We start from the raw sequence: 57,671 nt of genomic DNA, 5'->3' as shown, positions 1-57,671 counted from the left end.
GGTTACCATAGAGGGCAACATACATGGTGTGGTATCCAAACAATCTAAAATAACGCCTAACCAGATTACCATTCTATTAAAGTGATGATAAAAAGCCTTCAACAACTTTTAGTAGGCATACCTGTAACAAAGGTATTGGGCCCAACTGATCTACCTATACACACCCTTTGTTTTGATAGCCGTAAAGCAGTAGCCGGTGCTTGTTTTGTTGCCATAAATGGTAGCCAAGTAGATGGACATCACTATATAGAAATGGCTATTGCAGCAGGTAGCCATGCGATTGTATGTGAGCGCCTACCTCAATCCATCCAGGCAGCTGTCACCTATATAGTGGTTGCCTCTACGCCTCATGCATTGGGGATGATGGCTTCCAACTTTTATGACCATCCTAGCAAAAAGCTAAAAGTAGTAGCGGTAACCGGTACAAATGGCAAAACGACCGTTGTGCATCTATTGTATAATATGGTAACCAAGATGGGCTACAAGGCGGGTATGCTTTCTACTATTTACAATAAAGTACTAGATCAAACCTATCCAGCTAGTCATACCACGCCAGATGCATTGCAGTTACAGTCGTTTTTGCATCTTATGGCAGCAGCAGGTTGCAGCTATTGCTTTATCGAAGCAAGTTCACATGCCATTGTTCAAGAAAGACTAGCAGGTATAGATTTTACAGGTGCTATATTTACCAATATTACCCATGACCATTTGGACTACCATCTTGACTTGTTGCATTATATTCACGCTAAAAAAAAGCTATTTGATCGCCTACCTGCTACCGCTTTTGCCCTGATGAACCAGCAAGATAGGAATAGTGCCATTCTGGTTCAGAATTGTAAGGCTAAAAAGTTTACTTTTTCTCTGCAAGATGCTGCGGATTTTAGAGCAAAAATAGTTACGAATACACTAGATGGGTTCGAATTAGAGATAGACCATCAATCGGTTTGGTTCCAGTTGATGGGTACATTCAATGCCAGTAACCTGTTGGCTGCTTATGGTGCATCTCAACTATTGGGCTTGAATAGCTGGGAAAGCTTGGTAGCGCTTTCCGCTATTCCCCCTATTCTAGGTAGAATGAATAGGGTTGGTAAATCAAAACAGGTTATTATAGATTATGCCCATACGCCAGATGCCATTCAAAAAGTAACGGTCACCTTACGTTCTATGCTTGCTACTGACAGTAGACTGATTACCATTATGGGTTGTGGAGGCAATCGTGACCAACAAAAGCGGGCTATGATTGGCAAGATTCTAGCACAAAATAGTGACATCGCTATATTCACCAGTGATAATCCAAGAGATGAAGACCCACAGGAAATTATTCGTCACATGCAACAAGGTGCCCCTGAGGCAGCCAAGATACTGCATATAGTAGATAGAGCGATGGCTATTAAAACAGCCTGTTGCATCGCACATCCAAACGATCTCATTTTAATAGCAGGGAAAGGTCATCAATATTATGAAGAAATCCAAGGCGTCCAACACTTCTTTTGTGAAGCACAAATTGTCCGGGAAATCTTAGGTGAATAGCTAATGGTGTCAACTTAAGCAATATATTTTACTGATTGTCAAATAAAAGACATTATCTGTTCATCAATGTGGTAAGACCGCCTGTATCTATTCAGCGGTATGGTTTTTTGCGTCAAAAAAAAAACGCCCCTGTAAAAAGTCGCGGTATAGAAAGTGGCAGCTTACAGATGATTAGGAAAAACAGTTTCTTTTGAAGCCCCCAAACGGGGCGCTTTCTATTTTTCCATCTGTAAGATGGTACTTTCAGCGCCTTTTTACCGAGGGCTTGATTTTTTGTCCACTTTTTTATCAAGAAAAAAGTGGGATACAACCCATTATTAACCAGTATCGTGAACAGATACAAGAGAAATCCATTTCCATTGCTAAGGCTATGGTTGTAAAAGGTTACCCTATCGAGGATATCATGCTCCTTACTGGTTTATCTCGTGCGCATATTCAAAGCTTTTTATAGAACGCTTAAGCAAATTTTACCCAATGGTGTTAACTTAAGGGCTATTGTTAAGGCATTTATCTACTTTTTAAACTTTCATAGTAGGTGTCCATCAGCAGATGCTGGTGGCTACTGGCTACAGCAAGCTGATCACAACGTTCATTCTCATAGTGGCCAGCATGGCCTTTAACCCAACAAAAATGAACAAGATGTTTTTGATAAACTGCCCAAAAACGCTTCCATAGATCCGGATTTTTTTTATTTTTAAAATCTATTTTTAGCCAATTTTGTAGCCATCCTTTTTCTATGGCGTTGATGACATATTTGGAATCAGAATATATTGTAACCGATTGTTTGGGTTGTTTTAGGGCTTCTAAACCTATGATCACAGCTAATAGCTCCATTCGGTTGTTCGTGGTTTTCCTATAGCCTTGGGAGCGTTCTTCTGTATAGCCATTGTGCTTTACAATAACGCCATAGCCACCTGGACCTGGGTTACCTCTAGCCGAGCCATCTGTATAGATATGAATCATCTAAGCAAAAATAAATGTAAGCACCTAAACCGTTTAAAACTTAAAGTCGATACCCGTTATATCCCGGTTTTCTATCACATTGATTTCTTTTTCGTAAAAGATTACTGGGTTGGGTTCAATGTTTTTAAGGATATCCCCAGGGGACCACTCCTCTTCTCCTGCGTTGAGCACCAATAGGCGTATGCTATAAGAACCAGGTGGAATCATTGTAAATTGATAGCTTTTTTTATCCCGAATGGAAGCGACGCATTCATCCTTTTGATTGAGTAATTCAATAATAAAATGGTATGTAGTGGTCTCTACATTCCCTGAAACCGTTCCAGTTTCTTCTTTTTTTCTAAGTGGATAGGATTGGCTAATCTTTTTATGGGTAGTTTGATCAAATGCAGTGCAAGCACCCGGCTCTATGTGTAGGGTAACCATCTGTTGCATGGCTTTACTTTTATCGTCTTTTGCTTCTTCCGTTTGTGTGACAAACTGCATGATCTCTTCTGGTGTAAAATGTTTCTTTATGGTAAGTTTGGTTCGATTTTCGTTCCATACCCATTCGTCTTGCTTGAGTGGAATTTTCTCTTGATACTTGCATTCAAAATAGATTAAATCCTCTTTGAACCCTTTAATCGGTTTGCTAAATAAGATGGATGTTGTGAACGCAGGCAGTATAGAAGGCAGTGGCTGTGGCGATAGGCTATAGCTTAGATGGGTAGGGTCTATTTTTCCTTCCTTGAAGCGAATAGCTATAGTTTCTTCTAATGCCCTATGTAGCGCATCCTCGGCCCTCAACTTAACCTTGAAGGTATCGCCTTCCAAGAGGCCAAAAGTATTGTATATAATGATTATTTTAGGGGATTGTTCTGAAAAAAAGCTATAGATCTGTGGTTTGCCCTTTGTGCCTACAGTTTGTAGGGGTATGAGTTGATAGTGTGTGATGGGTTTGTTCAGGATAATCTCAAACCATCCTTTTTGGGGTGTGCCACGTAATAATTTTAAATCACGCACGTCAGCTGCTATAAGGGGCAGCACAATATCCTCTCGCGATTCGTTCAAATCAATAGGATCCTTAAAGAATCCATATTTATCCTTTTCATAATCAATTTTATAGGTATGGCCTTTACCAGTAGTAGCCCGTAGGTAGTATTTCCCTAAGCGTATGCAACTTATGGTAAAGTTACCATCTTTATCAGCTGTAGTGTAATAATCGGGTGTCCCTGCTTGCTGCCATTCTTGAGGGTCTCGTTCAGCACTATACAGGTAGACGCTTACATTGCCTACGGCCCTGTTGGTTAGTAATTCTTTTATACTTCCCTTCATGGTAATGGGATCTATAAAAGAACCTGTACTAAAAGTTAAGACCTTTTCCATTGCCTTAGTCCCTTCATGTGTATCTTTAACTGCTTTACTAAAATGAATGGAATAAGTAGTATCCTCTTTGAGGGGGGCATTGAGTTTAAGCTGGAGCGTTTTTCCATTTACGCTATAGCTGTAGGGCTGCTTATTTTTTGATTCCGCTAACTTAGGCATGAACAGCAAGTTATGGTAAGGGTTTTCCACATCAATATCCTTATTGAAGGTAAATCGGATGGTTTTACCCTTAAAATTTAAGACACCATCTTCTGGAAAAGAACGTACGAGCACGGGTGGGGTCTCATCAGGAGGGCCCCCTTCTGGCTCCTGTACCGCAACACAGGAAATAATAGGTAGAAGCAATAGATAGCTGAAATGAACCAGCTGTAAAACCAGAAATCTAAGCATCATGAAGGTGTAGGCTTTAGCTAGTAAACTTCTTTCAAAACGCTATGCGTCAAGCCCGTTCCAAAAGAAGTCTAGTGGAGAATGGGGGATTCGAACCCCCGACCTTCTCGATGCCATCGAGACACTCTAGCCAACTGAGCTAATCCCCCTAAGCATAAAAATCATACAACGATACCAATATTTCTTAAATAAATCAAATTTAATCTACTTTTTTAACTGTAGTAGACCTCTTTTGAAGCCTATTTTAGCAATAGTTTTCACAAGCGGACTAGTAGTGATTTTATACTGGTGTTGGTATGTAAATAGTCTGCTACTGCTGCAATAGATATGCGGTGTTGTGCCATAGAATCCCGTTCCCGTACGGTAACGGTTTCATCTTCTAATGTCTGGTAGTCAATGGTAATACAATAGGGTGTCCCGATAAGATCTTGCCTGGTATAGCGTTTGCCAATCGATGGTGTCTCTTCGTAAATAAGCGGGTAATCATATTTAAGTTGCTGAAACAATGCAAGCGCTTTTTCAGCTAAGCCATCCTTTTTGACCAATGGAAAAATGGCTGCTTTAATAGGTGCCAATGGCGGTGGAAGCTTTAAATAGGTTCTGGTTGCATCTGTTGAGTGGTGCGTTTGGACTAAAGCATTGCTCAACAACATTAAAACCAATCGGTCAAGCCCTACCGAAGTCTCTATCACATAGGGTATGTAACTCCTTTGCAAATCAGGGTCAAAGTATTGTAGTTTCTTTTTGCTATAATGTGCATGGCTCGTTAGGTCAAAGTCTGTTCTGGAATGAATCCCCTCTACTTCTTTAAAGCCAAATGGAAAGGCATATTCGATATCGACTGCAGCCGTTGCATAATGTGCCAGTTGTTTATGGGGATGCAGGTTAAGCTGTTCCGGATTGATGCCTAAGCTGCTGTACCAAGCAGTACGCGCCGTTTTCCAATAGTCGAACCACTTTGTTTCTGTGTCGGGTTGGATAAAAAATTGCATTTCCATTTGTTCAAACTCACGCATACGGAAGGTAAATTGACGGGCTACAATTTCATTCCGAAAGGCTTTCCCTATTTGGGCAATCCCAAAAGGGATCTTCATACGTGCTGTTTTTTGTACATTCAAAAAATTGACAAAAATACCTTGTGCCGTTTCTGGTCGCAAATAAATGGTAGTTGCGTCATCTTGTGCCCCCACTTGCGTGGAAAACATAAGATTAAACTGGCGTACAGGGGTCCAATTTGTCGTCTTAGATAAGGGACATCGAATAGCAAATGTTTGCAGCAGTTGATCTAACCCGGGTAAGTTGCCCGTCTCTAAACAAGCCTGCATCTCGCTCATTAAAGCCTTGGCTTGTGCAGTTTGCCCTTGGGCCACCCATTGCATGGCATATTCCTCTACAAGTGTATCGACCCGATACCGCTTTTGGGAATCCTTGTTGTCTACCATTGGGTCCGTAAATCCATCTATATGACCAGAAGCCTGCCAGGTAGTAGGATGCATCATAATGGCTGCATCTATCCCCACAATATTTAGATGGAGTTGGGTCATGCTTTGCCACCAAAAATTTTGAAGATTCCGTTTGAGCACTACGCCATAAGGACCATAATCATAAATAGACTGTAACCCATCATATATTTCGCTAGATGGGTAGATAAAACCATAGGCTTGCGCATGTGCAATCAGTGTTTTAAACCTATGATTGGGGTGATTGAAAGCAGCATCCGTAGTAGACATCTATCTGTGTGGTTAGGGTTTAAAGTTTTAGACCGCTCGGTCTATTGTAGCAGCTTACCTTGTAAAATAGGCATTTTTGATGGCCTGGGCTGTTGCAGCCCAAATCTAATCATTTTTTTAAATAAATTTAAACACAAAATGTATGCTATAAAATAGCATGGTGCGTGTTTGGTTGATACCAAACAACTAGATACTTTATTCAGTTACAGCTTTGATACAAATCACGACACTAGAAAAGCAAATCTTTTTTATATCAGATTTACATCTACCCCTTCGGCCCAGTGGTGTAGCGCGTGCTTCCCATCTAGAGGATAAAGTCCTAGATTGGCTTGACTACATAAAGCCACGTACCCAAGCGCTATTTTTATTAGGAGATATCTTTGACTTTTGGTTTGAGTATACCTATCTTGTGCCTAAAGGTGCCATTCGATTCCAAGCCAAGCTTTGGGAGTTTAGTCAAGCAGGGATACCCGTTTATTTCTTTTTAGGAAACCATGATGGTTGGTCCATAGATTATTTAACGCAAGAATGCGGTGTGCAGCTGTTTAGAGAACCAGCATCCATTACCATTGCCAATAAGCGGTTTTTCGTTGGGCATGGCGATACCATCCACCCTACTATCTGTTATGCCCTATTGCGTAAACTATATCATAGTGCGTGGCTTCAAGCTTTTGTGCGGGCTTTGCCGCCTGATTGGGTATATGGCAGGGTAGACCGGTATCTTACCAAAAAAAAATATGGTAATGTTTCATTTTGTCCCCACAAAGACCGTATATTTCACTATTGTAAGGATAAAATAGAACCTTTTAATCACCACGAATTTTATATATTTGGTCATACACATTGTCCATATATAAAAGCGTTCAACCATTCAAGCACTTATTGTAATATTGGCGCTTGGATCACACATTATAGATATGCTTGTTTTGATGGAATAACCCTTTCGTTGCTTAAGTTTTAAGACTATAACACTATGGTTATAGGGTTTGGTAATCTTGTATTAAAAAAAAAATTAATAGACTTTTTTCGAAATGCGCTTAGGCTGGAGTCTAACGCATTAATCTATCAGATATAATTACATGGGAATTCGGAGTTATTTTTACATAGATATTGCGGTTGATCTAGGAACGGCCAATACCTTAATCATACACAACGATAAAATCGTTGTAGATGAACCATCTATTATCGCCATAGATCGGAACACAAATAAGATGATAGCAGTAGGGAAAGCTGCCATGCAAATGCATGAAAAAACCCATGATACGATCAAAACCATTAAACCGCTGAGAGATGGTGTTATTGCAGATTACCATGCAGCAGAGCTTATGATTCAAGGGATGATCAAGATGCTATCTAAAAAAAAGCTGTCTTTTTTTACACCATTCTTTAATAGAATCATCATCTGCATTCCATCTGGTACTACTGATGTGGAGAAGCGGGCAGTGCGGGATTCTGCTGCCCATACCGGTGCCAAAGAAGTCTATATGATTTATGAGCCTATTGCGGCTGCTATAGGCATAGGCGTTAAGATTGGAGAGCCTAATGGCTGTATGATTGTAGACATTGGGGGAGGCACCACAGAAATAGCCGTGATATCCTTATCTGGGATTGCATGTGATCAATCTATTAAAGTAGCAGGCAATGCTTTCAACAAAGATATATTGGACTACATGCGCAAGCAGCATAACTTAGTGATTGGAGAACGTACGGCAGAACAAATTAAAATAGCCATAGGAGCGGTTTGGATGGATTTAGCCGAGCCACCAGAGGATTATGCGGTACATGGCAAAGACCTTATGACCGGTATTCCTAAGATTATATCGGTCAGCTACAGGGAAATAGCCCTTGCTTTAGAGGAATCAGCTGTAAAAATTGATGATGCAGTTCTCAAAGCACTAGAAATGGCACCACCTGAATTGGCTTCTGATATATATAAAAATGGCATTCATTTAACAGGGGGGGGGGCCTTGTTGCGCGGTTTGGATAAACGGTTGCATAACATCACGAAGCTTCCAGTCCATGTTGCAGCGGAACCTTTACAAGCAGTAGTACGCGGTACGGGTACGGCATTAAAGGATATAGAGACCTATCGCAGTGTGCTGATGAATTAATCGTAAGGGCCTATTTTTTACCAGTTTAATGCTTTAATCTATGATCTCCTTGTATCTTCCTTTTGTAATCGTGGGGGCTTTTTTGTTGTTAACCCTGGTGGTGGGGATTTCTTTTAGTAGAAAGGATACTTCCTTTCGGGAATATGCAGTAGGGCATAAACAATTTGCAACTGCTACTTTAGTGGCTACGGTGTTAGCTACTGCTTATAGTGGAGGTGGGTTAATCCGCAATGTGCAGTATAGTTATAAATGTGGTCTTTGCTGGATTATAATTGCTCTCTTTGTAAATAGTTTTAGTATATGGCTTTTTAGTCGGTTGATGGTACGCATGCCGCTATTTATGCATAACCTCTCTATTGCAGAGACGATAGGTAATGTATATGGTAAATACCCGAGGATGATTACAGCTTTAGTGGCTGTTGGTAGTTCTATTATGTCCATTACTATCCAGATTATCGCCATGGTGCACGCGGTTAGCATTTGTGTAGCGTTAGATGGTCTTAATGCACGCATTATTACCATTTTTGCTTCCTTTATCCTTATTTTCTATTCTATTTTTGGAGGCGTTCGTGCGGTTACTATTACAGATATCCTACAGTTTATAACCTTTACGGTTATTATTCCATTTTTGGCTTGGCTGATGTTTAGGCAAACAGGTAAATCTATGGTGGACATCGTTGCTTTTTTAGGAACACAAGAAAGATTTCAACTGAGTAGTCTATTCCATTTTGATACAAAATGCTTGAGTATGGTTGGAATGGCACTATGTGTGCTCGTGCCAGATATAGGGGCGCCTGAAATTATGCAAAGGGTCTATATGGCTGCTGACCCTAATCAAGCAAAAAACACCTTTTTATATGTCAGTTTTTTTAGTTTTTTGATTACTGGGTTTATACTGCTTATTGGTTTATTTATTTTTGTAGGTGGGGGAAGCGCATTACGAAGCACAGATGTTTGGTATTATATAACCACACATGTGCCTCCTATTTTTAAGGGGGCGTTTTGTATCAGTTTACTCGCTATGGCGATGTCTACAGCCGATTCTTGCTTAAACACTTCCGCCGTTATCGTTAGCCATGACATTTGGGCACCTCTACAAAAGGCAAAAAAAATGGATGATCTGCGTAAGCTTAAAATAGCTAGATGGGCGACCCTCATTATAGGGCTATCCAGTATGTTTTTGGCTTTTTATTACCAGGATCTGTTCTCACTATTCATGCTAGTTTTTTCTTTTTCGCTTCCAGTCATAACTGCTCCCGCTTTGTTAGCTATTTTGGGCTTTAGGGGTACATCTCGAACAGCTTTAATAGGTATGGCTACGGGCGCAATGACTATGTTGGTTTGGAATAAATGGATACAGGCTAAAACGGGTATAGATGGTGCTTTTGTCTGTATGTTGGCCAATGGCCTAGCCATGATGGCTGCTCATTATTTATTCAAGCAGCCGGAAGGTGCAGGTTGGAGTCGATAATGGATCTATACAAATAGCGTATGGGCTATAACTCTACACTTTCCATTTGGATGCTGTTTTGATGGATGCATAAAGTGGTTTGGGCTTCCCCTTGTTTGATTTTTACTGAGAAATCCTTACCATACAATACGTCCTATTTCTTATTTAAACATCTTTGTAAAGATTTTGTTTTATGTCCTGCTTGAATACACCTCTGTTTATAGTAGTTGCTTTTTTGGTACTAACCTTGGTGATAGGTATCTACTTTAGTAGAAAAGAAACTTCTCTTCGAGAATATGCAGTAGGCAATAAACAATTTGCTACCGCTACTTTGGTGGCTACGGTATTGGCTACTTTGTATGGGGGGGGAGGGCTGGTACGTACTGTGGAGTGTGTTTATACTCTTGGTCTTTATTGGATTATTATTGGTGTATTTGTTAATAGTTTCAGTATATGGCTCTTTAGTCGGTTGATGTTACGTATGGGGCCATTTATGCAAAACCTTTCTATTGCAGAGACGATCAGTAATGTCTACGGTAAGTACCCCAGGATTATTACAGCTTTGGTTGGTATCTGTACATCTATTGTTTCAATTACTATGCAAATTATAGTAATGGTACAGTCTGTTAGCATGTGTGTAGATCTCGATTTGTTTAATGCACGCATGGTTACCATTTTTGCTGCCTCAATCCTTATTTTCTATTCTATTTTTGGTGGTGTCCGTGCGGTTACTTTTACGGATGTTTTGCAGTTTATCACTTTTACGATCATTATTCCATTTTTGGCTTGGTTTATGTTTAAAAAGACAGGCAAGTCTATTGTAGAAGTAGTTGCTTTGCTACAAAGTCAAGAAAAATTTCAATTCAGTAGTCTATGCCATTTTGATACTAAACTATTGAGTATGATAGCAATGTGTCTATGTATTATGGTGCCTGATGTCGGAACACCTCAAATTATGCAAAGAGTCTATATGTCTTCTGGACCTATTCAGGCGAAAAAGGTCTTTTCGTATGTTAGTGTTTTAGGTTTTTTTATCACAAGTTTGATATTTTTAATTGGGCTATTTGTTTTTGTAGGAGCGTCAGAATTACCAACAGGAGGTATTTGGCATTATATACTGACTAATGTTTCACCTATTTTTAAGGGTATGGTTTGCGTTAGTTTGCTGGCCATGGCGATGTCTACAGCTGACTCTTGTTTAAACGCCTGCTCTGTTATAGTTAGCCATGATATTTTGCAAAGCCTACAAAAAGAAAATAAAGTTTCTGATGTGCATCAGCTGAAAATAGCTAGATGGACTAGTTTAGTGGTGGGCCTATCTAGTATGTTTTTGACTTTTTATTGCAAGGATCTATTGGAATTGCTTATGTTATGTTTTGCTTTTTCCCTTCCAGTAATTACTGCGCCATCTTTGTTGGCTATGTTTGGTTTTCGTGGGACTTCCCGTACCGCTTTAATAGGTATGGGTACAGGTGCATTAACTATTTTAGCTTGGAATAAATGGGTAAAATCTAAAACGGGTATAGATGGTACTTTTGTCTGTATGTTGGCCAATGGCCTAGCCATGATGGCTGCTCATTATTTATTCAAGCAGCCGGAAGGTGCAGGTTGGGTTGGGCCAGATCATCTGTTTAAACAAATGCAACAGGTGCATGCGCGTAAGCAGGCAGCCCGCAAAGAAGCAATTAAAAATAGTTTGCTACATATCAAGGATACTTTAGTGCAACTTCGGCCCAGCCATGCTACGCTTACCGCTTTTGGTTTCTATGTAGTGATCAGTAATTTACTGATTTATTTTGTAGCCTCTATTGTGGATCATGATGGTTGGCTTATGTTTCAACTCTTGATAGGTGCTTGTTTTTTAGGGTATAGCACCTTTATCTCAGAAAAGATCCAATCTATTCCAGGTTGGTTTATGGGGCTCTTTTGGTTTATGGGGTTAGCCTTTTGCTTGCCTATGAATGTGCTTTGGCACTGGTGGTATGGCACCAATCTTTTCTTAACCTTAGGTGTATCTTTGGCGCATCTGGTAGTCACTTTGTTGCTACTGCCTGTATATCTCGGCGTGAGCTTCTTAATAGCTACCCTCCTAATTGCCATCTGTTTGAGCTCTGTCTATTGTACGAAGGCACTGGTACTATCGCCATCCAGTGTTGCGCTTCTATTGCTGCTCTTTTTGGGCATGGGCTTGCTTATTTTTGGCATTTTTCTTTATCTAAAACTCAAAAATAATAGCTATTTCGATCAGGTACGCTACCTGAAGGATAGGGAACAGCTTAGGGCATCTCGGAAACTCAAGGCGTCGCTTTATGATTCGGCTATGGTATCCTTTCCTGGCTTTAGTACCCCTAAAGGACGTCACTCTATCTTGGCGCAAGTAGTAGGTAAAATAGAGGAATCTATCTCCTTTTTGGATAGCAATATGCCCCTTTATAAGCAGGATTTTCAAAGTATTATCAATAAGCTCTATGATTGGGTGGCCTATTTTAATAAAAAAGAAAAGGCTAAGGAACATGCACTGCTGCAACCTACTAAGCTTAGCGTAGATCAGTTGATCCGTAAGGTGGAGTTGGCTTTGTCTCAAGAGGTTACCCTATCTCCCCAGCTTTTTGTAGAGCAAATAAAAGAACCTAATGGGGCCCCATGTGCCCATATTGTATGCGATATCAACCAAGTCGTTTACTTATTGGTTCAGGCTATTTTACGGGTTAGCGGTAAGTTAGAGGGTTCCTATCTACCCATCATTGTTAGGATACAGCTGCACAACACTGGTTTACAATTTAAGCAAGCAGATCCTATTGACAACAGTTATCCATCCTTTATGGATTTTCCAGCTACTGCCCTGGTCGTCAGTCAGGCTTCGGTTGCTGCCGAAGCCCTACCTGAGGTAAAGGTCTGTTATGATGAGCTTATAGATGTGATGGCTACTCAACGCACACATTTAGGTCTACCCGCTATAGATTTGCAGCAGGCCACTATGGCTAGTATTGTAGATGCACACTATGGCTATTTGTCATATCCTACCGACGGGCAGCCATCCGCTATACTATTGGTGTTGCCTAGAGACGTCACAGCCATTCGTGATAAGATGACTGCTAAACTGCCTATAGATTGTTTAACGTCAGAGAGCCCTGTTACACCTAAGGAACAAGCAGATTCAATGATGGCATTAATGCACTTCCATGACTATGTCTGCAAAGCTTCTTATCAAGAAGACGCTATTGATATAAAAACGATTTCAGGTTTGCTTTTATTATTGCGCCAACATTTTGGCTTTAAACGGCATACTTCAGGCCAATTGTTTTATGTACGTTCGGTGGGAATCGCTGAATACGTGGTAGAATGGGCCTTTCATTCCCCTAAGGTGATTTATGCCGCTTTGCTCTATGAATTGGTGCGCCATACCTGTTTACCGCTTTCTTATATCAAGCAACACTATAATTTAGGGGTTTATGCTTTTGTATTAAATGTAGTTGGTATAGATCAACGGCAAGCCTTAGATGATCCTTCCTTGCTCTATGTACAGAATCGTTTGAAGGAGGCGATTAAAGAAGATCATGTGCAGCTCTCTGTGCTTTTTATCAAATTGGCCGAACGGCTCTATGATTTACGCCATGCTTCAGGCTATGTGCATCTAGCAGAGGTGGAGCATATGGCCCAAGAGACCTTAGCCATAGATGTGCAAATAGCCAATAGCTACTTGGGTCCAGAGATCGGATTGGCATTAGCGCAAGCTGCTAAACAGGCATTAGAAATGTATACACGTAAAAACAAAACGCAACATAAACAAAAGGATCAAGATAGATAGCCTATTTTGTTGTATCTGTTCACGATACTGGTTAATAATGAATTTTATCCCACTTTTTTCTTGATAAAAAAGTGGACAAAAAATCAAGCCCTCGGTAAAAAGGCGCTGAAAATGTCATCTTACAGATGGAAAAACAGAAAGCGCCCCCTTTGGGGGCTTCACAGGAAACTGTTTTTCCAAATCATCTGTAAGCTGCCACTTTCTATACCGCTACTTTTTACAGGGGCCGTTTTTTTTGACGCAAAAAACCATCGCGCTGAGCACATACCCCCATTGAAGTATCTGGTCCACTGTGCTGCTTCTATTTAAGTGAAGACAAAATTTGATGACAGAGTGCTTCCATTTCCGGTATCCAGTTCACCATATTGTTTTGTTTAGCCCAAGGGATATAAAATGTTACAGTTTCCTGAGCAACTTTTAGTTGAGCTTTGTATTTACGTACAGATAAAGTCCTTAGGTTGTGTAACCTATCCGCTAATTTAATGTGCATCACACGGATATCATTACATTTATATAATGATAGATACCTTTCTGAGCGGTCTAGCTTCCGTCGGTAACCCTGTGTAGTGTAATGCGTTACCATACCCACGATATAAGCTATTTCTGATCCATATAATAGTTCTATTTGATCTAAGGTAACAGCTGTATCCTCTACGGTGTCATGTAATAAGGCCGCTAAAAGCGTTGTGGGGTCTTTAGTAACCTCTAAGGTAAGCTTCGTGACGGCCATCGGATGCGTATAATAAGGATCACCTGATTCACGGGTAGCTATTCCATGGGCTTGCTTGATAAAAGCAAGCGTTTGTTCTATTTTCTCTTGTGTTAATGTGGTTTCCTTCACTAACAAATGGATCAGTTCCTTTTCTTGCGCTAGGCTTTCCACTGTTTCTGCTACTTCTTGGAATAAGTCTTCCATATGGTGCCTTTTTAAACGCATGACTTTTTTACCACATAAAGGTAGTACATAAAGGAAAGTTAAGCTTTCTGCCGTCTCTGTTATTGCTGTATATCCGCCATGGGCTTGTACTATTTGCCTGCTTTCTACTTGATACAAACTATGCGTCTCTTTAGGTAAATAAGCCGCAATCACTTCATCGGTTATTACATAAGTCGGTAATAGATTGGGCGTAGCTGTATCGGTAGAAATACAAAAAGCTAGCGCAGGGAGTAGGGGATGGCTGAGTGGTTTGATGTTGTCTATAGCTAACTGGTTATGTTTATGGGCATGGTAGGCTAATAAGGTATCTGCTATCGTTAGGGTAATGATATGATCTGTAGCCTGTTTGCTTTGGCAAATTTCCCAAAAGTTTATAGTGAAACATCGCTCAATAAGCGCAGATGCAGCTAATATATGGGTGGCTTTAGTTTGTTTTTTTACGAGTAATTGAAGCGGTTTAGATAGGTCACGGACGGTTTCATAAGCTTTAAAGATCACCGCGTCGATATCCACTTGCTGTAAAGATTCGGGATCCAAAGTCAACGTACGCTCTTCTTTAGCCCTCTGTAATAAGATGCGGCTCAAAGCGTAGAGTTTTTTCTTTTGTGCATCTACACATTCAATATCAGGCTCTAGTGTATCAGCTATTTCTTGTAGTATTTTTCCATTATAAGTAGGATCTAAACGATTCCAGTTGGCTTGGTTATGCATGGATGTTAGAATAATATCTCTTTCGTAGTTTCTCGTTAGTTCAATAATTTGACATTTTAGTTGGATTTTGCGCCTTGCATAGCGATAGGTTAGACAACTTATTAAGGCAACGCATGCGATGGTTACGGCACTTACCCATTCTAGCGTAGTAACTGTTCTATTTAACCAGATGACCTGAAGCGGTAAACCAGCTATCATCCCCCTATTGGTAGCCAGTACTATAGCCAACATCATAATCACTATAGGTAAGGGCAGTAATAGGGTACTTAAAGCAATATTGGCGATGATGAGTGCACAGGATATAGGGGCAAAATGACTGAGTGTAGCAAATGTAAAAGCTGAGACAAATAAAACCATATAGAGTAAAATAGGCCATAATCCATCTAAAAAAGCATGGCCTCCTTTATAATAGCTATGCCAAGCAGGATAGAAAGTAATCAATGTGCCTATAGCCATTAGGGCTATATACCAATAGATATACAGGTAGAGATAGGTTTTTTGTATATATAGAAGAGATATAGAGCTATAAATAATTAGGTAAATACCAAATCCAATAAAGGTAGAAATATTCTTAGGGAAGATGCTAGACCAATAATATTTTGTAAAAATAGATTGGATGTATTTTATTTTTCTTAACCACCACCGCTTGATTTTTTGATTTTGTAATTGTACGGGACTATCATCTGCAATGCCTACCCAACCTGTGTGTGCCCTTTTAGGTAGGAGATAGTGTAAGGTGAACAATATAAAAGTATTCATTATCACAGATTTAAATATATCATACTGCTCTATGACTTCTCCCTTTATAAAGATAGTATAGGCGGTTAGTGTGGTACTAATCCCCATAGTGCATAAGACCGTAGCCGAACGAGGTCTAAACCCAAAGCAAGCTATAATAAATGGAACGGTAATAGTAGAAGTATAAAATAAGGCTGCTTTGTTGAGGAGTTGTATAATGCTTGTCGTATACAGCGCAGTGAGCAGACTCAATAGGCCTATGGTTGCAGCAGTAATACGTGCTGTTTTAAGAGACGCTTTACGAAGTCCGCTAAATTTTTTAAATAGGAAAGGAAATAGGTCATTGGTACATAAAACAGATGCAATATGCAAGTCAGAGTCAGCCGTGGACATCAACAAAGCAATGATGGCTGATACTAGAAATCCTTTAATACCCAGAAAGTAGTCGAGGCCTATAATATAGTCTAGTACCTGTTGGCCTGGAGGCAGGATGTGCCCACCTATGTGTAGCATGATGGCAACCATACAGGCTAGTATAGAAAATAGGATACGTATGGCTGCAGTATTGCAAAAGACTTTAGTGGCATGTTGCACGGAGGTAGACATATACATGCGCTGGATAAGTGATGGATTAATGGGAAATAATATTAAAGTTGCATAACTGCTCAGGGTATGGCCAATATTATGCCATGTAAAAACCTTTATGGGATTAAACTTTGGTATTTGTATCAATGCTTGCCAAGCATCCCATGGATGGGAGGTGTGGTATAGAAGGATAAGAATAATAATTGGAAGACAAACAAAAAACAAAAAAAACTGGTATACATCTGTAAATGTTACAGACTTAGCGCCTCCAAAAGAAGCATAAACAATCACAATACAAGATAAAATAATTGCCCATAGCATAGACCCATTTTTTATGGTAGGGAAGACAATAGGTGCTATGCTTAGGCCTACTTTAAACTGGATGGCAACGATCGAAATGGCCATAAGCACACCAAAAATTGCTGTAATGATGCGAATGGTTTGGCCGTACAACATCCCCATCGACTCAGCTATAGAAAGGTGGCCTATAAAGGATTTCATTCTGACAATCATCAGGCGAGCAGTTATATAAAAACCTATAGGAAAAACTAAATCTCTCATTAATGTGTACAAGCCATTATGATAGTGCGCATTTAGCCTAGTAGTTAAAAACCCACCCCCATAAACAGTAGCTATTAAAGAAGCCGTGAGCACAAACGTAGACATATGTCTATTCCCTACCGCGTAGTCTTTAAAGGTCGCAACCCCTTTGCTACCATATAGCCCAACAGCCAGTATGGTCGTCAAGCATACCGTTATAATGATCCAATCAATGTACATAGCTTCTACCTAATATTATGTTCGCACAATAAATTTTATCAGACTAATTGCCTTTTGGTTTTGAAAAAATAAACATTATAACTTTTTTTTCTGTAAAATAAAAGTATAGTATGGCTATACACTTCGTAGCGTTTTATTGTAACAACCTCTACGAATCATACACATTATAGAATAGGAGTATCTGTTCACGATACTGGTTAATAATGAGTTGTATCCCACTTTTTCCTTGATAAAAAAGTGGACAAAAAATCAAGCCCTCGGTAAAAAGTAACTGAAAGTGACATCTTACAGATGGAAAAACAGAAAGCGCCCCCAAAGGGGGCTTCAAAGGAAACTGTTTTTCCTAATCATCTGTAAAATGCCACTTTCTAAACCGCGACTTTTTTCAGTGGCGTTGTTCTTTTAACGCAAAAAACCACTGCGCTGAACACATACGAATAGGATTGCATCACAATTTCTGATCTACAAGCCGGACTTTTACGCTAGTTTGGCTGGTACGCTAATAGATTCGACTCGAAGATTTCTTTTCCACCTGGCAATAGGTTTAACTGTTTAGCTTCTTCTAGATCAACCCATAGATAATCTGTATGTTCCTTATTGAGTACAACTTTATAATCATATGGTTGAGAACTAGGTAAAACTGTTTTAAATAAGTGGAGTAGATAGTCTTGTTTTGGTGTAAAAATTCGTACATAAATGGTGTGCATAAGATTGATCTCCTTTGGAAGAAGTTGGATACCGGTTTCTTCTTGTGCTTCTCTTATAACTGCTTGGAGAGCTGTTTCATTTTGTTCTAACTTGCCACCCGGCATACACCATGTGTTGCTTGCATGCGCTGTGACGCCATTTCTTTTTAATAATAATATTTTTCGATTGCATACTATAGCGCATGTGGCTACCGATTGTACAGGATTAAAATCCTCTATTAGCAATGGGTCAAGTGCAAAGACCCCACCTTTAAATAATACTTTTTTCATTGAAGATTGAACTAAACTATCTTTCCCATTCCCATTTGAATTATTGTGCATTAGACGTCTATTATGCGTCATACAAGCATGCATTAAAAGTGGTCGCCTCCTCAGGTCACGCTTTGTACTATACATACTATACATTTGACACGTAGATTTTTGTATTCCAGTATTATTTATGGAAGCACTATTCCATATTCCATTTGTATAACTTCAACCCAGGTCCATTCAAAGTTTTTATTGTTGCTAAATTAGATAGATGTAAGCTTTCAGTGCCATCATTCTTCATACTACCCAACTTGGATAACGTTCCTTGACATTTTACAGTGCTACCGGGTATAGCTATTCTTATTAGTTGGCTAGTGATTTTGCTTAGGTTCACAGCCATGCTTTGCCTCATATTTATGCAAGAAGAAAAGATATTAAAGGTTAAGAACCAGATGCATAGAATTATACTACAGTCTATTTCTTTCATAGCAACGTTTACTATAGATCTAGCAATAATAGTGGGGGATTTTTTATTATAACTATAGTATATACTAGTCGCTAAGGTAAGTAGTAAAAAGATTATTACCATAATATAAGGAAGATTAGCCATAAGGGAGATAAGCTTTGAATATACATTTTCTATATTTGGATCCGATATGGAGCAGTCATGCCGATCCATCGAGATGGCAATGTATACCCCTCATAATTAATATAGTAAATAATCATAAAAAAAGTAAGCAAAAAACCAATGGCTGGAACAGATGTGGCACTAACAGACTGTAAATTGACGTAAAAAAGCAAGGTGATTTTCAGAAAACAGCCGTAGGTCATCAATTTGATAGAGCAACATGGCTATGCGTTCTATACCCATGCCAAAAGCAAAACCACTGTATGTATCAGGGGCAATGTGGCAATTGGTTAAGACATGAGGGTCAATCATGCCTGCACCCAATATCTCTACCCAACCTGAGTGCTTGCAAACCGTACATCCTTTGCCTTTACATAGCCTACAGTTTATATCTACCTCTGCACTGGGCTCTGTAAAAGGGAAATAAGAAGCCCTAAAACGCAGTTTGGTTGCTGGACCAAATAGGGTCTCCACAAAATGATAGATGGTACCTTTTAAATCACTGAAGGTCACATCTGTGTGAATATACATCCCATCCACTTGGTGAAAAAAGCAATGCGACCGTGCAGAGATCGCCTCGTTTCTAAACACACGCCCCACAGCAATAGATCGAATAGGAGGTTTTTGGGTCGTACAGGTTGAAATCTGTACAGAAGTAGTATGTGTGCGCAACAACTGATCTGGATTACGTTGCACAAAGAATGTATCCTGCATATCACGTGCAGGATGATTGTCAGGAAAGTTCAATGCGCTAAAGTTATGCCAGTCACCTACAATTTCTGGCCCTTCTGCAAGGTTAAAACCGATACGCTGAAATATAGTAATAATCTTGTTTTGAACAATAGTCAAGGGATGGAGGCTACCTATACCCGGTCCAAAAGAAGGCAGGGTTACATCGCCTATGGGTTGCGCTGTGGAGGGCTTTGATTCTAATAGACTTGCTGCACTTTTAAACTTCTTTTCTGCTTCATTTTTTAAATTGTTTAGCGCTGGACCTATTGCTTTTTTTTCTGCAATAGAAAGCTGTTTGAACGCCTCAAATAGACGCGCAATGGCTCCCTTTCTACTGATAAAATCGCAGCGAAAGCTTTCTAATGAGGCTTTATCCTGAATGATCCAATTTTCAATTTTTTCCCGTAGCTGGGCAATACAATCCATCATAATATATAAATTACCATTTATATTCTAGGCCACCTGTAATGTTGATTTTTTTATCAGGATAACCCGTATAAGTAATATGCGTTCGGTTGAGTAAGTTACTAACCATTATAAATGCGGTCAACCTATTGAAGATAGCATAATCAACGCCTAAAGAAAGGTTGATAGTCTTGCTGAGTGCAGTAGCAGTGCCCTCTATATTTTTTAAAGTGGTTGGGCCATGTAGGTGCAGCTTACCATTTAGTAACACTTTTGCATGCGGTTTATAGAAGAGCGCTTGCTTGAATTTGTATACAGGTTTGTGGTACCACCAAACGGGATACGCTGTATGATCAAAATATAGGTGATAGGTTCCTTGTATAGTGATGCCTAGCTTCCCATTAGGCAGTCTATAGTCAAACAGCCCTGTGGCCTTACATAGATTATAGTCCGATGGGTGATAGGCCAATTTAATTTGGTGCGTTGTATCAGAGAGGATTCTAGACTGGTTTTTAAGCCGTTGATAGACTACATGTAGGTGATACGTACAATGGGGTGCAACAACCCCTTTGCTACCACCATACAGCTTGAAATATTGATGCTGGTGCGATAGCTTCCAATTCGGAGCTATAAAAGGATTTTTAGCTACTATGTCATGTAGGTGCAATGGAATGACACTTCCCCCTACGCCCATGCCCTTTATGCCCATATAAGGAACAAGCCAGGTTGCTGCCCTATAGGCTATTTTGGCCATAGGATAGAGATCAAAACGAGGTATTTTCCCAGGAATTGGGTCATTATGATAGGAAATTCGTACGCCAACTTTCAGCTGTATCGGCTTAAACAAATGTAAATAAAAGCTGGGCGCAGCTGACAAAATGAAACGGGTTTGTTTGATATGATCATTTGTATAGCCAGCTATATCGTTGTAACTAGCTACTTTTAAAGACCAATTATCCAGCTCCTTCATCCATTTATATTTTAGCGTTAAGAGCTGTTCGTGAATCTTTTTGTCGTGATCCTTAAGTAAATGTAGTTTTACTTGTCCATCCTGCGTGGAGGAGGTGTTGGCTTGTTTAACCGATAGGTTGGCTTGCGCTTGATCTAGCCTACGGGTATCCGTTATGGTATCGTTATATTTGTACCAAGAATGTTGATAATGTATACTTGGTTGGAGCAGCCATGACTCTATGCCATATTGGCCTTGTATACCCAATGCAGCTTCTCTGGATTTATTGTTCCATAACTCTGGAGTAAAACCTAGGTACATCGACCAAATAGATTGCCCAAAGCAGTAGTTGGCTAATCCAACCTCTACATAAGGGAGTAGTAATGACCCAATCCCTAGCCTGCAGTAGTGGTTAAAGGTAGGGCTATTTCCTTGCGTTGCTAAACTAAATGGACGATATGTTTCAGGTGCAGGCTCAAATGTGATATCTTCTAGTGTTAGCGCTTGGATGGTGGCCAAAGGCTTATTAGCGCTTTTTGTGGTGCGCGTGGGCGCTTTAAAAAATAGTCTTTGCTCCTGGTTGACTCTATTATTTTTTTGCTTTTCAATGACAAATTCTGCATCCTTGATTGCCTTAGTTTCTGCATGGCATATAGCTACAGGTAGACAAAAAAACGAAGCAATAAATAACCAAGTGTATTTCATTTTACTGGTTTTTTAAAGAAAATATGGCATTTATATCATCATAATGCGCCGATTAGCATACTATAGCACCAGATGGTGCATGCTTCATACCACATCAAAGTTATAAATTATTTCTAGGTATAGAAATATAACCTATATAAGCTTTTTTTCCATTTAGAATGGTAGAGCTTTCATGGTAATGAACCATGATCCATCTAGAGAGACGTTATACAACTATATTCACCATTTTGTTAGGCACCACTACCACCTTTTTAGGTGATTTTCCGGCTACCCATTTTTGAATCACCTCGTTGGCCAATACTGCTTTTTCTATAGTCATAGGCGGTATATTAAATTCAAAAACCATCTTAGTGCGTACCTTGCCATTCACTGCAATAGGGTAAGTAAAAGTTTTTTCCTCTAGATAGGTCTCATCCCAAAGTGGAAAAGTGACTGCTCTAATGCTGCCTGTTTTGCCTATCGTTTCCCATAGCTCAGCAGCTATATAAGGTGCAAAAGGCTCCAACAGTAAAATAAAGTCGGCTACAATAGAGGGCGTTACCTGCTCACAAGTTGCTAACCTATTCAGGCAAATCATTAAACTACTTATCGCAGTATTAAAAGAACATTTTTGAATTGCATGCGTTACATTTTTAATCGTTTGATGCATGATTTTAAGGGTGGCCTGGTCTAGCGCAGTAGTCGTCCACGTAGCTTTTGCATGATGTACAAAACGCCATGCCTTGTTTAGAAAACGGAAGCTCCCCTCTATACCAGATAAATCCCATGGTTTAGATTGTTCTAATGGCCCTAAAAACATCAAATACAAACGTAAAGCATCAGCGCCATACTCGGCAATCACCTGTTCTGGGTCCACTACATTGTGTTTAGATTTAGACATTTTTTCCATTTTACCCCCACATATATATATCCCCCCCTCTAGCAGGAAGCATGCATCCGCAAAATCAGGACGCCAATTTTTTAAAGCTTTTAGGTCTACAACCTCTTTTTCGACAAATGCTGTAGGAATATAGATCGGCATAACATCATATTCTGATATAAGGCCAGCACTCACAAAAACATTTTTGTCTTTTAAGCGATATACTATGGCGGTAAGCTTCTGAATGAGTCCTTGATGGAGCAATCTTGGAAATGGTTCATGGATCGCAATGTGACCCAAATCATATAATAGTTTGGTCCAAAAGCGTGCATAAAGCAGATGCCCTGTGGCATGTTCTGCGCCACCTATATAGAAATCTACCCCTTTCCAATAGGCTTCTTTTTCTTTACTCAGAAAAGTTGCTGTATTGTGCGGGTCCATGTACCGCAAAAAATACCAACTAGAACCTGCCCAACCTGGCATCGTATGGAGGTCTAAAGGGTAGCCTTCTGGTGTAGACCAGTTGGCTGCATTACCCAATGGGGGTGCACCAGACTGATTGGGTGTATAACTACTTACAGCTGGCAATACAAGGGGTAATTGAGACGCAGCAAGTGGATAAGGAAGACCATTTTCCTTGTAATATATTGGAAAAGGCTCTCCCCAATAACGTTGCCTACTAAATATAGGATCTTGCAATCTATAGTTCACCTTATACCGGCCAATCTTTTTTTGGGTAAGTATTTGCACCACTTTTTTAGCAGCTTCCGATACGGAAAGTCCATTTAGAAAATCAGAGTTAATCATCTTGCCTTCAGGGGCTTCATAGGGCCCATCTTCTATCAGTACCGTACTTTCTATTACAGGTAAGGTTAATAAATCAAAAGATTGCGCAAAGATATAATCTCGTTTATCATGCGCAGGCACCCCCATAATCGCACCGCTACCATAGTTAGGTAGTACATAATCTGCTACCCAAATAGGTAAGGGCGCTCCTGTAAAAGGATGGATGACACAAGCACCTACAAACACACCGCTTAAAAAATTAGTTTCTGCAAGACGGCTTCGGTCTGAACGGTTTTGTGACTGTTCGATATAGGTCATAAGTTCTACATCACCGGTTTTTTTTGCCATAAAATGCACCCAAGGGTGCTCAGGAGCTAAAGCTATAAAGCAAGCACCAAAAATGGTTTCTGGTCTGGTAGTAAAAACCATAATCGTCTCGCCACGTTGTCCTTGCACCCTAAAGGTAATTTCTGCACCTTCAGACTTACCCAACCAATTGCGCTGCATCTCTTTAGTAGAAAGAGGCCAATCTAGGGAGTCTAGATCGGCGCGCAACCGTTCTGCATAGGCGGTCATACGTAAACTCCATTGTTTCATCTTTTTGCGTGTCACTGGATAACCGCCTCTTTCAGAAAGCCCATCTTTCACCTCCTCATTGGCTAAAACAGTGCCCAACCCTTCACACCAGTTGACGATGCTATCCTTGAGATAGGCTAATCGATAGTGTAATAGCTTGGTCTGTTGTTCTGTTTCAGTGTATGTACCCCACTCCTCAGCTGAAAAAATAGGTGTATGGTCATCACAGGCAGCTTGCACTTTGGTATTACCGTGGCGAGCAAATTCTTGGATAAGCGTGTCAATAGGTGCTGCTTTTTGTGTAGCGGTATTGTACCAAGCATTGAACATTTGTAAAAATATCCATTGTGTCCACTTATAGTAAGCAGGGTCACTGGTATTAACGGATTGATCCCAATCGAAGTCTAAGGCCACTTGATTGAGTTGTGCGGTATATTTTTCTATATTCTTTGCAGTGGTAATGGCAGGATGCCTGCCGGTTTGGATCGCATGCTGTTCAGCAGGCAGGCCAAAAGCATCAAATCCCATTGGGTTCAGTACATGGTATCCGTTGTGTTTATAGTAACGAGCCAATATATCTGAAGCCACATATCCCATATAATGCCCTACATGGAGGCCTGATCCTGAAGGGTAGGGAAACATATTCAGTAGGTAATACTTGGGCGTATCGGTAGTAGTACAAGCCTTACTGCCTATAATAGATTTTTGTTCTTGCCATCTATTCTGCCATTTTTTTTCTATCTCCGTAAAAATATAAGGTCGCATTTTTATTGTTATTGAGTAATCAGTATAATCAATCACCAATTCTGCTATTGGGATGCCTCTGGGTAAGAGTATGGCTTCATCTGAACAATGGTATGCCTTGCTTCTGCTGCTATAGCCGCCAAGTTACCTATTTAGTTTAAAACTAATAAGCAAACATACAAAGTTACCAATATTATTCATTGGATATAATCGTGTTACACATCTCTATTTTGTAATGGTTGGACAACTGGTAAGATGTTGCACAGCTTTGTACAAAGCTAAATTGGGCCATTGGGAAGCAATATATTTCCACCATTTTTTATAGATTTATAGGAAATATGGCTATGGATTAATATAAAACCATTAAGCATAGCAACTTTTGCACTATACGTGCGTACTATACGGCTATTATTATTTACGTTTATATGTTTCTGGATCATTTACGTTGCATTTGTTGGCAACAAAAGAAGCAGCGCACTTTTGTGGCTACTAGTGCTTTGCTATATTTTCTATGCTTTGGCTTGGTTAGCCAAGCCACGGCAATACAAAAAATCACAACGCCTCATTTTAGTATATTCTTTGATAAAAACAGTACCAACTCAGCACAGCGTATAGCCAATACGCTAGAAACGATTTATAAGCCTGTATCTAAAACGTTGGGTATCTATCCTAGTCCCATTCGTTTGCTGCTTAACAATCAATCTGCTGAGTTGAATGCATATTTTAAACCACTGCCGCGTCATATATCTTTTTACACCTTATACAACTCCAATCCCTATTTTGTCGGTAATGCGGATTGGTACAATATGCTATGTATACATGAGCTGAGACATGCAGTACAACATAGTATTGAATACCATAGTACACCTGTTTGGCTTAAATTTCCCTATTTTGTATGGAATGTGGTTGCGGTGTGCGGCGTTGACAGCTTTTTTAAAGAAGGCGATGCCGTCGGCATCGAAACTGCGCTTTCAAAAAGTGGACGAGGGCGTTTACCGGTCTGGGAAAAGATATATAAGATTACCCTTCTAGAGCGTGATCCCGTTAGTTTTAGCAGGCAAGTATTTGGCTCCTTGAAATATGAGCTTCCATCTGACTATCACGTAGGGTATTATTTCACTACATATATGCGCAGAAAATATGGGGCAGATGCCATCAAAGTTATTTTTGAAAAAACCATGCAGGGTGTGCCTTATTTTGGGTTTCACCATGCTGTAAAAAAGGTGACCAAAAAGTCCATCCCCACATTGTATAGGGAGATGAACCAAGAGCTACGCGAGCGTTGGCAAAAGCAGTTAGAAGGATTAAAAATTACGCCTGCCACCCAGCTTACCATTAAAAAGCCAAATGATAGCTTTGATTATCATAACCCATTTATGGATGCATCAGGTCGCCTTATGGCCTGGAAGGTAGGTATAGGATTACGTGCTCAGCTGGTTCAGGTTAAGCTTGCACCTGCTGATAGCTTAAAAAGAGCCGCTGCATCTTTACGCAAAGACAAGACGATATTACACTTTATGCCGAGTAGCCTTACACCTACTGTTTTTGACATAGGAGAGGGGTGTGCCGCTTGGCTAGAAAGATCCAGGCATCCTTGGCAAGGGAAGAGGCAGACTATTCGCTTACAATATTATGATTTTGCAAAAAAAAGCAGGCGCACCCTTGCCTCAAGCAGCCGATATACTGCACTAGCTATAAGCCCTAGTGCCCAGCAACTCGTTGCGGTAACAACTGACCAAACAGGGAAACATTTGTTGGTTATTTTAGAGACCAAATCTGGTAAGGTCATCAAAAAAATAGATAACCCGGATGAAGGGTATTATTTAACTCCCAGTTGGTCTGGTGAAGATCACATCCTGGTAGTGAAAACCAAGGACCAGCAAAATAGTATTTTACGGATCAATGTGGCGACTAGTAAGGTAGAAACACTCTTGCCTTACACCTACGAGCATAGAAGTTCCCCTAAAGTCTATAAAGACTATTTGCTCTACAACAGCTCCTATAATGGCATCGATAATATTTATGCAATGCATTTGCCTACAAAAGCTTGTTTTCAACTTACTTCGCGAAAATATGGCGCCTATTTGGGCAGGGTAGATCCTCTATCCAATCAACTTATCTTCAATGATTATGGTAAAAATGGCATGGAGATAGCTGTTATGCCTTTTGATCCATTTTTGTGGACACCTTTAGGGGAAGTAGAGGACCGATCTGTAAGGTACTATGCGCCATTGGTTGTACAAGAACAGAATAGTGATCTATTGACAAAAGTGCCTGACCATCGCTATCCCGTTATTAAGCACCATTTTTTAAACGAGCATTTTGATCTGCTTGGCCCACAAGTAAAAGAACCAAACTGGCATGATAGAGGCATTAAGGTTATACTTTGTCAAGTGGTAGACTTAGAGGATAAACTTAACATTGCCCCCTATTTTTACCAAAACTTTAATATCCTGAATAAGAATAGAGATCCTATATATAAAACAACTGAATTAGGGTTGAAAATAAAGTATGCAACCTTTTACCCAATTTTGGACATAGATATTAAAGGTAATAGGTATAGAAACCACGAGGTGATTGAGCATATAGAAGGCTTGAAAAAGGATAGCTTCCGCCCAGGTACATTGAGTAATTTTCTGTGTACCACTCCGAAAGATTACATAAGTGATACCTTTTGGAAACCCACATTAAGCTTAGGTATAAAATTCCCTTATTATTTCACGTTAGGCAGTTCTTCAGGGGAAGCCTATTTTAAGGCTGAAGTGGAGCTAGAACGATATGATAAAGATAAAAAAATAGCTCATACTGCAATATATAGTCTTAATATAAACAATGCCTCATCTTTGAGTAAAAGAGATCTTTGCTCACCCTGGTACCAAAAACTTTATATAAGTTTTGCGTTTGCAAAAAATTATCCTCCCTCATTAAAGGAATGGGAAAATATCTTTGTTTTTAATCCTCAATTTTATATCCCAGGGCTTGGTGATCATCACTATTTTGGTTTAGATCTAGTTATTCAGCGATATAAACCACTAAGTAATAATATATATCTAACGTATGGTTCTCCCGTAGTTTATCTAGGGTGTGGTATACCGCGTTGGGAACAATGCCTGCATCTAACGTATGGCTTTCCTTTAGCTTATCCAGAGTGTGGCATACCGCTGTTCTTATTTTTAGAGAAAATATGGATGGAGTGGTATGGTCATTCCCCCAAAATAGGGGAGTATGACCATACCCTCCAACCGGCTGCTCTGTCTACTATAGGTAGAAATTTTGATACCATAGGTGCCAAACTTCATTTACAATGTAGATTTTTATCTAATCGAAATATACCTTATGCAAATATTTCGGTAGATGTTCCTTGTTTAAAGAAACAGGATAATAACAAATGGGTGTGCCAACTACCAGTGCCTATTTTTGGTGTAGCATTCCATTTGGAAGCTAGAAAGGAGGTGGAATGAAAAAGAGGTATTATTTCTTGTTTTGATGATGCATGGTCCATACCCTTTGCAAGCACTCCATAGCTTTAAGCTACCTGCATTTGCTGCCGGTTACATTCAGCTGCATTGTCTAAGAGATATAGCAGATTTTTGTGCTACAGTAGATCTAAAGCGTACCCATTTTTATATCTTAGGTGGTGGCAGCAATACACTATTTGTTAGGGATTTTCCTGGTTATATACTGCATGTGCAACTGCCCGGTATTGAAGTAATAGCAGAAAAGCGCTATAAAGTCCTGGTGAAGGCTGCAGCAGGTGTCCCTTGGCATCAGCTTGTCTTATTTTGCACCGCAAGAGGGTATGGAGGCATAGAAAACCTATCCTTTATTCCAGGGACGGTTGGTGGCGCACCTATACAAAATATAGGGGCATATGGTGTAGAACTTAAAGAGGTGGTAGATACCATTGAAGCCATTGTATTAGCAACTGGGGAAAAAGTAGTTTTTAAAGCCGAAGCATGTGGCTTTGGCTATAGAACTAGCTTTTTCAAAACAAAATGGCAGAACCAATATTTAATTACAAGCCTTACACTAGCTTTATATAAAGAAGCAAAATATACTATAGAATATGAAGCCATTCAAGTTATGTTGGCACAGATGGGCGTTAAACGGTTGTCCTTTCAAGCAATAAGCGACGCAATTATTGCCATTCGCAAACAAAAACTGCCAGATCCTGCTGTTTTAGGCAATGCAGGTAGTTTTTTTCACCATCCGTTGGTATCTATAGCGCATTATCAATGGCTGAAGCAGCAATATCCCTCGTTAGTGGCTTTTTGCACACAAGACCAAGATCAGATAAAAGTCTCAGCAGCCTGGCTTATAGAAGCAGCGGGTTTTAAAGGCGTGCGTATAGGCCATGCAGGAGTCTATCCCTTACATGCACTGATACTTGTGAACTATGGAGGCGCTACTGGTCAAGATATTATCAATTTAGCTACCCAAATCGTACAAAAGGTAAAACGTCAGTTTCATATCACCCTTGTACCAGAGGTGAACATCGTAGGTGCGACAATGGGGCAATACACCCATGGGAACGGCATAACGTCAGTTTAGAAAGGCTACAAAAAATATCTGTTGCCTTAAAAAGGCGTAAAGCGTTGATGCTACATGCTAACCCCTAATGATTTTCATATCGAATATAAATCCATTATATTGCCAGCGCTAGTGACGGCATAGTGGTACTAGACTATACGAGCTTGTTGCAGACTAATTTAGTATGAATGAATAACAGTATGAAAAAACATATTCCCAATTGTTTATCGGTTTTAAATTTAATCAGTGGTACAATAGGCACCCTATTGGCGCTAAAGGGAGAGCTGGTATATGCTGCGTATAGCATCTATATAGGTGCTTTTCTGGATTTTTTAGATGGTTTTACCGCAAAGCTGTTGCATGCACAGTCTGCCCTTGGCAAGCAATTGGATGCATTAGCAGATCTGATTACCTTTGGTATGTTGCCTTCGTCTATCCTTTATATGTTAATCACAACCTATGAAACCTGCCCTTATCGTCCTTATGCCGCTTTGTGCATGGTGGTTTTTTCTGCGCTTCGGTTGGCTAGGTTTAATGTGGACCCTAAGCAGGCCGATCAATTTACAGGATTGGCTACGACAGCTAATGCCCTGCTAGTAGCTACTTTACCTATAATCTTAAAACGTGCCCTTTATCCGAACTTGGTCAATGGTTTAACACAACCCCTGGTGCTGCCTTTATTAACCCTTCTGCTTTCTTATCTATTGGTTGCCCCTATTCCATTTATAGCTTTGAAGTTTCAAGGCTTTGCCTGGCAAACGAATCAGGCGCGTTATTGTTTCATTCTGCTCGGAATGCTATGCATCGTTGCCATGCATGTCGAAGGGCTTTTTTTAAGTATTGGGTTATATATATTGTATGCTTTATGTAAAGCTAAGATAAGATAAAAATGTGTTTCATTAAGGTTGCATAAGCATGAAGAAGAAAATCTTAACGGGTGATAGGCCAACTGGCAAGCTCCATTTAGGCCATTACATTGGCTCTTTACAAAATAGGGTTAAATTGCAAAGTGTATATGATCAGTATATTCTAGTAGCAGATCTACAGGCATTAACGGATCATTTCGACCATCCCGCACAAGTCACCCAAAATATTATTGAAGTTACTAAGGATTATCTAAGTGTTGGGATCGATCCCAACCAAACAACTATTGTGGTTCAGTCTCAAATACCAGAAATTGCAGCGTTAACGATCTATTACCTCAACTTGGTTACCTTGGGTCAATTGCATCGCAACCCTACTGTAAAGTATGAAATACAGCAAAAAGGATATGATGAGGCCATTCCGGCAGGCTTTTTCTGTTATCCGGTCAGCCAAGCGGCAGACATTACGCTATTTCAAGCAGAATTGGTCCCGGTTGGGGATGATCAACTACCTATGATTGAGCAAACCAATGCCATTGTTAGACGCTTTAATAGGCTCTATCATACCAACGTTTTAAAAGAATGCCAAGCGGTGTTGAGTAAAACATCCAGGTTAGTGGGGATAGATGGTCAGTCCAAGTCCAGTAAGTCACTAGGCAATGCCATTGCCATTTCTGATCCACCAGAAGTGATCAAACAGAAAGTTTTTCAGATGTATACGGATCCTAACCACATTAAGGCAAGCGATCCTGGTCGTGTAGAGGGGAATGTAGTCTTTGCCTATCTCGATGCCTTTCATAATGATCAAGAAGTCGTTGCTGACTTAAAAGCCCACTACAGACGTGGCGGATTAGGTGATGTAGTCCTTAAAAATATTTTGAATGATAGCTTACAACTTCTATTGGCACCTATCAGAGAAAAAAGGAATAATTTGGATGCTAAAGTGATCAAAGAAATCCTCCATCAGGGTACGGAAAAAGCAGCTCACTTGGCAAAGGAAACGATGAAAATGGTCCGAGACGCTATAGGTATTCAATCCTTTTAGCTATCTATTCAGCCATATGGTCGCGAAAACAATAACTTATTCCGCTAAAGGCAATAAGGATTGATAGGTTTTTGTATCATGATCGTATGTATAAATTTGACCTGTTTGGATATCAAAAAACCATAGATGTACTGTAAGCTTTCCGCTGTGTATGTTTGCTTTAATCCAGGGGAAAGTCATGCAATTTTGATAAGATTGCGCCAAGGACAGTTTGGCATAATCATCTGCTTGATATTGCCTAAAATTAGGCGTTTTGATTAAAGAAACCCAATTGGTAATAAAATCATCTTGCTGTGGCGCTGCACTGGCTAATAAAGCTTTAATCCCGCCACATTGACTATGGCCAAGTACAATTAAATGCGCTACATTCAGTAAGCAAATACCAAATTCTAAAGCAGCACTTGTACCATGATGGTTTGCGTCCTTTTCATAAGGAGGGATGATATTGGCTACATTACGCACCACAAACAAATCACCCGGATCACATTGCAATAGTAAAGCCGGATCTACCCGCGCATCACAACAAGCAATGACCATAATTTTAGGTTGTTGCCCATTGTGATGTAACCCATACATAATAGATTGCTCAGCATGCACATATTTATTTCTAAATGCTTGGTAACCTTTTAATATTTTTTTAAAAGCATCTTGCATAGCTTTCTTTAGCGTTACAATAAAGTGAAAAGCCTACTGCCAATGTAAGGTTTACTTTGGCTTGAGTGCAACAGTAAGCACAATACAAGGGCGAAATAGTAGGATGCCACAAACTTTTGCTTACATTTTGAGCATGTCACATATACTTGTCTAAAAGTAGGCATTCCCTGTAAAATTTAGTATAATTGGTGCATAGATAAAAGGTGGCTACACCTTTCAGCTGATGGCATTGGCTAAAAGATGCCCCCATTGGCTATCTAGCTATAGTTTATTTTTGCCCGTGTGGCTTTAACAGGTGGCTTTCTTTTGATTTTTTATAACTACTTGGGTAACTTTGTTGCATGATAGGCCGTATCCTTCTAAATTGCTTAGGGAAACGTACAACAGTCCCTATGGCCTAGGAGGTAAAAAACGTATAAAACGATAACCAATTAAAGTATAACCATGGTCTCATCAATTATAGCACACCCTCCTTTATCACCTATTGATGCAGCAGATCTTTCACCTTTTTATGAGCGGTGGTATGAGCTGATGTTGTTGATACGTAAATTCGAAGACAAAGCAGCCCAGCTCTATGGGCAGCAAAAGATTCGAGGATTTTGCCACCTTTATACAGGTCAGGAGGCTTGTATAGCTGGTGCCGTTACGGCACTACGGCAAGGGGATAAATACATCACGGCTTACCGTGACCATGCCCATCCTATTGCATTAGGGACAAATCCCGATCATGTAATGGCTGAACTCTATGGGAAAGCGACAGGGGTTTCTAAAGGGTATGGTGGGTCCATGCATTTATTTGACAAAGCCCGTCATTTTTTAGGTGGCCATGGCATTGTGGGCGGGCACGTACCTTTAGGGGTAGGTGTTGCCTTTGCTGAACAATATAAGCAAACCGGGAACCTTTGCATTACCTTTATGGGGGATGGCGCAGTGCGGCAGGGTGCTGTTCATGAGGCTTTTAACTTAGCCATGTTGTATAAGTTACCCATTATTTTTGTAATTGAAAATAATGGGTATGCAATGGGTACTTCAGTAGAGCGCAGCTCTAATGTCACAGAACTCTATCGATTGGGTAGTAGTTATGCGATGGATGCAGAACGCATAGATGGATTCTGTGTAGAATCGGTACACCGCGCAGTGGAGCGTGCTGCAGTAAAAGCTAGAAAGGGTATACCTAGCTTATTGGAGTTTGTAACCTACCGTTACAGAGGCCACTCCATGTCTGATCCTGCCGCTTATCGTACGAAAGAAGAGGTAGAATCCTATAAAGAACAAGATCCTATTCTTAAGCTTAAGGCGTTGATCTTAAACAAGCAAGGTATAGATGCAGCAGCATTGGAAACCATTGACCGCAAAGTAAAAGATCAAGTTGCACAAGCAGTTGCTTTTGCAGAGGCATCTTCCTTTCCAGATCCAGCAACTGTTTATCATTATGTTTACAAACAAACGGATTATCCATTTCTTCAGCATTAAATTTTATGAAAATAATAGACATCAACAGTATGCCTAGAAGCCAAGGCCATCAAGCAAAAGAAATAGGCACCACGCTAAAAAAGAGCAGAAGCAAGTGGTATCTGATTGGTTTTTGTTTAACTTCGCTTACAATGGTCTCTTGCTTTTGGTTTTTTTCTCTAAGAGAGGCAAAAAATTTAAAAGCACAAGATGCTATTTTTCAAGCCACCTATTATTTTGAAGCTGGTGATTTTGATAAAGCACTCAAGGGAAATGCGGATCATAGAGGCTTTTTGGACGTCATTAAAGCATACCCTTATACTACAACCGCTAATTTAGCCTGTTTTTATGCAGGGGTTGCCTATATGCACCAAAAGGAATATGATCAAGCGCTTTTTTTTCTAAAGAAGTTTAAAGCTAAAGATTTTATCCTACAAGCCCGTGCTTGGTGTGTAATGGGCGATGCCTATAGTGAGCAAAAAAAGCACAAGGAAGCAGCAATCTATTATATGAAAGCTGCTCACTATAAAGCAAACAGTGTATATACCCCTGGCTATTTGGTTAAAGCCGCTATTGCTTTTGAAGCAGATGCGCAATATAAAAATGCCTATAGGTGCTATCAAGAGATTATAGCGCAATACCCAACTTCTAGGCATGGAAGTAGTTTAGCTATTAAAGAAGCAAGTCGTTTGTCAGGACTTTGCTAATGGGATCTGCATCTATGCACAAACGTTGGGTGGTTCAATCTTTTAAGGACTCTGCCAAAATAACAGGTTTGGAAGCAGTATTGGGTACCCCTTCTGCGCTTTCAGCTATTTTAGTCCATAGGGAAATCGAAACTTTTGAAGCAGCCAAACATTTTTTTCGCCCTTCTTTAACGCAGTTGTATGATCCCTTTTTAATGCAAGGTATGGCCCAAGCGGTAACCCGTTTGCACCAAGCATTAAGCCAAAAAGAAAAAATATTAATTTATGGTGATTATGATGTAGATGGCACAACAGCTGTGGCTATGGTGTATGGTTTTCTTCAATCTTTACCTGGTGCATCGGTAAAGTACTATGTGCCAGACCGTATGGTAGAGGGTTATGGCGTTTCCATACAAGCTATAGAAAAAGCATATCAAGAAGGTGTGCAGCTTATCATTACCTTAGACTGCGGCATAAAGGCCTATACATCCATTGCCCGAGCGGTTGAACGGGGTATAGATGTAATCGTTTGTGACCACCATGAAGTAGGAGATACCTTACCACCCGCTTATGCTATTTTAGATCCAAAGCAACCCAGTTGCCCCTATCCCTTTAAAGAATTATCGGGATGTGGGATAGGTTTTAAACTATTACAAGCTTTCTGTAAGCAATACGGATTGCCCCCCCAGCGCCTTTATGCTTATTTAGACCTTGTAGCGGTTAGTACCGCTTGTGATATTGTTCCATTGGTAGATGAAAACAGGATTTTAGCTTACTTTGGCATCAAACAATTGGAAACAAACCCGCGCCCAGGGCTACAAGCCTTAATGGAACTAGCGTTCTTTACGCGTACCATTACCATTGCTGATATTGTCTTTAAGATAGGCCCACGGATTAATGCAGCTGGGCGCATGAGCCATGCCTCTTTGGCTGTAGCGTTGCTGATAGAACAAGATAGCACACAAGCCTATCATTTGGCTCAGTCTATTGATCAGCAGAACCTCTTACGCCAATCGCTTGATTATACCATTACACAGGAAGCCTTGGCGATGATAGAAAATAGTCCTGTTCAAGGTAAGAGCAATGTGCTTTTTAATCCAGATTGGCATAAAGGTATTATTGGCATAGTAGCTTCCCGTTGTATTGAACAGTGTTATAGACCTACTGTAGTTTTAACGCTTTCTGATGGCAAGGCTACTGGTTCTGCTCGTTCTATACCTGGCTATAATATCTACGAAGCGATTGCTGCCTGTAGCCCACTTTTAGACCAATATGGTGGTCATGCATTTGCAGCAGGGCTTACTATGCCACTAGCGCATATGGCTACATTCCAGAAAAAATTTGAGGCAGTAGTATTAGAAACGATAACAGATGAGTTGTTACTGCCTCAACAAATCATTCATGCGCTTATTCCCTTTCAGGTCATTACGCAAAAATTTGTCAACATCTTAATGCAAATGGCTCCCTTTGGTCCAGGCAATCCTACGCCCGTATTTGCCAGTGAAAACGTTTATGCCCGAAAATTTCATTTGGTAAAAGAAAAACATCTTAAGCTGGAGCTATACCAAATAGATTGTGCAACGCCTTATGAAGCGATAGGATTTGGTTTGGGTGGTTATCTACCACTTGTTTCTACTGGGCAGCCTTTCTCTATAGCCTATACGATAGGATATAATTACTATTTAGGCAATAAATCTTTACAGCTTATGATAAAGGATATCAAAACAGAGGCATTTGTTATTTGAACGTGTGTGTTCAGGCAATGGCGTCAACTTAAGGAATATTGTATCTGTTCACGATACTGGTTAATAATGAAATTTATTCCACTTTTTTCTTGATAAAAAAGTGGACAAAAAATTAAGCCCTCGGTAAAAAGTCGCTGAAAGTGTCATCTTACAGATGGAAAAACAGAAAGCGCCCCCTTTGGGGGCTTGAAAGGAAACTGTTTTTCCTAATCATTTGCATGATGCCACTTTATACACCACGGCTTTTTACAGGGGCACTTTTCTTTTAACGCAAAAAAACAGTGACTGGAACAGATACATAAGAAAAAACAGGAAACAAGATTAAAGAAAATCTGTTTGAAGCAATCAGCCCATTATATTTGATCACGCGACATCAGCTTAATGATGCGATTTGGTAGCTCTTTTCCGTTCATTAGGATCTAATATTGCTTTGCGTAAACGGATAGATTTTGGTGTTACTTCTACGCGCTCATCATCTTTTATATAAGTAATCGCTTCTTCTAAGGTCATCACAACAGGTGGGCTTAACCGAATGGATTCGTCTGAACTTGATGCACGCATATTCGTAAGCTGTTTTCCTTTTAGTAGATTCACTTCTAGGTCATTATCTCTATTGTGTTCCCCTATAATCATGCCACCATATACCTTTACACCTGAGCCGATAAATATTTTACCTCGATCCGCTAAATTAAAAAGTGCATAAGCAACTGCGTCACCCATACCCATAGAAATAAGCACGCCATTGCGTCGTCCAGCAATAGTGCCCCTATAGGAACCATAACTGTGAAAGGTCCTATTCATAATACCAGTACCCCTCGTCTCCGTAAGAAAGGTGCCATAATAACCAATTAAACCACGTGAGGGCCCAACAAAAATGATGCGTGTTTTGCCCCCGCCCATTGGACGTAGGTCCCTCATTTCTGCTTTGCGTAAACTCATAGATTCAATGACGGCCCCTGAAAATGCATCATCTACTTCTATTTGAATCTCCTCTAGTGGCTCTAGTTTTTCACCATTAGCGCCTAGTTTAATTAATACACGGGGTCTGCTAATAGAAAGCTCAAACCCCTCTCTTCGCATCGTTTCTATTAAAACACCTAGCTGTAATTCACCGCGTCCAGCTACTTCAAAAGAATCTTTACTAGGACTTTCAGTCACTTGAATAGACACATTGGATTCCAGTTCACGCATGAGCCGATCCCGTAGGGCATTAAAGGTGACTTTGCTCCCTTCCGTTCCAGCTAGTGGAGAATCATTCACTGAAAAGTTGATGGCTAGTGTAGGTGGGTCTATAGGAAGAGCCGGTAAGGCTTTCATCACATTGGGAGCACAAACGGTTTCGGCTACGTTGGCGCGTTGCATCCCTGCAATGGCTACAATGTCACCAGCATATGCGGTTTCAATAGGTACATGTTCCATGCCGCGGAAAGCCATAATTTTGGTTACCTTACCATTTTCTACTACTGAGTCGTCTTTATTAAGCGCTTTGATGGCTTGTTGTACTTTTAAACTGCCTGTAAAAATACGTCCTGTCAACATGCGACCTAGATAAGGGTCATATTCTCTTGCCGTTATCAGCATAGAAAAATCACTATTTAAGTCCACAGTTGGCGCAGGTACATGGTCTAGAATCAGATCAAACAAGGGAGATAGGTCTTTGCGCTCCCCATCTAATGTTCTACTGGCCCAACCTGACCTACCAGAAGCATAGACAATAGGAAAGTTAAATTGAGCTTCCGTCGCTTCAAGTGCCATAAAGAGCTCTAAGATTTCATCTTCTACTTCCCCTACGCGTGCATCTGCCCGATCAATTTTATTGACTACTACAATAGGACGCAACCCCAACTTTAACGCCTTACTTAAAACGAACTTAGTTTGAGGCATGGTCCCTTCTGCTGCATCCACCAATAAGAGTACACCATCTACCATACTTAAGATGCGCTCTACCTCGCCACCAAAGTCAGCGTGACCCGGTGTATCTACAATATTGATACGGGTATCCTTCCAGACTAAAGAGGTACACTTGGCCAAAATCGTAATGCCACGCTCCCGCTCTAAATCATTGGAGTCCATTACCCGTTCTGCTACTTCTTGATGGGCTCTAAATGTGCCACTTTGCTTTAATAAATTGTCTAATAAGGTTGTTTTTCCGTGATCTACGTGTGCGATAATGGCAATGTTACGTAATGGCTGCATGTAATATTTTAATTTAATAGATGGTTAGGTACTAGTATTTTAAAGCAAACCAAGCTAAAAAAGAGTGGTCTATCTATATGCAACCGTTCTAGAGCGCATAGCGTCAAAGCATCCCCTCATCAGAAAAACTGAAGTATTTTCTGTCTGTAAAAATAATATGGTCTAGCACCGTTACATCAAGCAATGCCCCCGCGTTTGTAATTGATTTGGTTAATTCAATATCTGTAGTGCTTGGCGTAGTATTTCCAGAAGGATGGTTGTGTGCTAATATAATGGAAACAGCCTGATGGTCTAGTACCATTCTAAATAAGTATTTGGAATCTACAATGGTTCTACTTGTACCCCCACTACTAATTTTTATTTTATTGATGAGATAATTCGCTCTATTGAGTAACAAAACCCAAAACTCCTCTACAGATTTATCCGTTAAGTCTGGTTGCAATAGCCTATAAGCTTGAGCAGAAGTGTTGACCTGTTCTCTTTTATGAACAGGCTCATACGCCCGCCTACGGGTAAGCTCCATAGCACAGACAACTGCAATCGCTTTTGCTTCCCCTATACCCCTAAACCTTCGTAATTCCTGCACAGAACGCTTGGCCAGCTCTTGTAGGCTATTGCCATTTGCCTTTAAAATATGCTGTGCCAATACGACAACACTTACGTTTCGGGTACCAGAACCTATCAACACAGCCAAAAGCTCTGCATCGGTTAAGCTAGAAGCACCTTTACGTAGTAGTTTTTCTCTTGGCCGGTCTTCCGGTGCCCAGTCTTGGATTTTAAGCGGAGCGGTTGCATATATCTCCCGTGCCATATCACTTAAGCCATTTAGGCTGCAGCTATAGTTAGCCTATTTACATATTTAGCAAGCTTGGCTTTGCTATTGGCACTTTTGTTTTTGTGCACTATATTTTTTGCTGCCAGTTTATCTAGCATAGCAAAAACCTTAGGCAGTAACTGCTCTGCAGCGGTTTTATCGGTACATTTACTAACCTTTTTCATAAAGGTTCTACATGTTTTTAACTGATAACGATTGCGAAGGTACTTCGTACGGTTCGATCTTATGCGTTTTTCAGCTGATGAATGATTTGCCATGTAATATATGAGATATTAAATATAATTTAATTGTAATGCAAGATACTACTTTTTTATATATCATTCAATTATTTGATGGCCATGATATGCCCACCCGAAGCGCTGGTATTTCTTGGGAACGTGCGCTTACACCCACAAAAAAGCGTTCAGTAAGCATATATTGTAGCGTGGCTACAAGCTTACCCCGCTGCTTCAATAGGTTGGATATGCCCTGCTCATGGCTAGGTTGTATGGTCGGTTTTTTGAAATCAGTTAGTTCACATCCTAGTTGGAGTTGCATCAAACAACGCCCATAACGTAGCTCATAGCCCAATAATGGTGTAATTTCTATACCTCCCGCTGACAGCATGTTGGCTACCAAAGCTTGTTTATACCAGTTGTATCCTAACTCCATAGCACATAACAAGCCATTATGGGCATTAATAGTAACCCTTAATAATGCAGCGCCTCTTAGAATCAAATGATATTTTTGGGTTTTTGGTAGTTGCCTACTGCTACCAGCTAGGCTACAGTCTACTCTACTATTTGTTTGTTTCCTATACTTAATCAGTTTATTAGCTTCTCGCAAAAAAGGCGTTCTCTGGGTTATATACCCTATACCTATACTGGCTAAAGGTGCAAATTTTAAGGCTATCCTATCATGCGCATTGTCTATAGGATTAGCTGGTTGCGCATGGGCATGCCCAGGTGTGGTGATTTGGTTTACCTTTGGGCTCTGCTGCTTATGTTTAGTCCACCAGTTGAGCAATAGGCCCATGCTGAAATTAAGTTGCCAAGAGCGTGCTAATAACCGGTGGTAAGTGATTTCCTTTATGGCTAAAAAACTATAGCTTGGCTGGTGTTGTCCTTGTACCAATATATTGCCCTTCATGGCGCCAATATTGATTTTGTTGCCCCATGTAGATAGCGTGGCATCAGACTGATATAGTTCTATATAAGCTAAGATGCCCCATATGTTTGGGAATCTAAGCTGCTGCACTTTTTGAAGTACATATGGAAATAAAAAAGATAGCCCAATACTTGGATAGGATTCTAGCTGCTTGGCAAAAAAGGGATGTATATATAATATATCGAAATCAATCGTAGTAGGTATGACTACTAGTACCTGTTCATCAGATAATGGGGTAGCTGCATCAGTGGCATCGTGATGCACATGCTTATGAGGCATCACCCCAGATCGCAATTGTATAGCACATGGATAGGGCTGCCAAAGCGTATGCATCTTAGTTCGCAATGTGGTACTGCCAAGATTGGCTTGTTCAACCGCTTTTGCTACACAAGGAAACAACCAAGTAGTAAACAAAAAAAAGCGTAATATATACTGAGGTAAATTTGTTGGGTTCAAAGTATAGACCATTAAAAATAAATAGGGCAATTGTATGATACAATATGCGGCTGCCATTAGGCTAACATATTACTATTTTTTGTTCAAAAATGAAAAAACATCTTTTCGTATATATTAAACCGGTTTATTGGCTCATCTTTTGCCAGCTTCCCTTAGAAGCTTGGTCTTGGGGATTTTTTGCACACAAACAGATCCACCGATATGCTATTACTACCCTGCCACCAGGTATGTTTGCTTTTTATAAAACCCATCTGACCTACTTGACCGAAAAAGCTGTAAATCCAGATAAGCGCAGGTATGTGATCAAACATGAAGCCCCCAAACACTTTATAGATCTTGAGGTCTACTACAGTAGCCTATTGAATGGACAAAATCTTTTGTTTCATCAAGCTATAGAACAATATGGTGATAAAATAGTAGCGGCACATGGCCATCTCCCTTGGGCTATATTAAATACACACCAACAATTAACAGAGGCCTTTAAATACAAAGATACAGCTAAAATTCTAAAATATTCAGCAGATTTAGGTCATTATATTGCTGATGCACATGTTCCTTTACATACTACACAAAACTACAATGGCCAAATGACGGGTCAGGAAGGACTGCATGCTTTATGGGAGACAAGATTGCCAGTTTTATTTTTCGACAGCTATACCCTTTTTGTAGGCCAAGCTGTTTATATCCAGGACCTAGTAGGCCATATATGGCATATTGTACGACAGTCTCATGCCTTAGTAGATACCGTATTGGATTTAGAAAAGCAGCTTTCTGCACAATATCCAGAAAAATACAGTTTTGAACAAACCGGGACCCTATTAAAAAAACAATATTCCATTGCATTTTCTACTGCTTACCATGAAGCGTTGCAAGGGCAGGTGGAGGCCCGTTTGAAAAAATCTATTATAGAAGTAGGAAATTTTTGGTTTACCGCTTGGATCAACGCAGGTGCGCCCAGCTTAAATGATTTGTATACCCCGATAGCTATGCAAGATGAAGAAGAGCTGCTGCTGCAAGCAGGCATCATTTTAGAAGGAGTTAGGACTTGTGGAGATGAATAGATGATTGCTTTTCTATATATTTTCAGCTCAAAATAAATCGACAAACACCTCCTATGCATATGCTTGTTGATCAGTGCAGTGATATATCATCACAGATATTTGGAATTGTATTTATTTTTTTATGCTATAGATTTAAACTAGTACTTAGGCAAGTAATTTAAGAGGCGTCTTTGGTTTCCTGATTAAAAAGTTTCCTTCCTCCTATTTAAAGTTAAGCAGCGTCTATAACCAATGGATGGGTGTTATGCCGCTTAGTGGTGATTATACAGATACAATTTAAATGATCATGCTATGAAAACGTATCTACAAACTAAGACGGTTCTATGTACCCTATTAAGCTTTAATGCTTTGTCTTCTTGCTTAAACGCTACGCAACCATTAGGTATGGATCAGCAGCAACAAGGAGATACCACGCAACAAAAACACTTAGCAAGCGCGAGTGCTGATAGCACATCCGATGATGGCGTAAGCGTAGAGGATCCTATGCTATTAAGTCCTAAGATCATAGTTTACCTTCATAACGTATACTTGATGCGATTCATAGCCCAAAATGGGACCAAACACCTGTCGTAACAATAGATGATCCTATGGTCTTACCTTTTGAAGCCTTGGCATACTTGGAACGGTATGGTTTTTCTAAAGGGCATATCCAATATTTGCTTGATCAAGGCTTGCATGTAAATGCCAAAGATAGAAATGGAAACTCTATGTTAATGTATGCTGCATTCTGTAACGATGCAGCCACCATTCGATGCTTACTAAGGAAGGGGGCAAAGGTGAATGTACAAAATGATGGTGGGTGTACAAGCCTGATGATAGCAATGTTAACTGGTGATGCAGGTCATAAAAAGAATACGAATATGCATATCATTCATGATTTACTAACCCACAACGCAGATCCATGTATAGGCAATAATCAAGGTGAAACGGCGCAATCCTTTATAAAGTACCTGCTTAAGAAAGCGAGGCGTAAGGTTACTAAAGAAATGAGTTTAAGAAAAGAAAAGAACCAATGTGCACGACAGCGGCACGTTCATGCAGGCCAGGCTTTAGGCTAAAGGGATATCTACTCTAACACAGAGATAGAAATGGCTAATGGGTATAGGTCGTTGCCGATGGTCGCCAACTTTTTTATCGGCGGCCATAAGGGCTTTAAATGGACGCAATGGAAACAAACGCCCATTAAAATGACAGGTATCTGTCTTTCAGAGTTACTGGTTTTTTGCATTAAAAGAACAACGCCCCTGTAAAAAGTCGCGGTTTAGAAAGTGGCATTTTACAGATGATGTCGAAAAACAGTTTCCTTTCAAGCCCCCAAAGGGGGCGCTTTCTGTTTTTCCATCTGTAAGATGGCACTTTCAGCGGTTTTTTACCTAGGGCTTGATTTTTTGATACTTTCGTATCAAGAAAAAAGTGGGATAAAATCTATTATTAATCAGTAACGTGAACAGATACACCTAAAATGGAAAATGAAAATGGTTCACTTCTGTTGAAACTTCACACCTTTTTCCATCCAATGGCTATCCTATAAAAAGTGATTAAAATGATACTATGTAGGAGTACATAGGTCCACCCTGTTCCTAAAAAAGTGAATGTATCACGCCATAAAACAATGGGATATAATGCTAAAAAGCAACCCAAAAGAAGTAAAAAACTACCCTTATGATAAGGTATTGGATAACACTTTTGACCAATATAATACCCTAGTAACCCCATAGTGGCTGCACCACTTATAGAGGCGTAAACACAACCCCAATGGCCCAGTTTCGGTATCAATAGTAGCGCCGTGCACCCAATCACTAGGCTGCCCAATGCACTGATCCAAGTATTATATCGTGGATGATTACTTAATTTAAAAGCTGCACTCAGGTTGTAATAGACACCTAAAATAATATGTGCAAATGCTAAGTAAGGGACGGTGTCAATGGTATGCCGGTATCTTGGATTCGGAATCACAATTTTTGCTATCCAATCTATGTTTACACTAAACAGCAATAGGCAAAAGCAGGCAGTTAGTATAAATAAATGCATCGTTTGGCGATATAACTTTAGTGCCTCCTTTCGCTCTGAGTGGGCAAAAAAGAATGGTTCTGCGGCATGTTTAAAGGCTTGGATGCCTAGTGTAATACACACCATTAGCTTACAGGAAGTGCCGAAGTTAGCTAATATTTCCTCCTTTGTATGGGCGTTATAAAAGTTATTCGGAACCAATTTTCGAAATAATAGTAGAGGCAATGTCTCATTAAGTCTGAAAAATAGCATGGTACAAAAAGAAGTAGCTGCATAACCGCCTATCGTTTGCATCGTACGCTTGTTCCAAACCAGATGAAAGCCTTTAAAATTGGGTAGTAGAAAGGCCAAAGCGGTTACGTTAGACAATATAGTAGCTATAAAGACAGCATCTATCCCATTCAAATGTACAGGTAGATGTAAATAATGATACATTACATAGGCTATACATTTGAAGGCTACCGGATAATACAGTAAAATAAAAGAAAAAGTAATTCCCGCACAAGCTTGTACAGCTTTCACCACCAGAAACCAAAGGGTCTTTTTTTCTACACGTAGGTTCGCATAGGGAATCATCAGTAACGTATCCAGCATAAGAATACCAGCCATATAATAGAAATAATGCATATGGGCTAGGTGGTTGGTGAGCTTTGCAATTTGTGGTGTGTATAGAATGAGTAAGATTGAAAAAATAAAACTGGTAACCAGTAATATAGTTACAATTATATTGAAAGTATGTGGGTTGCCTAATCTATGTACGAATCTAAAATAGGTCATATCCATGGCCAAGTCGTAAAGCACATGACCCAAAGCAATGTAAATCCCATAGAATTCTATAACTATGCTATAGGCGCTAGGCGGTAGTATGTTGGTTTGCAGTAACAAGGCCAAATAACCACATCCGCGTATAATAATGTTGCTGATGCTATATATAATGGTTTCTTTACCAAGTGTTTTAACCGCATTGTGCATGGTAGCCACTTAGACAGAAAGTTTTTCCCAGATAAGGTCTTTAAGGCGTATAATACCTTCCCCCGTATGGGCAGAGATAGGGCAACAGGTTATGCCTTGAGGTAAGTCTAAGGTTTTACGTGTTGTTTGGTCTAGCAAGTCTATTTTTGACACAACCAGCAACCTGGGTTTGGCTAGCAATGAGGGATTATGTGCTTCCAATTCGCTCATTAGCATTGCATAACTTTTAGGGATATCATTGCATTCTGCGCTAACCATAAAGAGTAAAATGGCATTCCGTTCAATATGACGCAGGAATCGTGTCCCTAAGCCCTTTCCAGCCGCTGCACCCTCTATAATCCCTGGAATATCTGCCATTACAAAAGAGTGGTCTGACCGGTAGGCTACCACACCAAGGTTGGGCACTAAAGTGGTAAACGGATAACTATCAATGCGCGGTTTAGCCGCTGATACAACTGAAAGCAATGTAGATTTGCCTGCATTTGGTAGCCCTACAAGGCCTACGTCCGCTAATAATTTCAATTCCAACACCATCCACCCTTCCATACCTGCTTCACCCGGATAAGCGATGCGAGGTGTTTGATGGGTAGGGGTTTTAAAATGGGCATTACCCCAACCTCCTTTCCCCCCCTGCATTAAGATATATTTTTTTTTGTCCTCTAATACCTCTACCACTACCTGATCATCATCTACCCTTTTGGCTACTGTGCCCAATGGTACATCTATGAGCACATCTTTCCCGCTTGCACCTGTTTTGCAGCTATCACCACCCGGCTCCCCGTTGGTTGCAAGGATATGTTTTCGGTATTTAAGCTGGAGCAACGTATTACGTTGTTTTGCCCCACGTAAAATGATATGGCCGCCTCGACCACCATCTCCTCCATCTGGCCCGCCTTTGGGCACAAACTTGGCACGCATGAAATGGACTAAGCCGGCTCCCCCTTTGCCAGCGCGTAGGTAAAGTTTAACGTGATCAATAAAGTTCGGTAATGACATGGTCGTTAAGGTCTGAGTCTATCCATAATGGATTCAATAGACTGGGTTACCGCATCTACATCTTTTGTGCCATCTATACTATATAGCTTCCCTTCGGATTTATAGTGGTTGACCATAGGTAACGTCTCCTGTTCGTATATCTGCATACGCGTTTTAATCTTGTTGTTATCCTGGTCATCAGGTCTTGACTCAATGGCAGCGCGATTCTTAAGCCGTTTTAATAAGACCTCGTGGGGTACATCTAAAAAGATTACACCATCTATTTGCGCATTGCATTGTTTTAAAAAATGCGTTAGGAAGGTGACCTGTGCTAGGGTTCTAGGGAAACCATCAAATAAAAAAGAGGCATCCGCAGGTTGTGCTTGCACCAGTTGCTTGACCAACTCAAAAGAGAGGTGATCTGGTACCAATTGCCCGCTGTTGATGTATGGCTCAATGAGCCTTTTATTCGTCCCATTTTCTACCATTTGTTGGCGCAGCAAAGCCCCCAAAGCAATGGGTATAAAGCCATATTTTTGAATCATTCGTTTAGCTTGTGTGCCTTTTCCAGACCCAGGAGGGCCCACTAGAATAATATTAAACATAAATGAGCATCCGTTTTGATTAAAAAGTCAAAAATTAATATACAATTAAGTTGTTTAGCCACTGCACATTAAACACTCTTTTTCCCCTTCACTTGGCAAGGGCGGGGCTATTTTTTCTTTCTTTTGTATGGTAAACTTAATAGCGTCTGCTGCCGCTTTGGTACGTAAGTAATACATCCCTGTTTTTAGCCCCTTTTTCCAAGCATAAAAATGCATAGAGGTTAATTTAGCCATAGTTGCATCTTTCACATAGAGATTGAGGCTTTGGCTTTGGCAAATATAAGGTGCGCGATCTGCTGCCATATCGATAATCGACTTTTGAGGAATTTCCCAGACCGTTCTATATAGGTTTTTAATGTATTGCGGAATACAGGCAATCTGTTGAATGGAACCATTGCCCATCATCAACTCCTCTTTCACCTGTTCATTCCAAAGGCCAAGCGCGATGAGGTCCTCCAATAGGTATTTGTTGACCACAATAAACTCGCCAGAAAGCACCCTGCGGGTGTAAATATTGGCGGTATAGGGTTCAAAACATTCGTTATTTCCCAGTATTTGAGAGGTAGAGGCGGTTGGCATCGGTGCCACCAATAGGGAATTCCTTATCCCATGCACACCTATTTCCTTACGTAAATGATCCCAATCCCACCTGCCAGAGGCAGGTGTTACGCCCCACATGTCAAATTGTAAGATGCCTTGCGAAATGGGTGAACCAGCGTAGCTTGCATATACTCCCTCTTTTTGTGCCAAATCTTTAGAAGCCGTTAAGGCAGCAAAATAAATGGTCTCAAAAATTTCTTGGTTGAGCAGCCGTGCTTCTGGACTGTCAAAAATAAGTTTCATTTTCAGGAAAACATCTGCTAAGCCCTGTACCCCAATACCAATCGGCCTGTGTCTTAAGTTAGAGGTACGTGCTTCCGCTAAAGGATAGTAGTTGCGATCGATGATCTTGTTAAGATTTTTAGTGACCAGGTAGGTGACCCCATATAATTTGCTATAGTCGAAAGATCGATTGGCATCTACACACATCGGGAGTGCAATAGAAGCAAGGTTGCAAACCGCAATTTCATCCGGTGCAGTATATTCTATAATCTCTGTACATAGGTTACTAGACTTTATAGTACCCAAGTTTTTTTGATTAGACTTTTCGTTGGCTGCATCCTTATAGAGCATATAAGGGGTTCCGGTTTCTATTTGGGACTCCAGAATAGCAAACCAAAGTGTTTGTGCTTTGATAGAGGCACGTGCCTTGCCCTCTTTTTCATACTGTTTGTATTTTTGCTCAAATGCGGCACCATAGCAGTCCGAGAGCCCTGGTGCTTCGTTGGGGCAAAAGAGGGACCACATCTCATCTGCTTCTACACGTTGCATAAATAAATCTGGAATCCATAGCCCATAGAATAGATCCCGGGCTCTTCTTTCTTCTTTGCCGTGGTTTTTCTTCAACTCTAAAAAGTCAAAGATATCTGTATGCCAAGGCTCCAAATAGATGGCAAAACTACCTTTTCGTTTGCCCCCCCCTTGATCTACATAGCGCGCTGTCATATCAAAGTTTCGCAACATGGGCACAATCCCATTAGAAATCCCATTGGTCCCTCGGATATAAGACCCTGTAGCACGTATATTGTGAATGCTTAATCCAATGCCGCCAGCAAATTGAGATATCTTGGCACATTGTGTAAGGGTATTGTAAATACCTTCAATGCTGTCACTTTGCATTGTTAATAAAAAGCAGGAAGAAAGCTGTGGGTTGGGTGTACCTGCATTAAAAAGCGTAGGCGTGGCATGGGTAAACCACTTTTCAGACATGAGTTGATAGGTGTCAAGCACAGCGTCTAGGTTATCGCCATGAATGCCTACTGCTACACGCATCAACATATACTGCGGACGTTCCACAACTTTTCCATTTATTTTAAGCAGGTAAGAACGTTCCAATGTTTTAAAACCAAAAAAATCATAGGTAAAATCACGTTCATGTACAATGGCATTGTCTAAAGTTGCGGCATGGCTGGCAATAATTTTATAAACGTCGGGGGCGATAAGGGCAGCGTGCTGTCCAGTTGAAGGATTGACATAGGTATAGAGTCTTTTTATCGTGCTAGAAAAAGATTTACTCGTTTCTTTATGTAGATTAGAAATAGCTATACGTGCCGCTAAAATGGCATAATCTGGATGGTATACGGCCATCGTTGCTACGGTTTCTGCCGCTAAGTTATCTATCGCTGAAGTAGTAACCTGATCATAAATGCCTTCAATAATTTTTTTAACAATAGCTATGGTGTCAATATAATCCCTATTTAGCCCACAACAGAGCTTGTCTATCCTAGCGGTTATTTTATCGAATTTAACTGATTCTAAGCGTCCATCTCGTTTTATAACTAACATCTACTTTTTATAAATTTGTAACTATTAATGGGTATGATATATGATGTGATGTTAAGTTTACTACTACTTAACTGCTTACATAGTACCTAAAGCGGTACAAAGCTAACGGTTTTACTATACCTAACCCAGCCTTATGCCTTAATATTAACCTTCTAAAATCAGATAACTGTTGAGAAAATGGAAGCAATGCTTACGCTTTAACTTTCTGGTTGAGCCATTGATCCTTCTGAATGGTATACACAACAATATCCATATGCGTTCCGTGCATATTTTCTTTTTTTAATACCACATTAGGTTTTTTTAAACCTAAGCGTGTAGGTATCTTTTGACTCTGAATGTTTTCCACTGCACATCTAATAGCAATCACCTCTAGGTCTAATGCCTTAAATCCAATTTCAATAAGCTTGGAACAAGCAGATATAACTAGGCCTAAGCCTTGAAATCTTTCCCCTATCCAATAACCAATTGGTCATGGGATGCATCAATTTTATTAAAATTTATTATTCCAGACATTTCTTCTTTGTAAAATATACCAAACATAAATTTGGTACCCTTTTCAAGGGTATCCTTGGCGCTAGTGATAAAATGTAACGCATCACTTTGCCTTGTGCATCCATCCACCCACCAAGGTAGCCATTTTTTCAAGTATGATCTATTTTCATCTATTAAGGAGAAAAGTGCTGCTTCATGGGACTTATCTAATTGTTTAATCATTAAGTCTCCATTTAACACTACTGATTTTAGGAACCTTTGACAGGTTTTTCATTGCATGCATCTTAGCTTAACCTACAGGGTGGCGTTTAGTTTTTTTGTTTTTTAAAACTCCTCATCCAGCTTAAACCGTGCTTTTTCTTTATCCTCAGAGATGCTGCTCATCACCCCTGATTTTTGGTATTCACCTACTCGTTTTTCAAAGAAATTAGTTTTTCCTTGTAAGGCAATCATTTCCATAAAATCAAATGGATTGGTAACCTGATAGACTTTTTTACATCCTAGCTCTAGTAGCAACCTATCGGCCACAAACTGAATATATTGGGTCATCAGTGCTGCATTCATGCCAATCAGTTTAACCGGCAATGCATCAGATACAAATTCACTTTCAATGGCCACTGCATCCCTTATAATTTGCGCCACCTGTTCCTCTGGGAGTTTGTTTTTGATGTGTTGGTTGTAGAGCAAACAGGCAAAATCACAATGTAGACCCTCGTCTCTGGAAATCAATTCATTAGAAAAGGTGAGTCCTGGCATTAAGCCTCTTTTTTTAAGCCAGAAGATCGCACAAAAGCTACCAGAAAAGAAAATCCCCTCTACCGCTGCAAAGGCAATTAAGCGTTCTGCAAAGGAGCCTTTGCTGATCCAGCGTAGCGCCCAATCTGCTTTTTTCCCCACCCACTCAATAGTTTCAATGGCGTTAAATAACCTATGGCGTTCTTTAGGATCTTTTACATAGGTATCGATCAGTAAAGAATAGGCTTCAGAATGGATGTTTTCAATAGCAATCTGGAATCCATAAAAAAACTTGGCCTCTGTATATTGTACTTCATTGGCAAAGTTTTGAACCAAATTTTCATTCACAATCCCATCGCTAGCGGCAAAAAAAGCAAGCACATGGGTAATAAAGTGCTTTTCACCAGCCGTTAAGTTTTCCCAATCTTTTATATCCTGGCTCAAGTCGATTTCTTCTGCGGTCCAAAAACTAGCCTCTGCTTGTTTATAAAAGCTCCAGATGTCATGGTGCTCAATAGGAAATAGAACAAATCTATTTTTATTCTCTTGCAAAAGAGGTTCATCGGTATGGTTGTTCATCTGTTTTTTGGTTTTACACGTTTGGTAAGTAGCATGTAATGCAAGGCCATCAATTGATGTGTACAACAAACTTAGGTAAATGCAACCAAAGGTTCAATAGACTGCTTTCAAAACCGTATTGCTACCAGTCATTTACACATCGATTGGTGCGATCTGATTCGGTGTGCTACGCTGCACCTACATCTAGTATGGATGTAAGGTAACATTTCTATACATTAGGCTGGTTAAACATTTTGATTATTCATGAATAAAAATTATATTTAACCTTCCGATACCCTCTATGTAGGCTCAGTTTCATCATAGTTAGTTGTAAGTGGTTGGTATTTATTTAGCATTTTTATTCTAGCATTATGGCCGTTTCACAACTCTATTTGTATCTTTTTCTTATCGCTGGGGGCTTTATCTTTTTTTATTTCTTCCCAGTTGGTCTTTGGATTACGGCTCGTTTTTCCGGTGTGCAAGTTGGTCTATTTGAGTTGGTTTTTATGCGTATTCGTAAAGTGCCGCCTGCTGTTATTGTAGATGCGCTTATCGTAGCCACTAAGGCTGGCCTTCAGTTGACCCTCACCGAGGTTGAAACCCATTATTTGGCTGGTGGTCATGTGCCATCTGTTATTAAAGCACTTATTTCTGCAGACAAAGCCAATATTAGTCTTTCTTTTAAGCAGGCCACGGCTATTGATCTAGCCGGTAGAGATGTTTTTGAGGCGGTTCAAATTTCTGTTAATCCAAAAGTGATCAATACACCCTCGGTAGCAGCTGTAGCCATGGATGGCATTCAACTTATTGCCCAAGCAAGGGTTACGGTTAGGGCCAATATTCAACAATTGGTAGGGGGTGCTGGCGAAGAAACCATTTTGGCCCGTGTAGGGGAAGGGATTGTTACCTCGATTGGTTCTTCTAGGAGTCACAAGGAGGTGTTGGCCAATCCTGATACCATTTCACAGTTGGTATTGAATAGAGGCTTGGATGCCGGCACTGCTTTCCAGATCCTTTCTATTGACATTGCCGATGTTGATGTAGGTGACAACATTGGTGCTAAGCTTCAAATTGATCAAGCCAATGCAGACTTACGGGTAGCCGAGGCTAAAGCAGAGGAAAAGCGTGCTATGGCGGTAGCCTTAGAGCAGGAAATGAAGGCTAAATCTGAGGAAGCGAGGGCTCAAGTTATTTTAGCTGAGGCAGAAGTCCCACAAGCTTTGGCTGGTGCTTTAAGAAAAGGCCAGTTGGGTGTCATGGATTACTATCGTATGCAAAATATCAAAGCAGATACCCAAATGCGTAGCAGTGTAGCAACAGATGATATGCTGCCTAAGTGATAGGATCGGTAACCTGTTTAGTTTTTATTGCTATGGAGTGGTTTGCTTTTTGAATAGAGTTGATCCATCAACAGGCCTATACAGCACCCAACCATGGCACCTGCACAAATATCTAGTGGATAGTGCACCCCACCATATATTCGACCATACGAAACAATAGTAGCCCAGATAAAAAACAAGCCACTGTACTTGTACTTAGTTTTAAAAATGCGCCAAAAAAGCATCGCAAAGGCATATGTATTGCTGGCATGAGCAGATGGGAAACCATATAGGCCTTGATGTGTGCCTACAAGGTGGACCTGGGGAATAACATAGCAAGGTCGGTATCGTGCAAAAAAGGGTTTGAGCCATGTAGCAGAAGATTGATCTGAGAGCACAATGGTTAAGATAAAAAGCACCACACCATACCAGCCCAATGTATTTCTAATAAAAAATAGAAGAAAGATATAAAGCGGTATCCAAAAAAAAGTATCGGTTATCAGTGTAAAAAAATGATCTGTGACCGGATGATGCCCTTTGTTTAGCATAAGCAATAATGCTTGATCAAGTCTATGAATGGTGTGCATCATGGATAGCATATAAATCCAGCTAAGCTTTGGTTAGATGTTTAAAACGTTTACTTTGTAACCTAATGTAAAGAAAAATATATGCGTTTGCATGCGTGCAAACTTTAGAAAAAGGAATCTGTTCCAGTCACTCGTTTTTTATCAAGAAAAAAGTAAAAATAAAAACCCCTTGCGCAACTCCCTTTATCGAGGGTCATTATACCCTGGCACTTTACTTTCTATCCATACGAACCTAAAATAAGCAAAACCATCTCCTTGAGATATGCGCTATTAATCTTAGTAGCAGGCATTGATGTGCGTTTTTTTACAAATTTTCCAGGAGATGCGGTCTTCTTTTTTTAGTTCTAGCTATTGTTTCTTGGTGCATCCATTCCTGAATAGCTTGGTGGTTGCCAGAACATAATACATCTGGCACCTTTTTGCCTTCAAAATTGTAAGGTCGTGTATAGGCAGGTGGCGCTACCAAGCCATCTTGAAAAGAATCGGTCAGTGCAGAATCTGCATCTGATAGCACGCCCGGTATAACCCGAGCCATAGCGTCCGCCAAGATCAGTGCAGGCAACTCCCCTCCGGAAAGCACATAGTCGCCAATACTGATTTCTAGTGTAATAAAATGTTCCCGTATGCGTTCATCTATACCTTTGTAATGGCCACACAATAGTATTAAATGCGTTTTGAGCGAACATTTATTGACAAGGTCCTGATGCAGCGGTTCACCATCTGGCGCCATATATATCACCTCATCATAGCTTCTTGCTTGTTGAAGGGCTCTAATACAATTTGCAATCGGTTCTACCATTAACAACATACCAGCAGCGCCACCGTAGGGTTGATCATCGATTTTTCCATGCTTATATGGCGTATAATCACGCAAATTGTGTATATGAATCGCAAGGAGTTGTTGCTGTATAGCCCTTTGAAAGATAAAATGCTTAAGTGGATGCTCAAACCACTGAGGACAACAGGTAATGATATCAAGCCGCATGTAAGTAAGCCTAGCTATGTATAAATAAAGATATGTAGCGAGGAGGGGAGTTGAACCCCCGACCTTCGGGTTATGAATCCGACGCTCTAAACCGCCTGAGCTACCTCGCCATACATTACATTTAGTAGAGCCATATAGGTGTAGTACCTAAATTGTTGCTATATTTAGGGTAAAGTTAGGCACAAATTTATAAAAATGAACCATATCGCCATCAAAAAAATTGATAAACTACTATTACGTACCTTTATAACTACTTTTATCCTATTACTTGCGCTCGTATTATTTGTAATGGTCATACAAAGTTTCTTTGTCCTATTTAGTGATATGGCAGGTAAAGGCTTAGGGGTTGCTATTTATGCAAAGTTGTTGTTTTACTTATCGTTAAATACATTGCCTAATGTTTTCCCTATTGCTACTTTAGTCACCTCTCTTATTGTTTTTGGTAATTTTTCTGAAAGCTTTGAATTAACCGCTATGCGTTCTGTAGGGCTTTCGCTGCAGCGTACCCTACGGTTCCCCTTTATTTTTATTCTTTTTTTAAGTGCTGCTATTTTTTACTTTAAGGATTACATTTATCCAAATAGTAAGCATAAGATCTTTGCTTTAGTAGGTGATATATGCAAAAAAAAATCTGCTTTGCTGATTCAGGAAGGTGTGTTTTGTAACAACATACCAGGCTATAGTATTCGAGTGGATAAAAAACTAGGTGATCAAGGCATGGAAGGGATTATGGTCTATGATTATACTAAAAAATATGGAAGAGCGGTGATAACCATTGCAGAGAAGGGTAGGCTCTACACTACACCAAATGAAGCCTATTTGGTTATGGAGCTTACCAATGGTCATAATTATGTAGAGCCTTTGCCTCCTAAAGGTAACCATACGCATTCTGATCAAAAGTCCTCGTTTTATAGAAATCATTTTGCCACTCAAAAAATTAAGATTAGTTTAGACGCCCTTAAGCTTGGGCGTACAAATACTAAATTTATCCATGATCCAAGGACAAGAACCCGTCCACACCTCAAAAAAATGATTGAAGAAAAAGGGCAAGCAATCGTCCATCAGGAAGCGCATAGCAAAAGTATACTGACCCAACAGGCTATGCATTACCATTGCACCACAGCGCCTAGTACTCAATTGGATGACCAGCAGGCGGTAGAATCGGCATCGTATCAGCCAGCAGCAACGCAAAATACTGACTTTATATTGTTTAGAGACCAACTTATAGAAAAAAAACTTGATGCAAATACAACGTGTTATACCCAGCCCTATGGCCATACCTTACAAAAGCGTGTGGTTCGAGAAGCCTTAAGACGTATAAACAAAATAAAAGATACCATAATAGCACAAGAAGAGGATAAAACCCTACTAAGTGAAGCGTTAAATGAGGCGTTATATGAGCGAGCGCGTCGTCTGGCAGTAGCCATGCAGTGTGTCATTTTCTTTTTACTAGCTGCTCCCTTAGGCTGCATTATTAGACGAGGTGGCTTTGGGATATCTGTATGCATTAGCTTCTTTTTTATACTCCTAGAATATATTCTTACTATACTTGGAAGAGATTGGGCTATAGCAGGTACCGTTTCCACTTTTGTGGGCGTTTGGTTGTCTAATTTTGTATTGTTACCTTTTTGTGGCTTCTTTTTGGTCAAGGCTCAACAAGGTAGAGGATTATGTGCAACCAATTGGTATGCTTTTTGTGTGAAGATTAAAACAACTATGAAGCGAAACATGCATAGCGCATCAGGGGTATAAACTTGTCCTTTTTTTGTCCTAAAATAGAGTAATAAAATTACATTAAAGCATATATAATATATTTTTATATTTTATTGGTGGTATTTTTGTCAAATTTGATTAAGTATTGTACTTTTTTTGATCTTTCTAACTACATATATTAGATATATGGAGCAGTTCACAGAAAAACATAAAGGAAAAATAATCGAGGAAGCCATTAAAGAAACAGGTTACCAGATGAAAGCAGTAGCCAAGGGGTTGGGTATTGCGCGTAACACCCTCTATATCAGACTCAAGGAGGCGGATTTAGAAGATTCTTTTATTATCCATGTGAGCAACATCATACACTACGATTTTTCTAAGGTGCTTCCGGAGGTATACAAAAGAGTGGCAGCCCAAGTTGAACATCATCCTGAGCGTTTTTATCTAGATAAGTCTGTCGGTCGTAGATCATCTTATCTGCTTCCATACTATAATAGTGAATATAAAAACCCATACTTTCTTCAATTACAAACCTTAAATGGGAAATATGTAAGCCTTATGGAGGATTATCATAAGCTTTTGAAAATTTTAATGCTTCTAGCCAATAGTAATGAATTAGTAGGCGTTAAAAAAGATATTATGGAATTCCTAGAAAATGAGGAAAAAGAATATTAAAAAAAGCAATATAGCGTATAGTCTACACTACTTCTAAAAGCTCTATAATCCAGTATCTATTATCCATGCGAAGATTTGCTCTAAAGAGCAATGCGCATGATTTCCGTAACCGGTCATATGCTCTATTTATAGCAGTAGCTCGTTGGCTTTGATGCCGATGGTCTAAATGGCTTATGGGCGTTATCTCTTTAGTGTATTTCCATTTTTACCAGCACAATAAACCCAATATAACTAAGTTACAATTTTATCATGTTCGTACGTTTAACAATATTTACACAACATATGAGCATATCGTTAACAATTATCTAAACATATTTGAGTAAACATGGTTCTTTTTTGTTTTATTCGTAGTCATTTATATTGCAGTCATGGAACAACATAAAGGAAAAATAGTCGAAGAAGCCATTAAGAAGAGTGGTTTTCGAATGAAGGCATTGGCCAAGAAACTAGGTATTGCTCGTAATACCCTGTACACCAGACTGAAGGAAGCAGATATAAAAGATGCGTTTATTATAGAGATTGGTAAGGTCATACATTATGATTTTTCTAATGATTTCCCGGGTATATATGGCGAAAATGGCAGAGAAGAGGATACTGAGTCTAGGCGTTATGCATCTAAGGAAGATACGTGTCAATATATCGATGAGACAAGTGCGAGGGATCCATATTTTGTTCAGCTTCAGTTGTTAAATAAAAAATATTTAAAGCTGATGGAAGATTACAATAAACTTTTAAAAATGTTAATTGTATTGGCTAATGATAATGAATTAATGGGTATTAAGCAGGAGATTATGGCATTCATAAAAAATGAGGAACAAGGAGCCTAAGGGGGGGGTATTTGACCAATGGTGTCCATTTAAGGCATAAATGTTAGGTTGTTAAATAGAACAGTATTGGTGCCTATTTACGACACTGGTTCGTAAGGCATTTTTATTTTTGTATCTGTTCACGCAATGGTGTCAACCTAAGCGTTTTTTCTTTTATTTTCAAATAAAAGCATCTATTCTTGCCATGGGTTAGTAATGAATTTTGTCCCACTTTTTTCTTGATAAAAAAGTGTGCAAAAATCAAGCCCTCGGCAAAAAGCTATTGAAAGTGTCATCTTACAGATGGAAAAACAGAAAGCGCCCCTTTGGGAGCTTCAAAGGAAACTGTTTTTCCAAATCATTTGTAAGCTGCCACTTTCTATACCGCGACTTTTTACAGGGACGTTCTTCTTTTAATGTAAAAAAACAATGACTGGAACAGATACCTATTTGCTTCCATTTCGTCAAGTTAAGGCGCTAATGGCCGCCGATAAAAAAACTTGGCGGACATGAGCAGCGGCGTATACGCATTAGCCATTTCTATCTCTGTGTTAGAATAGATGTCTCTGTTACCTAAGCAGAGAGAGTCACCCCTTCCCACTCGGCTTCAAAACCGTACGTAACAGTTTCCCGTTATACGGCTCCTCTATAAGTTGGGGTTTGTCATACATACTTCTCCATGTAAAACATCTTGAAACTTAGTAAATTTACTTTCATAGTTTGTGGTATTGATTATATCCATTTATACCTAACATTTTGTTGGTCCATAATATAACCACTACTCATAACTTTACTTTCCAAATTATAGTGTTTACGTCTGTATATCCTGAGTATTACCTCAGTCTTTGGCTTCTTAAACAATCCTTCCATATATGGTTCACCTAACCAAAGGTTCTGACCTAGAAAAGGCCAATATTAAAGCGATGAGAGATTTTTTTATGACTTTAAAGTCACTAAATGAATACTTTCAACTCACCCTTATCACAGGGGTTAGTAAGTTTAGTTTATCTGATCTGTTTTCAGGGGCTAATCATTTAGACGATATTACTATTTCCAAAGATGCTGATGCCATGTTTGGATATACGCAAGAAGAGATCCTAACCATATTCTCAAAAAACTTACAATATTTTGCTAAAAAATGGAGTATAAAAGAAAATAAAAAAGTCACTAAGTCAGAAGTTATGAGTGGCATTTCGACTTATTACAATGGTTATAAGTTCCATCAAGATGGTGTAAGTGTGTATAATCCCTGGTCTACGTTAAAGTTTTTAAACAGTAGTGAACTAGAAAACTACTGGTACGAATCAGGCAGCCCAACTATCCTCATTAACCAGATGCTGGCAGACCCTGATAGATTTCAGTTAGATGCATTACCTATTGATGCCTATAGAAATCAGTTAATGTATACAGGCAGCAGGAATGAGATTAGTTTAAAAGCCCTGATGTTTCAAGCCGGCTACCTAATAATAGATAGTTATGAGCCATCTACAGGTGTTTATAAGCTCAAGTTTCCTAATCAAGAAATAGCAAAAGCTTTTCATCAAACGATCCAAGATAGCTTAGAGCGGCGTGTTAAAGACTATTTTCTATCCATACAAGAGCAAATCACAAGCGCTTTGCATGTAGTAGTCAAGATTTAATCTGACAGGCAGTAAAAATTTAAGTATTAAAGTTGTCCGTTAAGTTAAATGTGTCAGTTAGGTTGTTAAGATAAGCGATTTGATTATTTTTTTCAAAGACTAATTTTTTA

At 39.8% G+C, this 57,671-nt stretch carries 44 protein-coding genes and 2 tRNA genes (1 of these 46 running past the window's edge); 22 read left to right on the top strand and 24 right to left on the bottom strand.

Translation table 11 applies throughout. The annotated features are described in order from the left end of the window. The 3 genes from NLX65_RS01050 to NLX65_RS01040 all read left to right on the top strand — a co-directional run. On the top strand, positions 1 to 85 hold the 3' portion of the coding sequence (locus NLX65_RS01050; RefSeq protein WP_260536233.1) for a penicillin-binding transpeptidase domain-containing protein. 2,120 nt of this gene lie to the left of the window's left edge; 85 of the gene's 2,205 nt are visible here — the last part of the coding sequence; its start codon lies off the left edge, out of view; it ends in the stop codon at positions 83 to 85. Next, positions 85 to 1,530 carry a UDP-N-acetylmuramoyl-L-alanyl-D-glutamate--2,6-diaminopimelate ligase gene (locus tag NLX65_RS01045; protein ID WP_312025852.1) on the top strand — a complete coding sequence of 482 codons (1,446 nt, stop codon included), beginning with the start codon at positions 85 to 87 and terminating at the stop codon, positions 1,528 to 1,530. Before NLX65_RS01050 ends, NLX65_RS01045 begins: the two co-directional genes overlap by 1 nt. A gap of 190 nt (positions 1,531 to 1,720) precedes the next feature. Then, on the top strand, positions 1,721 to 1,981 hold the full coding sequence (locus tag NLX65_RS01040) for a hypothetical protein (protein ID WP_260536231.1): 261 nt from the start codon (positions 1,721 to 1,723) through the stop codon (positions 1,979 to 1,981). Between the two features lie 56 nt (positions 1,982 to 2,037). Here NLX65_RS01040 and rnhA read toward each other — a convergent pair whose 3' ends face one another. The 4 genes from rnhA to NLX65_RS01020 form a co-directional block, all read right to left on the bottom strand. Next, the gene (gene rnhA / locus NLX65_RS01035) at positions 2,038 to 2,493 is read right to left on the bottom strand and encodes a ribonuclease HI (protein WP_260536229.1); all 456 of its coding nucleotides are present in this window, start codon (positions 2,491 to 2,493) and stop codon (positions 2,038 to 2,040) included. Positions 2,494 to 2,526: 33 nt separating this feature from the next. Continuing rightward, on the bottom strand, positions 2,527 to 4,248 hold the full coding sequence (locus tag NLX65_RS01030; protein WP_260536227.1) for an Ig-like domain-containing domain: 1,722 nt from the start codon (positions 4,246 to 4,248) through the stop codon (positions 2,527 to 2,529). Positions 4,249 to 4,320: 72 nt separating this feature from the next. After that, positions 4,321 to 4,394, bottom strand: a tRNA-Ala gene (locus tag NLX65_RS01025). A 108-nt stretch (positions 4,395 to 4,502) separates the two neighbouring features. Then, positions 4,503 to 5,975 (bottom strand): glycine--tRNA ligase, encoded by a 1,473-nt coding sequence (locus tag NLX65_RS01020; RefSeq protein WP_260536225.1) that lies wholly within the window; start codon positions 5,973 to 5,975, stop codon positions 4,503 to 4,505. Positions 5,976 to 6,186: 211 nt separating this feature from the next. On the opposite strand from NLX65_RS01020, the gene NLX65_RS01015 reads away from it, so the two are divergent. The 4 genes from NLX65_RS01015 (at position 6,187) to NLX65_RS01000 (ending at position 13,344) form a co-directional block, all read left to right on the top strand. Beyond that, entirely contained in the window at positions 6,187 to 6,936 is a 750-nt protein-coding gene (locus tag NLX65_RS01015) for a UDP-2,3-diacylglucosamine diphosphatase (RefSeq protein ID WP_260536222.1), read from the top strand. A gap of 118 nt (positions 6,937 to 7,054) precedes the next feature. Next, positions 7,055 to 8,086: a rod shape-determining protein gene (locus tag NLX65_RS01010; protein WP_260536220.1), complete on the top strand. Its 1,032-nt coding sequence runs from the start codon at positions 7,055 to 7,057 to the stop codon at positions 8,084 to 8,086. Positions 8,087 to 8,126: 40 nt separating this feature from the next. Continuing rightward, the gene (locus NLX65_RS01005) at positions 8,127 to 9,557 is read left to right on the top strand and encodes a sodium:solute symporter family protein (protein ID WP_260536217.1); all 1,431 of its coding nucleotides are present in this window, start codon (positions 8,127 to 8,129) and stop codon (positions 9,555 to 9,557) included. A gap of 172 nt (positions 9,558 to 9,729) precedes the next feature. Further along, a complete protein-coding gene (locus NLX65_RS01000; protein WP_260536215.1) occupies positions 9,730 to 13,344 on the top strand; it encodes a sodium:solute symporter family transporter in 3,615 nt (1,204 codons plus the stop codon). Between the two features lie 301 nt (positions 13,345 to 13,645). On the opposite strand, the gene NLX65_RS00995 is transcribed toward NLX65_RS01000, so the two are convergent. From NLX65_RS00995 to leuS, 5 genes are all read right to left on the bottom strand, one after another. Further along, a complete protein-coding gene (locus NLX65_RS00995) occupies positions 13,646 to 17,095 on the bottom strand; it encodes a sodium:solute symporter family protein (RefSeq protein WP_260536213.1) in 3,450 nt (1,149 codons plus the stop codon). A 482-nt stretch (positions 17,096 to 17,577) separates the two neighbouring features. Then, complete coding sequence (locus NLX65_RS00990; RefSeq protein WP_260536211.1) at positions 17,578 to 18,144, bottom strand: NUDIX hydrolase; 567 nt, start codon at positions 18,142 to 18,144, stop codon at positions 17,578 to 17,580. Between the two features lie 676 nt (positions 18,145 to 18,820). Beyond that, entirely contained in the window at positions 18,821 to 19,840 is a 1,020-nt protein-coding gene (pheS, locus tag NLX65_RS00985) for a phenylalanine--tRNA ligase subunit alpha (protein ID WP_260536208.1), read from the bottom strand. 10 nt (positions 19,841 to 19,850) lie between these two features. Beyond that, positions 19,851 to 21,470, bottom strand: a complete 1,620-nt coding sequence (locus NLX65_RS00980; protein ID WP_260536206.1) for a hypothetical protein — start codon at positions 21,468 to 21,470, stop codon at positions 19,851 to 19,853. 205 nt (positions 21,471 to 21,675) lie between these two features. Then, entirely contained in the window at positions 21,676 to 24,456 is a 2,781-nt protein-coding gene (leuS, locus tag NLX65_RS00975) for a leucine--tRNA ligase (RefSeq protein WP_260536204.1), read from the bottom strand. A gap of 404 nt (positions 24,457 to 24,860) precedes the next feature. Between leuS and NLX65_RS00970 the strand changes: the two genes are divergently transcribed. The 4 genes from NLX65_RS00970 to trpS all read left to right on the top strand — a co-directional run bounded on the left by NLX65_RS00970 (position 24,861) and on the right by trpS (position 30,873). Beyond that, positions 24,861 to 27,896: a hypothetical protein gene (locus NLX65_RS00970; protein ID WP_260536202.1), complete on the top strand. Its 3,036-nt coding sequence runs from the start codon at positions 24,861 to 24,863 to the stop codon at positions 27,894 to 27,896. Between the two features lie 25 nt (positions 27,897 to 27,921). Beyond that, a complete protein-coding gene (murB, locus tag NLX65_RS00965) occupies positions 27,922 to 28,986 on the top strand; it encodes a UDP-N-acetylmuramate dehydrogenase (protein WP_260536199.1) in 1,065 nt (354 codons plus the stop codon). Between the two features lie 179 nt (positions 28,987 to 29,165). Continuing rightward, entirely contained in the window at positions 29,166 to 29,852 is a 687-nt protein-coding gene (gene pssA, locus NLX65_RS00960) for a CDP-diacylglycerol--serine O-phosphatidyltransferase (protein WP_260536196.1), read from the top strand. 28 nt (positions 29,853 to 29,880) lie between these two features. Then, complete coding sequence (trpS, locus tag NLX65_RS00955) at positions 29,881 to 30,873, top strand: tryptophan--tRNA ligase (RefSeq protein WP_260536194.1); 993 nt, start codon at positions 29,881 to 29,883, stop codon at positions 30,871 to 30,873. A gap of 36 nt (positions 30,874 to 30,909) precedes the next feature. On the opposite strand, the gene NLX65_RS00950 is transcribed toward trpS, so the two are convergent. Beyond that, positions 30,910 to 31,527 (bottom strand): carbonic anhydrase, encoded by a 618-nt coding sequence (locus NLX65_RS00950; protein ID WP_260536191.1) that lies wholly within the window; start codon positions 31,525 to 31,527, stop codon positions 30,910 to 30,912. 444 nt (positions 31,528 to 31,971) lie between these two features. Here NLX65_RS00950 and pdhA point away from each other — a divergent pair, with 444 nt between their 5' ends. The 3 genes from pdhA to recJ are packed head-to-tail and all read left to right on the top strand — an operon-like array spanning position 31,972 to position 35,410. Then, positions 31,972 to 33,000 carry a pyruvate dehydrogenase (acetyl-transferring) E1 component subunit alpha gene (pdhA, locus tag NLX65_RS00945; protein ID WP_260536188.1) on the top strand — a complete coding sequence of 343 codons (1,029 nt, stop codon included), beginning with the start codon at positions 31,972 to 31,974 and terminating at the stop codon, positions 32,998 to 33,000. Between the two features lie 29 nt (positions 33,001 to 33,029). Continuing rightward, positions 33,030 to 33,686, top strand: coding sequence for a tetratricopeptide repeat protein (locus NLX65_RS00940; protein ID WP_260536185.1), 657 nt, complete (start codon positions 33,030 to 33,032; stop codon positions 33,684 to 33,686). A 14-nt stretch (positions 33,687 to 33,700) separates the two neighbouring features. Continuing rightward, positions 33,701 to 35,410 (top strand): single-stranded-DNA-specific exonuclease RecJ, encoded by a 1,710-nt coding sequence (recJ, locus tag NLX65_RS00935; protein WP_260536182.1) that lies wholly within the window; start codon positions 33,701 to 33,703, stop codon positions 35,408 to 35,410. A 378-nt stretch (positions 35,411 to 35,788) separates the two neighbouring features. Here the strand turns inward: recJ and typA are convergent, their stop codons facing one another. The 4 genes from typA to NLX65_RS00915 form a co-directional block, all read right to left on the bottom strand. Continuing rightward, complete coding sequence (gene typA / locus NLX65_RS00930) at positions 35,789 to 37,606, bottom strand: translational GTPase TypA (RefSeq protein ID WP_260536180.1); 1,818 nt, start codon at positions 37,604 to 37,606, stop codon at positions 35,789 to 35,791. Positions 37,607 to 37,709: 103 nt separating this feature from the next. Continuing rightward, complete coding sequence (gene radC, locus NLX65_RS00925; protein WP_260536178.1) at positions 37,710 to 38,417, bottom strand: RadC family protein; 708 nt, start codon at positions 38,415 to 38,417, stop codon at positions 37,710 to 37,712. A gap of 14 nt (positions 38,418 to 38,431) precedes the next feature. Further along, positions 38,432 to 38,698: a 30S ribosomal protein S20 gene (gene rpsT / locus NLX65_RS00920; RefSeq protein ID WP_260536175.1), complete on the bottom strand. Its 267-nt coding sequence runs from the start codon at positions 38,696 to 38,698 to the stop codon at positions 38,432 to 38,434. Positions 38,699 to 38,762: 64 nt separating this feature from the next. After that, on the bottom strand, positions 38,763 to 40,043 hold the full coding sequence (locus NLX65_RS00915) for a hypothetical protein (RefSeq protein ID WP_260536173.1): 1,281 nt from the start codon (positions 40,041 to 40,043) through the stop codon (positions 38,763 to 38,765). Between the two features lie 89 nt (positions 40,044 to 40,132). On the opposite strand from NLX65_RS00915, the gene NLX65_RS00910 reads away from it, so the two are divergent. From NLX65_RS00910 to NLX65_RS00900, 3 genes are all read left to right on the top strand, one after another. Continuing rightward, complete coding sequence (locus NLX65_RS00910; protein ID WP_260536171.1) at positions 40,133 to 41,104, top strand: zinc dependent phospholipase C family protein; 972 nt, start codon at positions 40,133 to 40,135, stop codon at positions 41,102 to 41,104. Between the two features lie 291 nt (positions 41,105 to 41,395). Then, entirely contained in the window at positions 41,396 to 41,677 is a 282-nt protein-coding gene (locus tag NLX65_RS00905; protein ID WP_260536169.1) for a hypothetical protein, read from the top strand. A gap of 14 nt (positions 41,678 to 41,691) precedes the next feature. Further along, complete coding sequence (locus tag NLX65_RS00900) at positions 41,692 to 42,162, top strand: ankyrin repeat domain-containing protein (protein ID WP_260536166.1); 471 nt, start codon at positions 41,692 to 41,694, stop codon at positions 42,160 to 42,162. A 439-nt stretch (positions 42,163 to 42,601) separates the two neighbouring features. On the opposite strand, the gene NLX65_RS00895 is transcribed toward NLX65_RS00900, so the two are convergent. From NLX65_RS00895 to NLX65_RS00865, 7 genes are all read right to left on the bottom strand, one after another. Continuing rightward, a complete protein-coding gene (locus NLX65_RS00895) occupies positions 42,602 to 44,086 on the bottom strand; it encodes a lipopolysaccharide biosynthesis protein (RefSeq protein ID WP_260536164.1) in 1,485 nt (494 codons plus the stop codon). A 9-nt stretch (positions 44,087 to 44,095) separates the two neighbouring features. Continuing rightward, positions 44,096 to 45,082: a GTPase ObgE gene (obgE, locus tag NLX65_RS00890; RefSeq protein WP_260536160.1), complete on the bottom strand. Its 987-nt coding sequence runs from the start codon at positions 45,080 to 45,082 to the stop codon at positions 44,096 to 44,098. Between the two features lie 5 nt (positions 45,083 to 45,087). Next, positions 45,088 to 45,666, bottom strand: a complete 579-nt coding sequence (locus tag NLX65_RS00885; RefSeq protein WP_260536159.1) for an adenylate kinase — start codon at positions 45,664 to 45,666, stop codon at positions 45,088 to 45,090. A gap of 54 nt (positions 45,667 to 45,720) precedes the next feature. After that, complete coding sequence (locus NLX65_RS00880) at positions 45,721 to 48,051, bottom strand: ribonucleoside-diphosphate reductase subunit alpha (protein WP_260536158.1); 2,331 nt, start codon at positions 48,049 to 48,051, stop codon at positions 45,721 to 45,723. 190 nt (positions 48,052 to 48,241) lie between these two features. Continuing rightward, positions 48,242 to 48,472: a GNAT family N-acetyltransferase gene (locus NLX65_RS00875; protein ID WP_260536254.1), complete on the bottom strand. Its 231-nt coding sequence runs from the start codon at positions 48,470 to 48,472 to the stop codon at positions 48,242 to 48,244. A gap of 29 nt (positions 48,473 to 48,501) precedes the next feature. Then, a complete protein-coding gene (locus tag NLX65_RS00870) occupies positions 48,502 to 48,765 on the bottom strand; it encodes a hypothetical protein (protein ID WP_260536157.1) in 264 nt (87 codons plus the stop codon). A gap of 102 nt (positions 48,766 to 48,867) precedes the next feature. Next, positions 48,868 to 49,857 (bottom strand): ribonucleoside-diphosphate reductase small subunit, encoded by a 990-nt coding sequence (locus tag NLX65_RS00865; RefSeq protein ID WP_260536156.1) that lies wholly within the window; start codon positions 49,855 to 49,857, stop codon positions 48,868 to 48,870. Positions 49,858 to 50,207: 350 nt separating this feature from the next. Between NLX65_RS00865 and floA the strand changes: the two genes are divergently transcribed. Then, the gene (gene floA, locus NLX65_RS00860; RefSeq protein ID WP_260536155.1) at positions 50,208 to 51,176 is read left to right on the top strand and encodes a flotillin-like protein FloA; all 969 of its coding nucleotides are present in this window, start codon (positions 50,208 to 50,210) and stop codon (positions 51,174 to 51,176) included. A gap of 17 nt (positions 51,177 to 51,193) precedes the next feature. On the opposite strand, the gene NLX65_RS00855 is transcribed toward floA, so the two are convergent. The 3 genes from NLX65_RS00855 to NLX65_RS00845 form a co-directional block, all read right to left on the bottom strand. After that, a complete protein-coding gene (locus tag NLX65_RS00855; RefSeq protein WP_445083366.1) occupies positions 51,194 to 51,703 on the bottom strand; it encodes a phosphatase PAP2 family protein in 510 nt (169 codons plus the stop codon). 343 nt (positions 51,704 to 52,046) lie between these two features. Next, positions 52,047 to 52,727, bottom strand: coding sequence for a tRNA (guanosine(37)-N1)-methyltransferase TrmD (gene trmD / locus NLX65_RS00850; RefSeq protein ID WP_260536154.1), 681 nt, complete (start codon positions 52,725 to 52,727; stop codon positions 52,047 to 52,049). Between the two features lie 35 nt (positions 52,728 to 52,762). After that, a tRNA-Met gene (locus tag NLX65_RS00845) sits at positions 52,763 to 52,837 on the bottom strand. Positions 52,838 to 52,922: 85 nt separating this feature from the next. On the opposite strand from NLX65_RS00845, the gene NLX65_RS00840 reads away from it, so the two are divergent. The 4 genes from NLX65_RS00840 to NLX65_RS00825 all read left to right on the top strand — a co-directional run bounded on the left by NLX65_RS00840 (position 52,923) and on the right by NLX65_RS00825 (position 57,561). Continuing rightward, positions 52,923 to 54,479 carry an LptF/LptG family permease gene (locus NLX65_RS00840; RefSeq protein WP_260536150.1) on the top strand — a complete coding sequence of 519 codons (1,557 nt, stop codon included), beginning with the start codon at positions 52,923 to 52,925 and terminating at the stop codon, positions 54,477 to 54,479. 147 nt (positions 54,480 to 54,626) lie between these two features. Next, entirely contained in the window at positions 54,627 to 55,115 is a 489-nt protein-coding gene (locus tag NLX65_RS00835) for a helix-turn-helix domain-containing protein (RefSeq protein ID WP_260536147.1), read from the top strand. Positions 55,116 to 55,483: 368 nt separating this feature from the next. After that, positions 55,484 to 55,942 (top strand): helix-turn-helix domain-containing protein, encoded by a 459-nt coding sequence (locus tag NLX65_RS00830; protein WP_260536143.1) that lies wholly within the window; start codon positions 55,484 to 55,486, stop codon positions 55,940 to 55,942. 851 nt (positions 55,943 to 56,793) lie between these two features. Next, positions 56,794 to 57,561, top strand: coding sequence for an AAA family ATPase (locus tag NLX65_RS00825; protein ID WP_260536140.1), 768 nt, complete (start codon positions 56,794 to 56,796; stop codon positions 57,559 to 57,561). Positions 57,562 to 57,671 lie beyond the last annotated feature (110 nt).

The organism is Candidatus Cardinium sp. TP (genome assembly GCF_025215055.1).
In the GTDB taxonomy this organism is placed as follows: domain Bacteria; phylum Bacteroidota; class Bacteroidia; order Cytophagales; family Amoebophilaceae; genus Cardinium.
Note: the sequence above shows the minus strand (reverse complement) of the source record. Positions and strands in the feature narration are given on the sequence as shown.

Bases quoted from the DNA above. Each gene is read 5' to 3' on its own strand.
- pssA (WP_260536196.1), top strand. From the start codon at position 29,166: ATGAAAAAACATATTCCCAATTGTTTATCGGTTTTAAATTTAATCAGT.
- obgE (WP_260536160.1), bottom strand. From the start codon at position 45,082: ATGTCATTACCGAACTTTATTGATCACGTTAAACTTTACCTACGCGCT.
- trmD (WP_260536154.1), bottom strand. From the start codon at position 52,727: ATGCGGCTTGATATCATTACCTGTTGTCCTCAGTGGTTTGAGCATCCA.
- pheS (WP_260536208.1), bottom strand. From the start codon at position 19,840: ATGATGGATTGTATTGCCCAGCTACGGGAAAAAATTGAAAATTGGATC.
- pdhA (WP_260536188.1), top strand. From the start codon at position 31,972: ATGGTCTCATCAATTATAGCACACCCTCCTTTATCACCTATTGATGCA.
- NLX65_RS00830 (WP_260536143.1), top strand. From the start codon at position 55,484: ATGGAACAACATAAAGGAAAAATAGTCGAAGAAGCCATTAAGAAGAGT.
- NLX65_RS00905 (WP_260536169.1), top strand. From the start codon at position 41,396: ATGAAAACGTATCTACAAACTAAGACGGTTCTATGTACCCTATTAAGC.
- NLX65_RS00940 (WP_260536185.1), top strand. From the start codon at position 33,030: ATGCCTAGAAGCCAAGGCCATCAAGCAAAAGAAATAGGCACCACGCTA.
- NLX65_RS00855 (WP_445083366.1), bottom strand. From the start codon at position 51,703: ATGCTAAACAAAGGGCATCATCCGGTCACAGATCATTTTTTTACACTG.
- NLX65_RS01005 (WP_260536217.1), top strand. From the start codon at position 8,127: ATGATCTCCTTGTATCTTCCTTTTGTAATCGTGGGGGCTTTTTTGTTG.
- NLX65_RS00835 (WP_260536147.1), top strand. From the start codon at position 54,627: ATGGAGCAGTTCACAGAAAAACATAAAGGAAAAATAATCGAGGAAGCC.
- typA (WP_260536180.1), bottom strand. From the start codon at position 37,606: ATGCAGCCATTACGTAACATTGCCATTATCGCACACGTAGATCACGGA.
- NLX65_RS00870 (WP_260536157.1), bottom strand. From the start codon at position 48,765: ATGATTAAACAATTAGATAAGTCCCATGAAGCAGCACTTTTCTCCTTA.
- NLX65_RS00910 (WP_260536171.1), top strand. From the start codon at position 40,133: ATGAAAAAACATCTTTTCGTATATATTAAACCGGTTTATTGGCTCATC.
- rnhA (WP_260536229.1), bottom strand. From the start codon at position 2,493: ATGATTCATATCTATACAGATGGCTCGGCTAGAGGTAACCCAGGTCCA.
- trpS (WP_260536194.1), top strand. From the start codon at position 29,881: ATGAAGAAGAAAATCTTAACGGGTGATAGGCCAACTGGCAAGCTCCAT.
- NLX65_RS00995 (WP_260536213.1), bottom strand. From the start codon at position 17,095: ATGTACATTGATTGGATCATTATAACGGTATGCTTGACGACCATACTG.
- NLX65_RS00950 (WP_260536191.1), bottom strand. From the start codon at position 31,527: ATGCAAGATGCTTTTAAAAAAATATTAAAAGGTTACCAAGCATTTAGA.
- NLX65_RS00990 (WP_260536211.1), bottom strand. From the start codon at position 18,144: ATGACGCATAATAGACGTCTAATGCACAATAATTCAAATGGGAATGGG.
- leuS (WP_260536204.1), bottom strand. From the start codon at position 24,456: ATGCGACCTTATATTTTTACGGAGATAGAAAAAAAATGGCAGAATAGA.
- NLX65_RS01000 (WP_260536215.1), top strand. From the start codon at position 9,730: ATGTCCTGCTTGAATACACCTCTGTTTATAGTAGTTGCTTTTTTGGTA.
- NLX65_RS00980 (WP_260536206.1), bottom strand. From the start codon at position 21,470: ATGAAATACACTTGGTTATTTATTGCTTCGTTTTTTTGTCTACCTGTA.
- NLX65_RS00900 (WP_260536166.1), top strand. From the start codon at position 41,692: ATGGTCTTACCTTTTGAAGCCTTGGCATACTTGGAACGGTATGGTTTT.
- NLX65_RS00885 (WP_260536159.1), bottom strand. From the start codon at position 45,666: ATGTTTAATATTATTCTAGTGGGCCCTCCTGGGTCTGGAAAAGGCACA.
- rpsT (WP_260536175.1), bottom strand. From the start codon at position 38,698: ATGGCAAATCATTCATCAGCTGAAAAACGCATAAGATCGAACCGTACG.
- NLX65_RS00970 (WP_260536202.1), top strand. From the start codon at position 24,861: ATGTTTCTGGATCATTTACGTTGCATTTGTTGGCAACAAAAGAAGCAG.
- NLX65_RS01030 (WP_260536227.1), bottom strand. From the start codon at position 4,248: ATGATGCTTAGATTTCTGGTTTTACAGCTGGTTCATTTCAGCTATCTA.
- NLX65_RS01045 (WP_312025852.1), top strand. From the start codon at position 85: ATGATAAAAAGCCTTCAACAACTTTTAGTAGGCATACCTGTAACAAAG.
- NLX65_RS00840 (WP_260536150.1), top strand. From the start codon at position 52,923: ATGAACCATATCGCCATCAAAAAAATTGATAAACTACTATTACGTACC.
- NLX65_RS01010 (WP_260536220.1), top strand. From the start codon at position 7,055: ATGGGAATTCGGAGTTATTTTTACATAGATATTGCGGTTGATCTAGGA.
- floA (WP_260536155.1), top strand. From the start codon at position 50,208: ATGGCCGTTTCACAACTCTATTTGTATCTTTTTCTTATCGCTGGGGGC.
- NLX65_RS00865 (WP_260536156.1), bottom strand. From the start codon at position 49,857: ATGAACAACCATACCGATGAACCTCTTTTGCAAGAGAATAAAAATAGA.
- murB (WP_260536199.1), top strand. From the start codon at position 27,922: ATGATGCATGGTCCATACCCTTTGCAAGCACTCCATAGCTTTAAGCTA.
- NLX65_RS00895 (WP_260536164.1), bottom strand. From the start codon at position 44,086: ATGCACAATGCGGTTAAAACACTTGGTAAAGAAACCATTATATATAGC.
- NLX65_RS00825 (WP_260536140.1), top strand. From the start codon at position 56,794: ATGGTTCACCTAACCAAAGGTTCTGACCTAGAAAAGGCCAATATTAAA.
- NLX65_RS01020 (WP_260536225.1), bottom strand. From the start codon at position 5,975: ATGTCTACTACGGATGCTGCTTTCAATCACCCCAATCATAGGTTTAAA.
- NLX65_RS00880 (WP_260536158.1), bottom strand. From the start codon at position 48,051: ATGTTAGTTATAAAACGAGATGGACGCTTAGAATCAGTTAAATTCGAT.
- radC (WP_260536178.1), bottom strand. From the start codon at position 38,417: ATGGCACGGGAGATATATGCAACCGCTCCGCTTAAAATCCAAGACTGG.
- recJ (WP_260536182.1), top strand. From the start codon at position 33,701: ATGCACAAACGTTGGGTGGTTCAATCTTTTAAGGACTCTGCCAAAATA.